The organism is Martelella mediterranea, assembly GCF_004342225.1.
Taxonomy (GTDB): domain Bacteria; phylum Pseudomonadota; class Alphaproteobacteria; order Rhizobiales; family Rhizobiaceae; genus Martelella; species Martelella mediterranea_B.
The window spans coordinates 172057-213287 of record NZ_SMAR01000003.1 but is presented as its reverse complement, the minus strand read 5'-3'; the positions used below and the strand labels follow the sequence as shown (position 1 = coordinate 213287).

General features: G+C 55.3%; 37 protein-coding genes and 1 pseudogene (1 of these 38 running past the window's edge). 12 read left to right on the top strand and 26 right to left on the bottom strand.

The window, feature by feature from the left end; genetic code table 11:
• Positions 1-96: 96 nt before the first annotated feature.
• Positions 97-309, bottom strand: a pseudogene (locus EDC90_RS03780) (transposase); the annotation flags it as partial.
• 118 nt (positions 310-427) lie between these two features.
• Between EDC90_RS03780 and EDC90_RS03775 the strand changes: the two are divergent.
• The 4 genes from EDC90_RS03775 (at position 428) to EDC90_RS03760 (ending at position 4724) form a co-directional block, all read left to right on the top strand.
• A complete protein-coding gene (locus EDC90_RS03775; RefSeq protein WP_132308693.1) occupies positions 428-1447 on the top strand; it encodes an IS110 family transposase in 1020 nt (339 codons plus the stop codon).
• A gap of 720 nt (positions 1448-2167) precedes the next feature.
• The gene (locus EDC90_RS03770; protein WP_245510917.1) at positions 2168-2857 is read left to right on the top strand and encodes a fumarylacetoacetate hydrolase family protein; all 690 of its coding nucleotides are present in this window, start codon (positions 2168-2170) and stop codon (positions 2855-2857) included.
• A 23-nt stretch (positions 2858-2880) separates the two neighbouring features.
• The gene (locus EDC90_RS03765; protein WP_132308691.1) at positions 2881-3426 is read left to right on the top strand and encodes a gamma carbonic anhydrase family protein; all 546 of its coding nucleotides are present in this window, start codon (positions 2881-2883) and stop codon (positions 3424-3426) included.
• On the top strand, positions 3423-4724 hold the full coding sequence (locus tag EDC90_RS03760) for a GGDEF domain-containing protein (protein WP_132308689.1): 1302 nt from the start codon (positions 3423-3425) through the stop codon (positions 4722-4724). The genes EDC90_RS03765 and EDC90_RS03760 overlap by 4 nt, the downstream gene beginning before the upstream one ends.
• A 116-nt stretch (positions 4725-4840) precedes the next feature.
• Here EDC90_RS03760 and EDC90_RS03755 read toward each other — a convergent pair whose 3' ends face one another.
• From EDC90_RS03755 to EDC90_RS03745, 3 genes are read right to left on the bottom strand one after another with little or no spacing between them, the layout of a single operon-like run.
• Entirely contained in the window at positions 4841-5245 is a 405-nt protein-coding gene (locus EDC90_RS03755) for a Fur family transcriptional regulator (RefSeq protein ID WP_132308739.1), read from the bottom strand.
• Complete coding sequence (gene znuB / locus EDC90_RS03750; RefSeq protein ID WP_132308687.1) at positions 5245-6060, bottom strand: zinc ABC transporter permease subunit ZnuB; 816 nt, start codon at positions 6058-6060, stop codon at positions 5245-5247. Before znuB ends, EDC90_RS03755 begins: the two co-directional genes overlap by 1 nt.
• Complete coding sequence (locus EDC90_RS03745; RefSeq protein ID WP_132308737.1) at positions 6050-6850, bottom strand: ATP-binding cassette domain-containing protein; 801 nt, start codon at positions 6848-6850, stop codon at positions 6050-6052. The genes znuB and EDC90_RS03745 overlap by 11 nt, the downstream gene beginning before the upstream one ends.
• A gap of 152 nt (positions 6851-7002) precedes the next feature.
• Between EDC90_RS03745 and EDC90_RS03740 the strand changes: the two genes are divergently transcribed.
• Positions 7003-8070: a zinc ABC transporter substrate-binding protein gene (locus EDC90_RS03740; protein WP_132308685.1), complete on the top strand. Its 1068-nt coding sequence runs from the start codon at positions 7003-7005 to the stop codon at positions 8068-8070.
• 92 nt (positions 8071-8162) lie between these two features.
• Here the strand turns inward: EDC90_RS03740 and mgrA are convergent, their stop codons facing one another.
• The 3 genes from mgrA to EDC90_RS03725 all read right to left on the bottom strand — a co-directional run bounded on the left by mgrA (position 8163) and on the right by EDC90_RS03725 (position 11267).
• Complete coding sequence (gene mgrA / locus EDC90_RS03735) at positions 8163-9215, bottom strand: L-glyceraldehyde 3-phosphate reductase (protein WP_132308683.1); 1053 nt, start codon at positions 9213-9215, stop codon at positions 8163-8165.
• Positions 9216-9351: 136 nt separating this feature from the next.
• Positions 9352-10485, bottom strand: a complete 1134-nt coding sequence (locus tag EDC90_RS03730) for a Gfo/Idh/MocA family protein (protein WP_132308681.1) — start codon at positions 10483-10485, stop codon at positions 9352-9354.
• 20 nt (positions 10486-10505) lie between these two features.
• Entirely contained in the window at positions 10506-11267 is a 762-nt protein-coding gene (locus EDC90_RS03725; protein ID WP_132308679.1) for a sugar phosphate isomerase/epimerase family protein, read from the bottom strand.
• Positions 11268-11638: 371 nt separating this feature from the next.
• Between EDC90_RS03725 and EDC90_RS03720 the strand changes: the two genes are divergently transcribed.
• Complete coding sequence (locus EDC90_RS03720; RefSeq protein WP_245510916.1) at positions 11639-12685, top strand: LacI family transcriptional regulator; 1047 nt, start codon at positions 11639-11641, stop codon at positions 12683-12685.
• A 10-nt stretch (positions 12686-12695) separates the two neighbouring features.
• On the opposite strand, the gene EDC90_RS03715 is transcribed toward EDC90_RS03720, so the two are convergent.
• The 3 genes from EDC90_RS03715 to EDC90_RS03705 all read right to left on the bottom strand — a co-directional run bounded on the left by EDC90_RS03715 (position 12696) and on the right by EDC90_RS03705 (position 18507).
• Positions 12696-13082 carry a YbaN family protein gene (locus EDC90_RS03715; protein WP_432419983.1) on the bottom strand — a complete coding sequence of 129 codons (387 nt, stop codon included), beginning with the start codon at positions 13080-13082 and terminating at the stop codon, positions 12696-12698.
• 169 nt (positions 13083-13251) lie between these two features.
• Positions 13252-16881, bottom strand: a complete 3630-nt coding sequence (locus EDC90_RS03710) for an AsmA family protein (RefSeq protein WP_132308675.1) — start codon at positions 16879-16881, stop codon at positions 13252-13254.
• Between the two features lie 219 nt (positions 16882-17100).
• Positions 17101-18507: an FAD-binding oxidoreductase gene (locus tag EDC90_RS03705; protein WP_132308673.1), complete on the bottom strand. Its 1407-nt coding sequence runs from the start codon at positions 18505-18507 to the stop codon at positions 17101-17103.
• Between the two features lie 118 nt (positions 18508-18625).
• On the opposite strand from EDC90_RS03705, the gene EDC90_RS03700 reads away from it, so the two are divergent.
• The 3 genes from EDC90_RS03700 to EDC90_RS03690 all read left to right on the top strand — a co-directional run bounded on the left by EDC90_RS03700 (position 18626) and on the right by EDC90_RS03690 (position 21634).
• A complete protein-coding gene (locus EDC90_RS03700; RefSeq protein ID WP_132308671.1) occupies positions 18626-19432 on the top strand; it encodes a fructosamine kinase family protein in 807 nt (268 codons plus the stop codon).
• A 99-nt stretch (positions 19433-19531) separates the two neighbouring features.
• The gene (locus EDC90_RS03695; RefSeq protein WP_132308669.1) at positions 19532-20560 is read left to right on the top strand and encodes a Gfo/Idh/MocA family protein; all 1029 of its coding nucleotides are present in this window, start codon (positions 19532-19534) and stop codon (positions 20558-20560) included.
• The gene (locus EDC90_RS03690) at positions 20561-21634 is read left to right on the top strand and encodes a Gfo/Idh/MocA family protein (protein WP_132308667.1); all 1074 of its coding nucleotides are present in this window, start codon (positions 20561-20563) and stop codon (positions 21632-21634) included.
• A 65-nt stretch (positions 21635-21699) separates the two neighbouring features.
• On the opposite strand, the gene EDC90_RS03685 is transcribed toward EDC90_RS03690, so the two are convergent.
• Positions 21700-21825, bottom strand: a complete 126-nt coding sequence (locus EDC90_RS03685; RefSeq protein WP_165972721.1) for an entericidin — start codon at positions 21823-21825, stop codon at positions 21700-21702.
• A 352-nt stretch (positions 21826-22177) separates the two neighbouring features.
• Between EDC90_RS03685 and EDC90_RS03680 the strand changes: the two genes are divergently transcribed.
• Positions 22178-22807 (top strand): exopolysaccharide biosynthesis protein, encoded by a 630-nt coding sequence (locus EDC90_RS03680; protein ID WP_132308664.1) that lies wholly within the window; start codon positions 22178-22180, stop codon positions 22805-22807.
• Between the two features lie 13 nt (positions 22808-22820).
• Here EDC90_RS03680 and EDC90_RS03675 read toward each other — a convergent pair whose 3' ends face one another.
• Positions 22821-23726, bottom strand: a complete 906-nt coding sequence (locus EDC90_RS03675) for a LysR family transcriptional regulator (RefSeq protein ID WP_132308662.1) — start codon at positions 23724-23726, stop codon at positions 22821-22823.
• Positions 23727-23851: 125 nt separating this feature from the next.
• Here EDC90_RS03675 and EDC90_RS20800 point away from each other — a divergent pair, with 125 nt between their 5' ends.
• Together EDC90_RS20800 and EDC90_RS03670 are read left to right on the top strand one after the other, a co-directional pair.
• Positions 23852-24019: a hypothetical protein gene (locus EDC90_RS20800; protein ID WP_165972718.1), complete on the top strand. Its 168-nt coding sequence runs from the start codon at positions 23852-23854 to the stop codon at positions 24017-24019.
• Positions 24020-24335: 316 nt separating this feature from the next.
• Positions 24336-25358, top strand: a complete 1023-nt coding sequence (locus EDC90_RS03670; RefSeq protein ID WP_132308660.1) for a GlxA family transcriptional regulator — start codon at positions 24336-24338, stop codon at positions 25356-25358.
• Positions 25359-25398: 40 nt separating this feature from the next.
• Here EDC90_RS03670 and EDC90_RS03665 read toward each other — a convergent pair whose 3' ends face one another.
• The 14 genes from EDC90_RS03665 to EDC90_RS03600 all read right to left on the bottom strand — a co-directional run.
• Positions 25399-26280: a 50S ribosomal protein L11 methyltransferase gene (locus EDC90_RS03665; RefSeq protein WP_132308658.1), complete on the bottom strand. Its 882-nt coding sequence runs from the start codon at positions 26278-26280 to the stop codon at positions 25399-25401.
• Between the two features lie 72 nt (positions 26281-26352).
• Positions 26353-26952, bottom strand: a complete 600-nt coding sequence (locus tag EDC90_RS03660; RefSeq protein ID WP_132308656.1) for an SCO family protein — start codon at positions 26950-26952, stop codon at positions 26353-26355.
• A gap of 28 nt (positions 26953-26980) precedes the next feature.
• On the bottom strand, positions 26981-27454 hold the full coding sequence (locus tag EDC90_RS03655; RefSeq protein WP_132308654.1) for a GFA family protein: 474 nt from the start codon (positions 27452-27454) through the stop codon (positions 26981-26983).
• Positions 27455-27486: 32 nt separating this feature from the next.
• Positions 27487-27975, bottom strand: coding sequence for a CreA family protein (locus tag EDC90_RS03650; RefSeq protein ID WP_245510915.1), 489 nt, complete (start codon positions 27973-27975; stop codon positions 27487-27489).
• An 86-nt stretch (positions 27976-28061) separates the two neighbouring features.
• Positions 28062-30215, bottom strand: coding sequence for an NAD-dependent DNA ligase LigA (gene ligA / locus EDC90_RS03645; protein WP_132308649.1), 2154 nt, complete (start codon positions 30213-30215; stop codon positions 28062-28064).
• 33 nt (positions 30216-30248) lie between these two features.
• On the bottom strand, positions 30249-31100 hold the full coding sequence (locus EDC90_RS03640) for an endonuclease/exonuclease/phosphatase family protein (RefSeq protein WP_132308647.1): 852 nt from the start codon (positions 31098-31100) through the stop codon (positions 30249-30251).
• 45 nt (positions 31101-31145) lie between these two features.
• The gene (locus EDC90_RS03635; protein ID WP_132308645.1) at positions 31146-32591 is read right to left on the bottom strand and encodes a phospholipase D-like domain-containing protein; all 1446 of its coding nucleotides are present in this window, start codon (positions 32589-32591) and stop codon (positions 31146-31148) included.
• A gap of 127 nt (positions 32592-32718) precedes the next feature.
• Positions 32719-34395, bottom strand: coding sequence for a DNA repair protein RecN (gene recN / locus EDC90_RS03630; protein WP_132308643.1), 1677 nt, complete (start codon positions 34393-34395; stop codon positions 32719-32721).
• 34 nt (positions 34396-34429) lie between these two features.
• On the bottom strand, positions 34430-35290 hold the full coding sequence (locus tag EDC90_RS03625; protein ID WP_132308641.1) for an outer membrane protein assembly factor BamD: 861 nt from the start codon (positions 35288-35290) through the stop codon (positions 34430-34432).
• 319 nt (positions 35291-35609) lie between these two features.
• On the bottom strand, positions 35610-36548 hold the full coding sequence (lpxC, locus tag EDC90_RS03620; RefSeq protein ID WP_132308639.1) for a UDP-3-O-acyl-N-acetylglucosamine deacetylase: 939 nt from the start codon (positions 36546-36548) through the stop codon (positions 35610-35612).
• A gap of 283 nt (positions 36549-36831) precedes the next feature.
• Positions 36832-38469, bottom strand: a complete 1638-nt coding sequence (gene ftsZ, locus EDC90_RS03615; RefSeq protein WP_132308637.1) for a cell division protein FtsZ — start codon at positions 38467-38469, stop codon at positions 36832-36834.
• Positions 38470-38527: 58 nt separating this feature from the next.
• Complete coding sequence (ftsA, locus tag EDC90_RS03610) at positions 38528-39859, bottom strand: cell division protein FtsA (protein WP_132308635.1); 1332 nt, start codon at positions 39857-39859, stop codon at positions 38528-38530.
• Positions 39856-40779, bottom strand: coding sequence for a cell division protein FtsQ/DivIB (locus EDC90_RS03605; RefSeq protein WP_245510914.1), 924 nt, complete (start codon positions 40777-40779; stop codon positions 39856-39858). Before EDC90_RS03605 ends, ftsA begins: the two co-directional genes overlap by 4 nt.
• Positions 40767-41231 carry the 3' portion of a D-alanine--D-alanine ligase gene (locus tag EDC90_RS03600; RefSeq protein WP_132308633.1) on the bottom strand. The gene runs 459 nt beyond the window's last position, so 465 of the gene's 924 nt are visible here — the last part of the coding sequence; its start codon lies beyond the right edge, outside the window — the gene reads right to left on this strand; its stop codon occupies positions 40767-40769. Before EDC90_RS03600 ends, EDC90_RS03605 begins: the two co-directional genes overlap by 13 nt.

Genomic DNA, 41231 nt, shown 5'->3' with positions numbered 1-41231 from the left:
TGCCTCAAGTCGGGCTACGCCCTCCCTCCGACACACGAACGACGCAACGTCTCACCCAGATTGTCGCGGAATCTCATCTTGATTGTCGTGCCGCAGCTCCCACAGTCCGGCCAGCGTCCAGCGGCGGAACTGGCGGTACACGCTCGACCACTTGCCGAACTCCTCGGGAAGATCGCGCCATTGCGCGCCGGTCCGGGCAATCCAGAATATGCCGTCCAGAACCTGCCGGTGATTGGATGCCGGCCGACCACCGCGTCCCCGGATCGCAACTATGAACTGCTCGAAAAACGCCCATTCGGCGTCACCCATCAGCAATCGCGCCAAGATAGCCTCCTCTCGAAAGCCATCTTGATGATGTGGACACCGCCGGCCGCGCAACTGCGTGTATTGTGCTGAGAAAGAGTGGAACTGGAAAAGGAGCATCGAAATGCACATCCAAACAATAGGCCTTGATCTTGCGAAGAGCGTCTTTCAGGCGCACGGCGTGGATGAAGCCGGTCATACCGTTCTTGTGAAGAAGCTGCATCGCAAACAAATGATCCCCTTCTTCTCGAAACTTCCGCACTGCCTGATCGGAGTGGAGGCGTGTGGAACGGCGCATTATTGGGCACGGACGCTCATCGCCATGGGTCATGAGGTGCGGATAATGCCGCCTTCTTATGTCAAGGGATACGTGAAGCGGGGCAAGAGTGACGCCCTGGATGCCGAGGCAATCTGCGAGGCCGTGCAACGTCCGACGATGCGGTTCGTGCCGGTCAAGACCGTCGAACAGCAGGGCATTTTGATGGCGCATCGCACCAGAGCGTTGCTTGTGCGCCAGCGTACGATGGCGGCGAACGCATTGCGTGCACACTTGGCCGAGTTCGGCTTCGTCGCCAACCCGGGTGCCGCCAATCTGGTGAAACTGGCGGATCAAGCCTTCGCCGATGAGGTTCTGCCTGCCTACGCCCACCGGGCCCTCGAAATCCTGATCCGGCGAATGGCGGAGCTGACTGAAGAGATCGGGGAGCTCGACCAGGAATTGCGTACATGGCACGAAGGAAGTGACGTCAGCCGAAGGCTCGCCGCCATCCCTGGCATCGGCGTCATCACAGCAAGCGCCATCGCCGCGACGGTGACAGACCCCGATCAGTTTCAATCAGGTCGGCAATTCGCGGCATGGCTCGGTCTCACGCCGCAGCAGCAATCCACGGGCGGGAAAACCCGGCTCGGCGGCATATCAAAACAGGGCGACCGATACTTGCGACGATTGCTGGTTGTCGGTGCGACAGCGGTCATGAGACATGCGAAACGAAAACCGACACCTCTGACGGACTGGGTGAGCAGGTTGTTGGAGAAAAAGCCGTTCAGGCTCGTTTCCGTCGCCCTTGCGAACAAGCTTGCCCGAATCGCATGGACGCTTCTCAAACGAGGACAGATTTACAGACCTTACGGATTGTCCGCCTGACAGCGAACAACCAAACCGAATTGGCAATGGCAGTCAATGATGCGTAACGATCGAGCCAACGGCGAGGCAAACCCGTCTGATTCAATGCACTTCAAAAGTGCGCCAACTTGATCAGGGACCTCACCGGCGGATTTCCATCAGGGCCAGCGGCAAAATCAACCCCGCACAAACAGGCCGGACATATGAAAGCAACCGATCTACGCAAAACGACAAAAAGTCCTTGCCATAGGCGGCGTCCACATATGAATCATGCTTCAGCTGATTTGGGAATCCGGTTTGTCAACAGGACCTAAACAGAATTCCGACCGCGGGACCGGTCCATATCATCGCAGGACTGCTGTGCCGAACGATACGGTATGCCAATACGATCAGCGCAACGATCCCGAGCTTTTCGAGAAATGCATTCATAATGACAATATTCTCGACCATCGGCTTCTTATCGTCCTGCTGTCGGGCTCGAATGTATCTCAGCTTTCAAACATAGCGCCCTGCTGTTCTCTATCATCCAGATCAAGACATAAAAATCTCAAGCCTTGTCAAAGAAGTCTCTACAATTTAACAGATCATTAACCAATATATTGGCGCAGAAAATCTGTGAGAAAACACAGAGTTTCATCTTCAAGACACAATAGAAAAATCGCTGAAGCATTGCGACAAGACAACTTTTAAGAGAAAATAAATTCTCACGCTGAGGCGTCATTCAGCAAAGGTACCTGATCTTTGACCTATACCGTTTTTCCAGTTCCGCCACCGGTTGTGATCCCGGTGAACGGCATCGTTGAGATGTTTCCGGTGCGCCGCATATATTGCGTCGGTCGCAACTACGCAGCCCATGCGGTTGAAATGGGGCATGACCCGCAACGCGAGGCGCCTTTCTTCTTTCAGAAAAATCGCGAAAACATCGTCCTCCCCGGCAGCCCCTTCCCCTACCCTTCGCTTTCAAGCAATGTACACCATGAAGTCGAATGCTATATCGCCCTGCAAAACGGCGGTTCTGACATTCCCGAAGAAAGCGCTCTGGAAACTGTTTTCGGCTACGGCGTCTCTGTCGATTTTACGCGGCGAGACCTTCAAAGCGAAGCAAAGACCAAAGGCCGGCCATGGGAAATGGCCAAAGCATTTGAAAGTTCTGCACCCGTATCAGCGATCACACGCAGCCTCGATATCGGACATCCCCATTCTGGAAGAATTGAACTTCTCAGGAACGGGAAAGCTGTTCAGGTTGGCGACATAAATCAGATGATATGGAAAACGCAGGAGATTATCGCCGTGCTTTCGCGATTCGTAGCGCTCGACGCCGGCGATCTGATCCTGACCGGCACACCCGCAGGTGTCGGGCCTGTTGAGCGGGATGATCATATTGAATGCAGAATTGCCGGTATCGGTGAACTGTCTTTCGATGTGATCTGAAATCATAAGGGAGAAGATAGACAATGACCTTGTATGCGCTGGGAAATGCAGAGCCGGCTCTTCCGTCGAAAGGGTCATACTGGATCGCTCCTGATGCCTCCGTCATCGGCAAGGTCATTCTCGAAAAAGATGTTGGCATATGGTTCGGGGCCGTTTTGCGCGGCGACAATGACCCCATTACAATCGGCACGGGCAGCAATGTTCAGGATGGTGTGATGATCCACACGGACATGGGCTTTCCCGCGACCATCGGCAGCAACTGCACCATCGGCCATCATGCCATCATTCACGGCTGCAAGATCGGGAATACAAGTCTGATCGGCATGGGAGCAACAATCCTCAATGGCGCAGTGATCGGGAACAATTGCCTGGTTGGAGCCAATGCTCTCATCACCGAGGGAAAAACATTTCCCGACAATACGCTCATTGTCGGTGCTCCGGCGAAGGCTGTCAGGCCTCTCAGCGCAGATGAAGTTGACGGGCTCAGACAATCGGCTAAGCGTTATGTGGAGAACTGGAAGCGGTTTTCTATCGAACTCAAGCCGATCGCATCGGGTGAGCGCTTATGACAGTGGTATCGCGCACGCCGCTTGAACTCTCAGACAAAGACCAGATCCTGAACCGGCAGATTGAGACCTCGCTTAATCATTGCAGAACAAAGCTGGTCTTTCCTGATCCACTCGAGCGACTCTACCATGATCACATCCATAAAAATAACCGGCGCCAGGTCATTTCTGCCGCCATCGGCGCCATACTGCTTTACTGCAGCTTTTACTTCGTGGACATGATTTACAGGCCGGAACTGATGACTCAGCTTCTGGTCATCCGCCTCAGCGTCATCGCCTTTTCACTGGCTGCGCTTTCAGGCGTCCTGATCCTCAAAGACAATGTTCGCCTTCCCGGACTATTGTCTCTGGCGGGGATTTTCGCCACCTCCCTTGCCGGAGGGCTTATGCTGTCCTTGCCGGAAAACCCGATTGTCACCTATGAACCTTACACATTCATTCTCGTTGCCGTGGCTGGAAACATCGTTCTGCCGCTGCGTTTCAGGCTCGCCCTGATCGCAACAGTAGCAAACCTTGCCATCGCAACTTATTTCATTCTTCAAATTCCGGTCTTAACCCCCGACCAGAAAGCATCTCCCCTGATCTTCCTGCTGGCGAGCAGCGTACTGACACTCTTTGCCAGTTTCAGGCTTGAAGCCAGCGAACGAAAAGCTTTTCTTTTCTATCTCCATGAAAAACTTTACGCCGACGCTTTACTGGGGCAGTACCAGATCCTGAACAGGATCTCGCTGACAGACTCGCTTACAGGCATCGCAAACCGCCGGCGCTTTGACAGTTTCCTCTCAGAAAGCTGGGCTGCAGCTGCCGTTGACAAGCACCAGGTCGCAATGCTGATGATCGATGTCGATCATTTCAAGCGGTTCAACGACGCCTATGGACATCCGGCGGGCGATGCATGCCTGCGTCAGGTCGCAACACTTATCCGGCGCAGCACACGTCAAGAGGTCGACCTTGCAGCGCGACTGGGCGGAGAAGAATTTGCCGTGATCGTCTCGCAGGGAGGGATCAGGGCTGCGCAGGCGATCGCCCGGCGCATTGAGCGAAAATTCGCCATCGCAGCCATTCCCCATCGCGATGGTGTGAACGGACGCATCACGCTGAGTATCGGAATCGCATCAGGTTCACCGGAAAACTCCGAAAGCACTGCGGAAGATCTGATCGCGAATGCGGACACTGCTCTCTATCAGGCGAAAAGAAAAGGGCGAAACCGCACCTGTATCGAAGAAGAAACGCTATCGGACAGGCGTGAGGCTGAATTGCAAAAGAATACAATGGCACGCGAAGAAGCCCGCAATTCATAAGACAAACAGTTCAACCGTCAGTTGGCCTCACCCAGTATTATCGGCGAAAAGGCGCTACAAAAAACAAGTGACGCGCGCATACGTTTCCAAGGAAGACGATCCGCTTAAAAAAGCCTTCAGTGGCGACAATCAGCACAAAGCCCACGGATTTCAACCGTCATTTTGCTGGATTTGAAATCTGCCTGTGCCGCTCTGGCAAGCAGAGCCTCCTCAATATCATGGGCATGAAATTCCTTCACGGCACCACAGTTCTCGCAGATTGCAAAAGCCGTCATACCGTGATGGCTGCAATCCTGATCCGGATGGGCGCAGGCAACGAAGGCATTCATGCTCTCCAGCCGATGTACCAGCCCGGCATCAATCAACTTCTCAAGCGCGCGATAAACCTGAAGAGGTGCCTTGAAGCCATGCTCACGCAGGCGATCAAGTATTGTATATGCGCTGAGCGGGCTCTGGCTTTCATTCAGACAACCGAAGACCAGAGACTGGTTTTTGGTAAGTTTACGGGCATGTGCGGCCATCATTGATCCTCCCGTGAGAGATGCATTTGCCTTCGCGTCAGTGGCACAAGGCTCACGATAAACAGAACCACAGCAGCGACAACAATCGAGGGTCCCGACGGCGTATCATAATAAAGCGAGGAATATAATCCTCCAATGACGGCAAGCACGCCGATTACCGAAGCCATAACTGCCATCGCTTCCGGTGTCTTTGCAAATCGCCTGGCTGCCGCCGCCGGTATGATCAGCAGTGATGTAATCAGCATGATCCCGATGATCTTCATCGCAATGGCAATCACTAGCGCCATCAACATCATAAAGATAAAGCGTGTTGTCTCCGGTTTCAGCCCCTCGGCCTGTGCGATCTCAGCGGAAACGGTTGCCGCCATCAGCGGACGCCAGAGCGCAATCACAGCGGTGATGATGAAAGCCCCGCCAAGCCAGACAATGGCAATGTCTGAGCGGGTTACAGAGAGAATGTCGCCGAAAAGATAGCTGATCAGGTCAACACGCACCCACGTCAGAAACGAAACGATGACAAGCCCGATCGCCAGCGTCGAATGAGCAAGAATACCAAGCAGACTGTCAGAGGAAAGCGCGCGGCGCCTTTCCAGCAGGATCAGAACGACTGAAACGAGCGTTGCAACAACGAACACGCTCAGTGTCAGGTTGGCGGAGAACAAAAGTGAAAGCGCAACCCCCAGCAAAGCAGAGTGTGCCATCGTATCACCGAAGTAGGCCATCTTGCGCCAGATGATAAAGCAACCCAGAGGCCCGGCCATCAACGCCACACCAATGCCTGCAAGAAGCGCGCGCGTGAAAAAATCATCCAGCATCCTGCTCATCCTTCTTCTTTGCATCGGCGTTTTCCGAGGCAGAATGCGGATTAACGCTCGTCCTGCCGTGTGCGTGCCCCGCTCTGTCAACTGACGTCACCCGTCCATCGGGCAGATGTGTATGGTCATGCTCGTGGCGGTAAAGCGCCAGCGCGCCCATGGCACGGGCCCCGAACAGTGTCTGATAGGCTTCACTGCTGCTGACAGCTTCAGGCGTGCCCGTGCAACAAACATGACCGTTGAGGCACACAACCGTATCGGTGGCAGCCATAACCACATGCAGATCGTGCGAAATCAAAAGAACACCGCAGCCTTGACGCCTGCGGATTTCCGAAATCAGCTCATAAAGCGCAATTTCTCCGGAATAATCGACGCCTTGAACGGGCTCATCCAGAACCAGAAGGTCAGGCTTACGAGCAACCGCGCGCGCAAGAAGCGCCCGCTGAAACTCTCCGCCGGAAAGATTTTGCACCTCAGCTCCTGCCAGATGTGCGATCCCGACAGAATCGAGAGCTTCATCAATATCCCTGCGCGAAAGCGGTCCGGTCAGCGTCATCAGTCTTTTGACTGTCAGCGGCAATGCATGATCGATATTGATTTTTTGCGGAACATAAGCTGTCTTCAGCTCCGGCGCCCGGCGAACATTGCCTTCATCAGGCTTTGAGACACCGATAGCCATCTTGGCACTGGTCGATTTCCCAGCGCCATTCGGTCCGATAAGTGTGACAATCTCGCCGCGGCGCACAGTAAAGCTGACCCCTCGAACCAGCCAGCGGCCACTGCGCCACATTCCGGCATTATCAAGTGAGACCAGAAGCGGATCGTCTCTTTCACTGGTTTTCAATTTTATCGCACTCCATCTTGCGGACCTCTATCGCATACGTTATGACACCTTGCATATAATGTAATAACATTACATCATCAAGCAAGAATGAGGTTCTCATGAAAGCGTTTCGCATTTTCCTTCTGGCTTCCGCTGGTCTTGTCAGCGCCAGCGCGGCAGTTGCGCAGGAGCCGGTAAAGGTCGTGGCAACGATCAAGCCGGTTTATTCGCTGCTTTCCTCGATCACAGAAGGCACGGATACCGAGACATCTCTGTTGGTCAAGGGCGCGGCCTCACCGCATACCTATAACATGACGCCATCTGATGCACGCGCATTGCAGAACGCCAACGTTGTTTTCTGGGTCGGTCCGGCTCTGGAGCACTTCATGGAAAAACCTCTGTCAGCGCTGAGCAGTGACGCTGAGGTTGTCGCCCTGGAAGATGCGCCCGGCGTTGAGACTTTGGCTCCGCGCGAAGGCGGCGCTTTCGAAGCACATGATCACGACCATGAACATGGCGAGCACCATGACGATCACGATCATGCCCATGACGAGCACGCTCACGAAGAGCATGACGAACATGCACATGAAGACGCAGCCCATGCTGAAGATGAACATCACCACGCCGAAGAGCACGAGCACGACGAAGCCCACCACCATCATGACGGGGAAGTCGACCCGCATATGTGGCTGGACCCGGAAAATGCAAAAGCCTTTGCCGACGCTATGGCTGAAACACTGGCTGCAGCCGATCCGGACAACGCTTCGGTTTACCTTGAGAACGCCTCAAAGCTGGACGCACGACTGGACGGTCTGACTACACAGATCAAAGGTCAGTTGGCTGATATCGATGCCAAGCCATACATCGTGTTCCACGATGCCTACCATTACTATGGCAACCGCTTTGGCGTTGAAGCATCAGGCTCGATTACTGTGAACCCGGAAGCTCCGCCGAGCGCGGCGCGCATTCGCGAGATCCAGGATAAAATCCAGGAATTGAATGTTGCCTGCGTATTCTCTGAACCGCAGTTTCCGCCGAAAGTCATCAATGCTGTCATCGAAGGAACCGATACCCGCGTTGGCACGCTTGACCCGATTGGCGCAGGTCTCGAAGACGGTTCCGATCTTTATTTCCAGCTTCTGGAAAACCTGACCGGCAACCTGACAGATTGCTTTGCCGCCGACTGATTGAAGGCCGCCGTCCGCATGATCGCGGAGGGCAGCTGTCTGTTTGATATGACACCCGCAAAGGCCTGAGGCTTTTGCGGGTGTCTTAATTCTTACTTCTTGTTGCGGGCAGGACCTTTGCGCTCGGCTGATTTCGCCCAGATATTGATGTTTGCATCTTTGGCGTATTTATCGATCTCAGCCAGTTCAGCATTGGTGAAGTCGGGATGATCGAGTGCCGCCACACAATCCGTCACCTGCTCAGGGCGGCTTGCACCAATCAGAGCCGTCGTCACGCGTCCCCGGCGCAAAACCCATGCAAGCGCCATCTGAGCTAGTGTCTGCCCCCGGCGTTCGGCAATGGCATTAAGCCCTCGGATATGATCCAGCGTCTCTTCATCGAGGAAATTCGTTTGCAATGATTTGCCCTGTGCGGCGCGACTTTGTTCAGGCACGCCGTTCAGATATTTCGATGTCAGCATACCCTGAGCAAGTGGTGAAAACACAATCGAACCGAGCCCCAGCTCTTCCAGCGTGTCCAGCAGACCATCATCTTCAACCCAGCGGTTGATCATAGAATAGCTGGGCTGGTGGATAACGAATGGCGTCTTCAGTTCTTTTAAGATCGCATAAGCCTCACGCGTGCGCTGGGAATTGTAGGACGAAATTCCCACATACAACGCCCTTCCCGACCGCACGATATGATCCAGCGCCAGCATGGTTTCCTCCAGCGGCGTATCAGGATCGAACCGGTGTGAGTAGAAGATATCGACGTAATCCAGACCCATGCGTTTGAGGCTCTGATCACATGATGCAATCAGATATTTGCGGCTGCCCCACTCGCCATAAGGGCCGGGCCACATATCATACCCTGCCTTGGACGAGATAATGAGCTGATCACGCAGCCCGGCAAATTCGTTCTTCAAGATGGATCCGAACGCGATTTCAGCGCTTCCGGGCGGCGGCCCGTAATTGTTGGCCAGATCAAAGTGTGTGATGCCCTGATCGAAAGCAGTCTGGCAGATATCAACCTTACGCTGTCGCTCAGTGTCATCGCCGAAGTTATGCCAGAGCCCCAGTGAGATTGCCGGCAATTTCAACCCGGACTGGCCACACCGATTGTATTTCATGGTGTCGTAACGTTTTTCAGACGGTCTCCACGTCATTTCATTCATCCTAACAGTTCAGTTTTAAACAATAATCCGGCTCCGCAATTCACCAACCAGAGACAAAGGCCGGAAAGATTTCCCGGACCTGTCCCGTTGACATCCAATACAGCGTGCACGGGCTGAATACCTTGCGTCAACGCAAGAGTGAAGCTGCGGCGTCAGCATCAAGCGCCTCAGCTTGCGTACAAGTGGTTGATAACTCGACAAACTCGCCGGTTTCACCTGACGTCAGAATACCAACCATGACATCAACACCGTGAAGCGCCCTTTCCAGAGAACACCGCGGCTCACGCCCTTCGATCAACGCCAGCGCCATATCTGCAAGACCTGCCGTTCGATAATTGGCCCGTCCGCCCTTTTCAAAATCCTGATTGGCAATGCTGAACGGATGCTCCCATTCATCCAGCGGGGCGACAGAACCATCACGACCGGCTGCCTCCACTCTGCCGCCAAAGAAGTTCGGGTCCGGCAGGAACAAAGAGCCTTCCGTGCCGTAAAGTTCCATATTCGCGTGGCGATGCGCCCACACGTCCCAGCTGGCGGACAGGGTGATGCTGGCGCCATTTTCAAAAGCCAGCAACGCATGAATATCGGTGGGCGTTCTAACCGGGATCGTCTCACCTTTTCGCGGAACGCTGGTGATAAGACGCGTCTCTGTTGCCTTCGATGTCAGTGCTGCGACCCTTTTAACTGGCCCGATCAGATTGATCAGATTGGCAATGTAATACGGTCCGAGGTCGAGGATCGGCCCGCCTCCGGGCAGAAAGAAAAAATCCGGGTTCGGATGCCACATCTCCATTCCGTGGCTCATCACATGGCATGTCCCGGAGGTCACCCTGCCAATGCTCCCCTGATCGATAAAACGGCGCGCCAGCTGATGTGCACCCCCCAGAAATGTATCCGGCGCACAGCCTACTGTCAGATCACCGGCGTCAGCGATCTGCTTGAGCGCTTTGCCTTCATCAAGCGACAAAACAAGCGGCTTTTCGGAATAGACGTGCTTTCCTGCTTCCAGAATTCGCTTCGACATTTCGAAATGTGCGGCCGGGATCGTCAGGTTCACGATCACATCAACGTCATCATTGGCAAGAAGCGCTTCAACACTTTGAGCCGTTACACCGAACTCCTGCGCTTTGGCTTCTGCCGCTTCCGGGTTGATGTCCGCACAGGCCAGGATTTTCAGCCCCTTGAAAAGCGGCGCCAGCTTAAAATAAGTTTCAGAAATATTGCCGCATCCCAGGATGCCGACCCCAAGTTCCTTTGTCATATCCCCTCCCGAGAGGTGCTTCAGAAAGTCTGGAAAGATGCAATCGAGCGCTCGATGAAGCGGTCAATGTCATTCGGATTATCGTGCTCAACCACATAGTGTCGGATCGGCATCGACTTCAGCACTTTCATCAGGCCGCGCCAGTCCACGGTCCCACGCCCGACATCGGCCCAGCCATCTTCGTCTTCATTTTCACCAGCTTCAGCAATATCCTTCACGTGAACAGAAGTGATACGCTCCTTGAAATACTCCACCCAGAAATAAGCGTCACCGCCGCCACGAATGACCCAGGCAAGATCCGCTTCCCAGGCCAGTGAAGGGCCACCTTGAAAAATGTGGCGGATCGGCGCTGTTCCGTCAGGCAGCGCCTGAAACTCGAAATCGTGGTTATGCCAGCCGAAGGTGAGACCGGCCGCACGGAAAGGCGCTCCGGCTTTTTCCAGACGCTGACCAAATTCATGCCAGCCCTTCGCAGTATCCGGGCGTTGTTCAGCAGGCAAAAACGGGCAGAAGATGCTGTCCATTTTGAGCGCCGAAGCGATGCTCAGCACCTTATCTGTATCGTTTTCGAGTGTGGCCAAACCAAAATGGCCGGTCGGCATGCTGAGCCCAATATCGTCCAGATCATGAGCCAGCCGTCTCAGCCCAGCCTCATCCAGATCATCGTAGAGTGCGCCATAGCCCTCAACCTCGCCATATCCGGCGACGGCGAGTTTTTGAAAAACGCTCGAGAACGGCTGAAAATTCCGTGCGCTGAAAAGCTGAAATCCTAGTTTTGTCATATCTTCCTCCCACCCTTTTGAGCCTGCCGGAGACCTCCATCTGCGCTTTCAAAATGCCTCTTCAGGCAGGATCGATCGCAATTCTCTTACAGGCAACTTCAAGCAATAAAAGGCTTCCTGACGAGTTTTACAACTCCCCATCGCCGATAAATTCAGTACCGATATGTCGAACAGAGTTTTTTCTCGACAAGCGATCCGCAACGTTTCAGAATATTGAACAGGGTGGATCGGTTAAATTGGGGTCGGCTGGCAGCAACGATCAGGCACGGGCCTGACCTGTATGCGGCAACCTGTGATTTTCGTTTTTTGCACGAACATGCCAGAACATTTATACGCAGCCGAATCGATTTACCCCGGAGGAGGAAGACAGTTTGAGGCAACCCAGACCAGGATCCGGGGCAGATCCGCGACAGGAAGAACCGCGCGGTCGCCCGACACTGAAAACCATCGCGTATATGACTGGCCTCGGGGTCACAACCGTCTCGCGTGCCCTCAAAGACGCGCCCGACATCGCGGAGCAGACCAAGGAGCGCGTGCGCCTTGTCGCCAAACAGCTTGGCTATATGCCTAACCGCGCGGGGGTACGTCTGCGCACCGGCAAAACGAATGTGATTGCCCTGCTTTTATCCGTGGATGAAGAAATTATGGGCATGACCAGCCAGATGATTTTCGGAATCTCCGACGAACTTGCAGGAACGCCTTATCACCTCGTGCTGATGCCTCAGCCGCCGGGTGCAGATCCGATGACCGCGGTACGCTATGTGCTGGATACCGGCTCTGCTGACGGTATCATCATCTCCCGCATTGCCCCCGATGACGCCCGTATACGATTTCTGCTGGATCGCAATTTTCCGTTTGCAGCACATGGCCGCATGGAAACCTGTACGGATTTTCCGTTTCATGATTTCGATAACGAGGCTTACGGCTACGAGGCCGTCGAACGGCTTTTCCAGCAAGGCCGGAAGAGGATTGCCGCGCTGCAACCGCCCGGTCACCTGACCTATTACCGCTACTTCCGCAACGGTTTCGAAAAGGGACTACGCGCTTTCAAAGCTGAAGAAATACCGCTCACCTCGGTCAGCACGGACTCCTCGCTGGCCGATATCCGCGAGCGCCTGAGCGGGATGCTTGGCGCCCCGGACAAGCCGGACGGCATTGTCGCCTGTTCAGGCGGCAGCGCTGTTTCAATCCTTGCTGCAATCCGGGCTGCCGGGCTGACACTTGGCAATGAAATTGATCTCGTTGCCAAACAGCCCGCTGACTTTCTGAACTGGATCAATCCGGCAATCATCACAATGAGCGAAGATTTCCGGCAGGCTGGCAGAGAGCTTGCAAGAGCGGTACTGGAGCGGATCAACGATCCCACCTCCCCGCCTCACCACAGCATCAGCAAGCCGGACTGGCGGAAACAAGACTGAAACGCGTGATTTATGTGTTGTCGCGCACGAGCACGGGGGCTGGCAACGGGCGGGTCACCACATAAGCAGCGCATGACAAGAGGATCACACCGATTGTCGCCTGAAGCCAGGGGCCAACCGGGCTGAAAACAAGCACGGAAATGAAACTTGCCGCCATGGCGGAAACAGCCATCAGTTTGGCCGGTAGCGAAATCGCGCCTTCTTGCCGCCACGCAACGAGCGATGGGCCGAAGTGCGGATGGTTCATCAGCCGGGCTTCCAGAGCAGGCGAAGAACGCGCAAAGGCTGCCGCAGCAACCAGAAGGAACGGCACTGTCGGGACGACAGGCAGGATGGCTCCGATCACCCCAAAGGCAACCATTATCCAGCCAGCGGCAAGATATAACAAGCGCTTCAAACCAACCACTCCAAGCTTTCAGACCGGGACAAAATAGACAAATTGCACACCGTTTCCAATATCTTGTTCATCTTATGTAAACAAAGACGGGCATTTTTGAGGCTGACCGGCCCTCAGCCGGCTTTTCGGGCAAAACAACTGATTACGCGATATAAAAAGCTATAAGCCATCACTGCATTTCAGCAGGCTGCCCGATCTCTGGCATGCTTTTCAAGATGCTCTCGATCAGGGCATCGCCGCCACTGGCACCATTGACTGCCTGCTCATCTGTCTGATGATTTTCGTCTTCCAGGCGCCTGCGTTCGGCCTCTTCCCGCTCTCGCTCAAGCTGCCGTTCGCTTTCACGGTAGCGATAGAGTGCAGACTCGCGCCGCAGCCTCTGTTTCTCCAGAATATCGGCCTGAAGCCGCTCAACGCGTGCCCGCTCCCGCTCCACAGCACGCAAAGCCAGATAATTGTTCATTTCGGTAAGATCGAGACTGCGCTCGGGATCTGCAAGCGGGCCGTTAAAACCAATGGTGAAGCCCGCACTCGAGCCGATGCCATCCTCGTCTTCAAGCTTCAGCGTCGCCTGAAGAGTGGCTTCGCTCTCGAGCGTTGAAAGTTCGGTACTGGCCGCGCCATAAAAGCTGGCCTGCGGCAGATCGACGAGAATGTTACGGGCCTGAAAGCGGCCATCAGAAATGCTGAAGGGAACACCAACATCACCAACCGACAGATCCGCGTTCTGGAAAATCAAGCTCGGCAGCTTTTCGGCGATCACGGCATTGTCGATATCGGTGCCCTGATCGTTGGCCCAATCCAGCAATTCATCACCGAATGACAGATTGAGACCGTGTACCTTAAGGTCTGTTAGGTTGAGCATGCCGGAACCGCTGGCGCGGGAAACAAGACCGGCAGGCGTCCTTGCCGTTGTCTCCAGAACCAGGCCGAGATCAAAACGCCCTTCAGCGACGGGCTCCCCCCCAGATGACCATTGCCCCTCAGGCAATGTGGCAGCCGTTAAATTAAGAGAGCTTTGAAAGTATCCATCGCCATCCGTATTTCCAAAGCGCATATTGCCGGTCAGTTTTCCGTCCAGCCAGCGCCCGGCCAGTTCGTTCAGCGCTAGTGCACCACCGCGCAACTCGACCATTCCGCTCATCCCGCTCACCGGATCGAAAAGCCCGGTATCAAACTGACCGGCCTGAACATCGATGTCAGCCTCGGCGGTATCAAAATAGGCCGAGCCGAAAGGCGTTTCAGAAAGACCGTTCTCGCTGTCGTCAAAGCCCGGACCAAAAACACTTTCCATCAGCCATGCAAGGTCAAGATGGTCGAGAGAAAGCACCCCATTCAGCCGCGGGACAGGCTCACCTCTTAACCAGTTCAGACGCCCGGAAACAGCATTATCGTCGAGGCGCCCCTCAATTCGCGAAACAGCAAAACTCGCAGGTGAAACATCAAGCGCGGCATTCAGCTTAACCGGTAATCCAAAAGCAGTGCCGGGCACCGCCAACGCGTTCATTGCCAGATACGGCTCGATATCCGGGCTGGACAGTGAAACATCGTAGTGGCCATCAAGGAAACCGGCGGCAGACAATCGGCCCTTGCCTTCGGCCGTAAAGCGCGTGTCTCCGCTGTTTGCCCTCAAGGAAACCGAGGTTTCAGGATCGCCGCTCTGCTTTTCCAGTGACAGGGAAAGCTGCCCCCCGGCCGGCGCCGGGATCGGTAGTGGCGAGAGTCCCGCCTGACCGAAAACGATCGCAGCATCCGGATTGGAAATCTGCAACTGTCCGCTCAGTTCAGAGGAGGCACTCATTCCACCAAGGCTGAAGGAGCCGGTAAGCCTGCTATCATTGGCCGAGCCGCGGAAAACCAATGATCCACCGCCATTATTGTCGAATGCGAGATCGCCGGTTACGTCAGTGTTGCGAAACCACATGGCGTTTCGATCCAGCATGGCAAGAACCGGATGCGCCGGAACATGCTGCTGCAGCATAGCCACAAAACCGGAAATACCCTCTGCTGAAATCCCGACCTTCAACGAGCCGGATAACGCGCCGGAGGCTGAAGGGCTACCCTGACCGGATGCGGTCAGCTTCGCTCCGGCCAGATCGCCCACAGACAGATGCTCGACAGAAAGCGCTCCGCGATTAAAGGTGACAGCCGCGTCAACATCATCCGCCGAGATGCCAAAAGCATTGAGCGTGTCTGCTTTCAGTTCTGCAGAGATTTCATGGTTTGCCAGCGCACCATCAAGATCATCCCCCACCATCAGTGCGGCAAGCGCTTTCAAGGTCGCGTAGTCGATGACATTGCCCTGAAGATCCAGTTCCATAGCCGGTGAACGCCCTGCCCCGCCGGTCAGAAGGAGCGAGCCATCCAGCACCCCTTCGCCCGCAACGATCTGAAGGTTGCTAAATTGCTGCTCATCACGTGTAAGCCTCACGTCAGCAGAGAATCCGGCACGTGTCAGATCACGTATTTCCGGCCCGACCTTGCCGGTCAGCCATTTCGAAAGCCCTGTTGGCTGACGGGAGGCGACCAGAAGCGAGCCGGAAAAGCCGACATCATTGCTGTTGGAAAAGTCCAGCCGGCCTAAAGCCTCGACCTGTGTCCGCCCCGGCAAGACAGCCGATCCGCTGTTGATCTGCCAGCCATCTCCATCCGGCTCGGCATCCAGAACCACGTCACGTATCGTCGTGTCACCGGCCACCAGGGCAGGCAGCCGGAAGGTGACCTGTCCCGGCATTTGCGGAATTGGCAAACCACGGAGAAAGCCTGTCAGCATATCAAGCCGCTGACGTGCGCTTTCTGCTGAGACACGGCCTTTCTTCGTATCGATCGCATATTCCGAAAGACGCTCGACATTAAACTGCTGACCATTCGCCGTCAGCAGAAAAGTTCCACCGGGACGCGTGTCAAAACTGGCCTCACCGGAAATCACATAGGGGTCAGCGCGTGTCCCAATCTCAAGCCGGTATTCGGGAATGCCAAAACGCTCATTGGTCATTTCAAAGCGGCCGGTTGATCGCGGCGGCGGAATACGGTTGGCACCATCTTCTGCCACATCAGACGCGAGCATCCGAAACCGAAAATCACCGGTATAGACCGGCTTTTCATCATTCAGGGCGACATCGCCCTCCAGCGTAGAAGCGACCGGCCATTCTGTCGGCTCAAGGTTTATGCGCAAACGCATACTGCCGGTGGCCGCATCCGGCTGCCCGGTCAGAACCGAAAACCGCCCCGGATGTCCATCCAGTGCCGCTTCGCCATCGACGCGCCAAGGGCCTTTGATTGAACCGGCAGCAAGCGAAGCATTGAGATCGGCAATGGAATGCTCGCGGCCACTGGCGCTGTCCAAAAGGCGCACAGTACCGTCGTTGATCGTCACATCCTCAAACACCACTTTCCGGGGCTGAAAGGCGGCATTGCCTGTGCGTGTCCAGTCAAGCGCGCCGCTTTCATCAAGCGTGAGATTTAAGACAGGCTGATCCAGCGCCATTTTGAAAATACGGATTTCTCCGCTGAGCAAAGGCGCAAGCTCGGCATCCATAGAGAAAGCGCTGGCAACGGCAAGCGCATCACCATTGCGGCTCTGACCGACGCGCACATCGTGCATCGTGACAGATGGAAAAGGCAGAATACGCACATCAACATTGCCAATCACCTCAACCTTTTTGCCGAGGACACGGCTCGCCTGTGTCTCAAACTCCTGGCGAAAATGGCTCCAGTCGATAAAGTAAGGAACCAGCAAAGCCGCAAAGAGGACCAGAACCAGCAGCCCACCGAAAAATACAAGTATCCGTCCCAGCACTCCAGAGCCCTTCCGGTCATTACAGGGTCAATGTCAGCAATTATAACCGGCAATCGTGTCGCGTGACATCCGCGCGTGCGATTTCTTTTGAGGTCGCAGCCGCTTCAGGCTCGTCTTCTCACGCAAGTGCGGTCAAAACTGACAATCCCGACCTATCAAGCATTTCAGGCACGAGAGGTAAAGGTGGCACACACCGGCGCCACCATTGTTTGGTTCGTATCAGTCAAAAACTTTTCCGGGATTGAAGATGTTGTCAGGATCAAGTGCTTTCTTGATGGCACGCATCACGCCGATGCTGCCCCCCATTTCAACCGCGACCAGCCTCTTTTTACCCTGACCAACACCATGCTCACCCGTGCAGGTGCCCCCCATGGCAAGGGCTCGCTCTGCCAGCCGCGTGGTAAAATCTTCAACACGGGCAATTTCTTCGGGGCTTTTGTCATTAAACAGGAGCAGAACATGAAAATTGCCATCACCGGCATGACCAACGATCGGGGCAAGAAAACTTTCTTTTTCAATATCTTTTTGCGTTTCATTCACGCACTCTGCAAGTCTGGAGATCGGCACACAGACATCAGTCGAAAGCGATCCGAGTTCCGGCGCAAGCGCACGGCCGGCCCAGTAAGCGCTGTGCCGCGCCTTCCACAGGCGATTGCGCTCCTCAGCGTTTGCAGTCCATGTAAAATCCTTGCCGCCACATTCCCGGGCAATCTCTCCGAACATTTCAGACTGCATGGCAACCGAATCCTCAGTCCCATGAAACTCCACCAGCAACAGCGGTGTTTCTGCGAATGACAGATTGGAATAAGCATTGCAGGCTTTCACCTGCATGGCATCAAGCAGCTCAATGCGCGCGACCGGAATGCCCATCTGAATCGTCATGATGACGGCATTGCAGGCCTCCTCAAGGGTCTCGAAAGAGCAGACCCCGCCCGCGATTTTCTCCGGAATACCGGCAAGACGCAGCGTCACGGACGTGATGATGCCGAGCGTACCTTCTGCACCGACGAAAAGACGTGTCAGATCATAACCGGCGGACGATTTTCTGGCACGGCCAGCCGTGGTGATCTCCTCGCCATCTGCGGTGACGGCGGTGACCGACAGCACCACGTCCTTCATCGTGCCGTAGCGAACGGCGTTGGTGCCGGATGCCCGCGTGGAGGCCATGCCACCGATCGAGGCGTTGGCACCCGGATCAATCGGGAAGAACAGGCCGGTGTCGCGCAGATAGTCGTTCAGCTGCTCGCGTGTCACGCCCGGCTCGACCCGGCAATCCAGATCTTCTGCGTTGACTTCCAGCACCTGATCCATGCGCGAAACATCGATCGAGATTCCGCCTTCCGGGGCATTCACCTGACCTTCAAGCGAAGAACCGGTTCCAAAGGGAATCACCGGCACCTTGTATTCAGCACAGACTTTCACAGCCTGCTTCACATCCTCGGCATTTTCAGCAAAGAATACTCCGTCAGGCAGCTGCGCAGGCAGATAGGTCGTGGAATGGGCATGCTGTTCGCGGAACGCTTCCCCGGTCTGAACCTTTTCACCAAACTGCTGCTTCAGGATCGCGATTGCCTTTTGTGTCGATTCAGCGTCGCGCGGCTGCGTCCTGACATCGTCAATTGCCAATGGTTGCACTCCCTTGTGATTTTGCCCTAGCTTTCAGGTGCCGTTGAGAAGAGCCTGTGTATGCGACGATTGCAGCGCTCTGTCCAGAGCCCGAAAACGAGGGATTTTGAGGTATATTATGGACAATCTGTCAGAAAAAATTGCCGTTCTTCTGGGCGCCGAGGCGGTCAAGCTGACCTATTTTGCCAGCGGCGACCTCTCCTCACTTTACCGGGTAGACGCAGGCGATGGACGCGACCTCATTGCCAAGGGCGGACCGGCCCCTCTGGCCGAGGCCGATATGCTGCAAAGGATCAAAGCGGCAGGGGCACCTGCACCACCGGTCATCGCGGTCAGCGAAGAGGTCATGATTATCGGGTTTGTTGAAGGGCATAGCGGCTTTTCCGGCGCTGATGCCGATCTCGGCACCGTACTCAGGGCCTTACACAGTGCGCATGGCCATTCTTATGGTTTTGACCGGGACTATGCATTCGGCAAGGTGACCATCCCCAACACGCCCGCGTCCTCATGGATCGCGTTCTGGCGGGAAAACCGGCTGCTCAACAACCTCCCCTTCGTCGAAACCGATATTGCAAAGCGGCTGGAAAACCTTGCAGGCCGGCTGAATGAGATCATCCCGGATCAGCCTCCCGCATCACTTATCCACGGCGATCTTTGGTCCGGCAATGTAATGTCTGAAAACGGACGTATAACAGCACTGATCGATCCGGCGAGCTATTATGGCGATGCAGAAGTTGATCTGGCGATGCTCAATCTCTTTGGCCGTTTGTCTCCTGCATTCTTCGAAAACTATCGACCCATTGCCGATGGTTTTCGCGCACGTCAGGCAGTCTACAGCCTGTGGCCGGCTCTTGTTCACCTGAGGCTGTTTGGAAGCGGATACCGGGGCATGGTCGAAGGTTTTCTGGATCGCACCGGCAGCTAATACAATGCAGGTTGATCCGGCGCAAAACAAAGCGACTTTCGGTCTCGATATATTCGAATATGCTTTTCCAGAGAGAGTTGATTCCCGAGAAGGATTGCAGTGACCAACTTGCGCATGGCCGTTATCGGCCTCAATCACAACCACATCTACGGACAGGTTCGCCTGCTGATGGATGCGGGTGTCAGACTTGCGGGATTTTTCGCCAGAGAAGATCACCTGGCCGACGCTTTCAGGCAAACCTATCCGGATACGCCGCGCGCTGATGTTGCCGAAAGACTTCTTGATGACCCTTCTATCGACCTGATCGTCAGTGCCGCCATTCCGAATGAGCGCACGGATATTGCGATTTCTGCGATGCGCCGTGGCAAAGACGTCTTGCTCGACAAGCCAGCGGCAACAACACTGGAACAGCTAAAACGCCTGCGAACCGTTCAGACTGAAACCGGTCGCATTCTCTCAGTTTACTTCGGCGAGCGCCTGCAAAGCCGCTGCTCGATCAAGGCAGGACAGCTGATCGAGAGCGGAGCAATCGGTAAAGTCCTGCATATCACCGGCATGGGGCCGCACCGTCTGCGCAGAAAAACGCGGGATCCCTGGTTTTTCCGTCGCACGGCATATGGCGGCATTCTTGTCGATCTGGCATGCCATCAGTGCGAGCAGTTTCTCCATTTTTCCGGGCAAACCGACGCCGAAGTTCTTTCCGCCAGCGTTGCCAACAAGGCCAATCCGCACGATTGCGAATTGCAGGACTATGGCGATATACACTTGCGCTCTGGCATCACAACCGGCTATCTGCGTGTCGACTGGATGACACCGGAAGGTCTGCCCGTCTGGGGCGATGGCCGGATGTTTATTGTCGGCAGTGAAGGGACAATCGAATTGCGCAAGCTGATCGATGTCGAAGGGCGCGCCGGAAAAGACCATCTTTTTCTCGTGGATCGGGAGGCCACGCGATATATTGATTGCAGCGAAGTTCCTCTCACCTACGGCAACGCTTTGGTTTCGGATATTCTGAACCGAAGCGAAACGGCAATGCCGCAGGAACGCTGTTTCAAGGCCACGGAGCTTGCGCTCAGAGCGCAGAACATGGCCGAACAGCTGGACGCTACCACATTTCAGGATGACTAAATGACAAGAAAGCTGAAAGTCGCCGTGACAGGTCTCGGAATTGGGCGCAGTCACATCGAAGATGGCTTCCACGCCAATTCCGAGCTTTTTGAAGTCGCCGCGATCTGCGACCGCAATAAAGAGCGGCTTCAATCGACAGGCGATGCTTTCGGTATTGAGCGCCGCGAACAGGACTTCGAGGCTTTGCTCGCCATGGACGATATCGACATTATCGATATTTGCACCCCGCCGGGCACCCATCGCGATATGATACTTGCCGCGCTGAAGGCCGGTAAACATGTCATTTGCGAGAAGCCGCTGGTTGGCTCACTGGCTGATATCGACATGCTTCTGGAAGCAGAATCCCGTTCGACCACTCACGTCATGCCTATCATGCAGTACCGCTACAATGATGGTGTCCAGAAGGCCAAGCATATCATCGATTCAGGCATTGCCGGTAAGCCTTACATCGCCACATGCGAAGTTCACTGGCACCGGGACGCCGCATATTATGAGCGCGAATGGCGGCGAACATGGGAAGGTGCCCTTGGCGGCACGCTCATGAACCACGCCATCCATCTCAATGATCTTCTGTTTTATCTTCTGGGACCGGCGCGCTCCCTGTTCGCCCGTATGGCCACCCGCGTTAACCCCATTGAGGTGGAAGACTGCGCCAGCATAAGTCTCGATATGAAATGCGGTGCGCTAGCCACCATATCCGCCACAACCGGTTCCATTGAGCAGCTGAGCCGGCTTCGCCTCTGCTTTGAGAATGTAACATTTGAAAGCGACCGCACGCCCTATAACCCCGGCGGCGAGCCATGGAAAGTCGTACCGGCGAATGACGATATTGCTGCGCGGATCGATGCTGCCCTGAAGAATTTCACACCGCCGCCGGCCCGCTTTGCCGGCCAGATGCGCGAGTTTCATAAAGCCATCTGCAATAAGACACCATTGCCTCTGACGCTTGCCGATGCGCGCCAGAGCCTTGATTTTGCGACAGCATGCTATTGGTCAGCCAAGACATACAGCGCCGTCGCGCTGCCGGTTATGGCGGATCATCCGTTTTATAATGGCTGGCAGAACGCATTCTGAACAAAAAAGCCCGGGCATTTCATGTCCCGGGCGCTTCTGATTTTCATTGAAATGCAATGGATATTTTATTGCGCGGCGTTATCGATCGAACGCCCTGCATCCTGTGTCGCATCAATCGCGTTCGCAGTATCCTGCCCCATACCTTCGATCGTATTGCCGCAGGATGTAACAGCGGCACCAAGACCGAACATAAAAATAATAGCGAGAAGTTTTCTCTTCAGCATTGAATACTCCTGATCTTTCGTTTTCAGGCAATCAACGCGACAGCGATGGTTTGGTTCCCTTTTCTCATATCGCTGGCATTCGCCTGAAGCCATGGCGGCACGAAGATCACCCAAATCAAACCTGCTTGATGCTTCACTGGTTTTCACACGAAACCCACAGTCTTTTCAGGCTTTGCGCACAGTCTTTCCACATATTTATCCACAGGCTTTCCACAGCCGGAAGCACTTTCCAGGACCTTTCCATGTTCTGCCTCTGCCCCTACATGGAAGCCTGGTACATATTGTTATGATCAAACAAGGCGCGAGGGCCTCAGTGAACATGGAAAATCCGCACGACGGATTGTCGGGCGCTCAAATCCAGAGCGAAAGTCTTTCATCCGTTTTAAGCCGCCTCACACCGGGCGCAGACGGGCGCATCAGCCTCAATCAGCTTGATGAATTGCTCGCAGACCGGTCATTTGGTGCATTTCTCGTGGTCTTTGCGCTTCCCAATCTGATTCCGCTGCCACCGGGTGCAACACTGATCCTCGGTTTGCCGCTCATAATGGTCTCATGGCAAATGCTGGCGTCACGCTACAACAGGATCTGGCTGCCAAAGCGGCTCGCCAACCTCTCTGCCGACGGTGCGCGCGCGATGAAGCTTCTGGAGCAAATCCTTCCCTGGCTCGAGCGGATTGAGGCCGCAATCAAACCAAGAGCATGGTTTCTCACCACCCGGCGCTCAGAGCGGGTTTTGGGCGCGTTCTCAGTGGTCCTGTCGATTGTGGTTTTTATCCCGATCCCATTTGGAAACTGGCTACCGGCACTTGCTCTTGCCATTATCGGTCTGTCGCTGACCGAGCGGGATGGCTATGGCATCGTCGTCGGAATGCTGCTGGGCGTCGTCGCGATCATCGTTGCCGCCATGGTTGTTCTGGCAGCTGGCGCATTGCTGGCATTTCTTTTGTGAAACTGCCTCTCGATCAGGCGACCCGGCTATGCACCTCAACCGAGCGATAAGAATTCCTGATCGCGTCTGCCACAGCATCAATCAGCTCGCCGCCCTGCGTGGAAAACATCAGCCGCACATCATAATAGCCGAGATCAGGCAGGCCCTGGCTTTCACCAAGCACTTCCATATCATCAGTTACGTAATACGCGCCCATTGGTGCCACTGCGAGATCTGCGAGGACAGCTGCGCGCTGAACCAGGGTTGTTGCGCTCAGATAGGCTACGCGGTAGCGTTTACCAGCAGCCGAAAGGCGAGCCACCGCTTCATTGCGCCAGGCACACGTACTTTCCCACATGGACACCGGTACCGGGTCTTTGAGATAAGCGGTTCCGCCACGCGCACCGACCCAGACAAGCTTTTCATGCAAAATGCGTTCTGAGGGAAATTCATCTGAAAAATCTGACGGTGCATTTAGTATCGTCAGGTCAAGCTTCTGAGCGCGCAGCCGCTTTTCAAGCGATCGGCTGCGGTCAACTGTGACGTCAACCATAACGCCGGGAAAGGCTGCCGAGAATTGCTTGAGGACGGTGGGAAGAATGCGTTCTCCCACATCGTCAGTTGCCCCAAGACGAACAACGCCATGCATCTCCGGGTGCCGGAACCGCGACATTGCCTCGTTAGAAAGTGCCAGCATTCGCCGGGCATAGGCCAGAAGCGTTTCGCCGCTGTCGGTCAAAACCACAGAGCGCGCATCACGAACGAAAAGCGAAACACCCAATTGCTCTTCAAGCCGTTTGATCTGCATCGAAACAGCCGAAGGCGTTCTGAACACGACCTCAGCAGCTGCCGAAAAACTACCGGATTCAGCAATTGCAACAAAGGTTCTGAGGATATCATTATCCAGAACCGGTAATGGGGTCTGCAAAAGGCCGACCATAATCACCCCCCTTATGTTCAATTATTTTGACTTATACACTAATATCATTTCGTTTGATTGAATGTCAAAGATGTCTCATCCTTTCTCCATCAACGCAAATGCACAGAAGAAGCACGGAGAAAGAAATGACCCTGTTTACCCTCCTTCATCATTTTATCGCCCCCATCACCTCGCTCTTTTCAACACCCTCCGGACATACCCGAAGGTCTGAGCACGATCGTAATGGAGCTGCGGTTCCGCCACATCTGCGTCAGGATATTTTTTCCGATGACAGATTCTGGCGGCAGGACTGATGAAGAAGAAAAGCAAGTATGGTGCGCTCAAATAGGTCAACGGGCGCACCATAACACTCAGCAGATTGACGTGTTTTTGCTGCGGTGCAGCAAAAGAAACATAAGAAATACGTCACTTGTTTATTGTCAATTCGGCAACACTTGCGATCTCGACGGCCCTAAGTCCGGCACAAAATTGCCAAAGTGCAGGAACACGCTCTTCCCCGACGCTATTGTCTATGTCAGTGTCGTAAACAGACAATTGGCATACCGATTTCTTGAAGAAATTAAATTTTCGGTCTTCGGCTACGGCTTCAACTTAGGCGGTGCATGCGCAATGGTGAGATCATTCGTCTTCTACTTGATACCCGGTTTCTCCCTGCTCCCGTTCGTGGGCGCGATCGAGAGTTTGCGCATTGCCAACAGAATGCTTGGGATCGACGCATATCGCTGGCGTGTTGCCTCTGACTTCGGCGGCAAGGTTTTCTCTTCAAGCGGCATTGCCATAGAAAGTGAAAGCTCTCTGACGGAAGAGCGTCGTGCACTGATGGGTGAGAACCGCCCTGACCTCGTCTTCATCTGCTCCGGTGTCAATGTCGAAGACTATGACAATAAGTCCTTCAACGCGTGGCTGCGTGAGCTGAACAACCGTGGTTGTGGCATTGGCAGCATGTGCACAGCGGCGGAGCTTCTGGCGCGTGCCGGACTTTTGAAAGGCAAACGCTGTGCGATCCACTGGGAAAATCTTCCTGGATTTTCGGAAACCTGGCCGGAGATTGATGCGCATGCCGATCTCTTTGAAGTCGACCGGAACATCTACACCAGTGCAGGCGGAACCGCTTCGCTCGATATAATGCTCTGGCTGATTGGCCGCGAGTTTGGCGATGGGCTTGTCAGCGCCATCTGTGAACAGGCGCTGACAGACCGTGTTCGTCCGTCTTCCGAACGCCAGCGCCTGCCGCTAAAAGCCCGCCTCGGCGTTCAAAACGGCAAGGTTTTGCAAATTATCGAGCTGATGGAAGCGAATCTGGCTGAGCCACTGTCACTGATTGAAATTGCAGGCGCTGTCGGGCTGTCACGACGGCAGATCGAGCGGTTATTCCGGCAGGAAATGGGCCGGTCGCCAGCACGGTATTATCTCGAAATCCGGCTTGACCGTGCCCGCCGCCTTCTGGCCCAGTCGGCGATGCCTGTTGTCGACGTCGCGGTCGCCTGCGGCTTTGTGTCAGCCTCACATTTTTCCAAGTGCTACCGTGAGATTTATCACTGTTCGCCGCAGCAGGAGCGCGTCCAAAGAAAGCAGGAACGCAGCATCATTCACGAAGAAGAGGCCGGGATCAGGCTTGCGCTCCAAAACTGAAACGCATGTGCCGGTTCACGCCATTCGGCTTCTCACCGCATCAGCGTTTCAAGAGAAGAGTGACCCAGCCATCGCGCCACACGGTGTGAACGTGGCACAGCCCTTGCGCATTATAGGCGGCAAGCACTTTATAGCGCTGCTCGGCGAGAATGCCTGACAGAATAACAGTTCCGCCCGCAGCCAATGTGTTTTTAAGCCCCGGCGCCAGCTTCATCAGCGGACGGGCGAGGATATTGGCAATGATCAGATCGAACGGGCCGTAAAGCTTGAATGCGCTATGGTGGAAACCCGGCGCTGTCACAAAGTCGATGCCGCCGACAATGTCGTTGCGTCGTGCATTCCAGCGCGCAACGCGCACGGCGACCGGATCAATATCCGTCGCCAGCACCGGGATATGACGGAGTTTGCGCACTGCCATCGCCAGAACACCGGTTCCCGTGCCCAGATCAAGCGCATTCAGCGGCTTTGATGATTTCAAGACCGCATCGATCATTTCCAGACACCCCATCGTCGTGCCGTGGTGACCGGTTCCGAAAGCCTGTCCGGCATCGATTTCTATAGCGAGATCTCCGGGGCGCACCTTGTCGCCATCATGCGAGCCGTGAACCAGAAACCGCCCGGCCCGGACGGGTTTAAGACCTTCCAGAGATTTCGCGATCCAGTCGATCTCCGGGATCACTTCCTTCTCGACCGACGGAGTCTGATCAGGAAACAAGCCTTCAAGAACACCGGCGAAAACGCCACTCAAAATGTCCTCTTCGCTCTCATCCAGATAAACTGAAGCCTCCCAGACATTCGCCTTTTCATCGATTTCCATGGTCGCCAGCGCGTAAGGTGCCTCTCCGAGCATCTCCGAAAGCCCGTTCAGGACCAGGCCTGCGCCAGTCTCATTGGTGGTCACGAAAAGACGAATCTGGCTCAACTGTTTACCCTCGCTTGGTTATCTTCCTACAAGCGAATAAGTGCCCCGGCAGATGAAAGCAAGACTTTGCCGTCAGCCTTTGATGAGGTTTTCCAGCTTTTGAACCGCAGTATCCGGGTTTTCGCTATAGGCAATCGTCCCCTTTAAGACGCCGCCATCATTGAGCAGAAAAACAGCCGCATTGTGATCCATGGTATAATCACCATCCGGCTCATTTGGATCGAGCGGGACTTTTTTATAATAGATACCAAAGCCGTCGATCATAGCGTGAACCTTGTCCGGATCGCCCGAGATACCAACGATGCGGTCCGAAACATTGGAAAGATACTGATGCATGATTTCGGGTGTATCGCGCTCCGGATCGACCGTGACCCAATAAGCATTGATCTTGTCGCCGTCCGGATCCACCTGATGAAGCCATCCGTTCAGTTCATAAAGCGTGGTCGGGCAAACTTCAGGGCAATGCGTAAAACCGAAAAACAACGCTGTCGGCTTTTCGCGCAGTGCCGCTTCGGTAATTTCGCTGCCGTCTCCGGCAGTCAAGGCGAACTCAGGCCCGAGAGGAATTTCCATCATCTCCTTGTTGGTTTGTCCGATCTCATAGACAAGCCAGATGATCGCAGCGCAGATCACCACCACAGATGCCCACAAAACCCGCCGGAATGTTTTCATTTTCTATAACCTGCTCATGCGTCGGAAATCATGTTTCGAGAAGCCCGTGTTTGCGATGCCAGTCTTCCAGCGACAGATCCGGATAGCCGTCAAAATGGACGTGCCCCTCACCTTCGGGTACATCTACCCACGACGCCTTTGAGGCAAGCATGATATGCACGGTTTCCGGCGGTACTGGCAACGGTGTATCGACTGCAGAGGCAACCGGGTGCACGAGCTCCGGCCAGCGCGGGTCGTAAAGGTAAAGCGCACTACCGCAGACGCCACAGAAGTGCCGTTCTGCCTCGCTTTCGCCGTCATGCATCCGGGCGTGATAAAATCTCTTGTGCTCGGCCCCTGAAACGTCAAGCGAGGCAGCATCTCCCCCGATATTGATCGCGTACCCACCGCCTCCGCCTGTTTTACGGCATATGCTGCAATAGCAGCGCTGGTAGGGATAAGGTGTTCTGCTTTCTACCGAAAAATGCACTTTGCCACACTGGCAACTTGCCTCCAGTCTCATCGATCATGCTCCTCCTGCTTCGTCAGCACGTCTCATGGCGCACCGTTTTCCCACACCACATCCTGACCGTAAAGCGGAACAGTGGACATCGACATCTTGGCCGAGCCTTCCGTAATTTCCCGCGTATGCGCCAGATAGATCAGCGTTTCGTTTGCCTGGTCATAGACACGATCAATCACAAGCTGCTTGAAGATCAGCGAGCGGCCTTCCTTGAAGACCTCCTCGCCGCCTGCATCAAGTTCGATATCGCCAATTCTGATGGGGCCTGTCTGGCGGCAGGCAATTGAGGAATTTGAAGGATCCTCGAACCAGTTGCCTTTGGAAAGGCGATCAATCATCGACCGATCGAAATAGGAGATATGGCAGGTGACACCTTCCACTTCCGGATCATGCAAAGCTTCGATCACAATGTCGTTGCCGACCCAGTCAACACCGATTTCGCCCACCTCCTCGGCATTCGCAAGCGAAGTGCCAGCCAGTATAGCGCTTCCGACAAGAGCTGAGAGATTATAACCGCGCATTCGTGACCTCCGAGGATGAAAGCAGTTCATCCGAAGATAAGAACCGACAGAACCAAAACAAGCGAAAAACGGATAACAATGCCAGCTCAACCGCCAACCAGCGCCAGCCACGCATCCTCATCCATCGTCTGAACGCCAAGCTCTTCCGCCTTTTTCAGCTTCGAGCCAGCGCCCGGACCAGCCACCACAATATCTGTCTTTTTCGAAACAGAGCCGGAGACCTTTGCGCCGAGACTTTCGGCTTTGGCCTTGGCTTCGTCACGGGTCATCTTTTCGAGAGAGCCGGTGAAAACAACCGTCTTGCCCGCGACGGGGCTACTGGTGTCAACGCGCTGTTTATCGTCCAGCGGCGTCACTTCTTCCAGCAAACGGGATATGACGTCGGTGTTCTGCTCTTCTGCGAAGAAATCAACAATAGTGCGCGCGACCACACTTCCAACGCCGTCGATGTTATTGAGGTCGTCCCAGACCTCGCCGCGCCCCTCGGCAGCCGCCTGCATCGCCGCCTCAAAGGTCGTATAAGAGCCATAGGAGCGCGCCAGAAGCTTTGCCGTGGTTTCTCCGACATGACGGATACCGAGTGCGAAAATAAAGCGGTGAAGCGGCATTTCGCGACGATCATTGATCGACCGGAACAGATTGGCGACGGATGTCCGTCCCCAGCCATTAAAATTTTCAAGACTGGTCAGCGCCTCAGCCTGCCGACGCTCCAGCGTAAAAATGTCCGGCGCGGTGCGGATCGAGAGCGCTGCATCCTCGTGTTCAAAGAAGAAATCGACCTGTTTGGCCCCCAGCCCTTCAATATCGAAGGCATTGCGGGAGACGAAATGCTTCAGATGCTCAACAGCCTGTGCCCGGCATGAAAATCCGGCAGTGCAACGCCGAACAGCGTCGACCTTGCCTGTCTTCTCGTTGATATCGCGCACAGCATGGGCACCACATACCGGGCAATGGTGCGGAAACGCATAAGCGACAGCATCATCTGGCCGACGTTCCGGCAATATATCAACGATTTGCGGAATCACGTCACCGGCACGCTGAACAATCACATAATCGCCAACACGGATATCGCGCCCCTCTCGGATCAGCTCCCCGCTGGAACCTTTTCCGGCAATATAATCTTCGTTGTGCAGGGTCGCATTAGTCACCACAACGCCACCGACCGTGATCGGTTCAAGCCTTGCAACGGGGGTCAGCGCGCCTGTGCGCCCCACCTGAATGTCAATAGCCGTCAGTCGCGTGACCGCCTGCTCAGCAGGGAATTTATGCGCTGTCGCCCAACGCGGGGAACGGGAACGGAAGCCAAGGCGGGCCTGAAGATCCAGCCGGTCAACCTTGTAGACGACACCGTCAATATCATAATCGAGATCACCGCGCTGCACCCCGATTTCCCGGTAATGCGCGATCAGATCACCCACAGCGTAAAGGCGCTTCATCAGTGGATTGACCGGAAAGCCCCAACGTTCAAATGTCTCAACCATGCCCATCTGCGTATCGGCAGGCATCGCAGACATTTCCCCCCAGGCATATGCGAAAAACTTCAGCCTGCGTGTTTCCGTCACTTTCGGATCAAGCTGCCGCAAGGAGCCGGAAGCCGTGTTGCGCGGGTTCACATAGGTCCTCTCACCCGCCTCGGACAAGGCTGAATTCAGAGCCGCAAAATCGCTCTTCGCCATATAGATTTCGCCCCGGACCTCAACGACATCGGGCGCATCGTCAGGAAGACGATTCGGTATTTCACCGATGGTGCGGACATTCGCCGTCACATTCTCGCCAGTGGCACCGTCACCGCGCGTCGCACCACTGACCAGTACGCGGTTTTCATACCGCAAAGACATAGACAGCCCGTCGATCTTCGGCTCTGCCGTAAAGGCGATCGACTGATCCGGCAGCTGCCCCAGAAACCGGTAAACCGAGCCGATAAAATCCTGAACATCCTCATCGGAAAACACATTTCCGAGTGAAAGCATGGGCACGGTGTGCGTAATCTGCGCAAAAGCCTCAGAAGGCGTCGCACCAACCCTTCGCGAAGGGCTGTCCTCGCGAACGAGATCGGGAAAACGCGCTTCTATGGCGTCATTGCGCTGCTTTAGTGCATCATATTCAGCATCGGAGATTTCCGGTGCATCCTTGCCATGATAGGCGGCATCGTGTCTGGCAATTTCTCCGGCCAGAAACGCAAGTTCGGCCTTCGCCTCATTGCCGGTCAGATCGTTGACTGCTTTCTTCTCGTCCGCCATGGCCGCATTCCCTCGCTGATTTCGCGATTTTTCTTAAGCGTCGGGTTCCTCTGCGGCAAGCCCTTCCGGCGTGTCTCCACCCGCAATCAGTGCCGCCGGGTTCAAAAGTGCAGTCAGCGGAAGGTGATCCGACGCCACACGGGCAAGCGGCGAATCATGGGCAGCAAGATCAACAACCAGATCTTCCCGATTGGCGATAATCCTGTCGAGCGCCAGAACCGGCCAGCGGGCGGGAAAACTTGCGCGAGCGGGCGGCAATGCACCGAAGGCTTGTTCAAACCGCGTCAGCGCCGAGCCCTGCCCCAGCCGCCACTCGTTCATATCGCCCATGATCAGGGTTGGCTGATCTTCGCGGCGGCCAAGAAGGCTCAGTATATGATCGGCCTGCTGACGGCGCGCCCAGCGCAAGAGGCCCAGATGCACAGCGACGACCTGCAGCGAAAGGCCGCTATTGAGCGCAATTTCTGTCAGCAAAGCCCCTCTGGGCTCCAGACCGGGAAGCTGTTCGCGATGGATGTCGCGCACAGCACCGTCACGAAACAGAAGGACATTGCCATGCCAGCCATGTGCCCGCTCGCTGGCATGAACAGGCACAGCCACAAGTCCGGTCTCGGCCTCGAGACGGTGAAGATCCAGAAGCCCGGTCCGCTCACCAAAGCGCGTATCGGCCTCCTGAAGCGCGATCAGATCCGATTCCACCTCACGGATCACTTCAAAGACACGATCAGGATCGAATTTCCCATCCACACCAACGCATTTATGAACATTGTAAGTCGCGACACGCAGCCCATCGCCTTCCAGGCGCACCGCTGCATCCGGCCTCTTCCCGTTTTCACGTAAAGAACGCAGAAATGCATTAGCAAGGGGTGATTTTGGAGGTTTCATGCGCTTTAGCCGTCATTGTGATGGTTTAGGACAGGGTAAAAGGCTTCACAGATAAGGCAGGCCCAGCCACAGGATGCGGTCCCTGAGGCGGAAAATAAAGGGGCGTTTTCTCAGGCTTTCCAGTGTAACAGCCTCACTATTGGTCAGCGACGGCGCGATACGGGCTTCCAGCTCGGCTGCAAACGCCTCATCGAAGACTTCAAGATCAGTCTCGAAATTCAGTCTGAGGGAGCGTGAATCCATATTGGATGATCCAAGATAGGACCATTTTCCATCGATAGTCATCAGCTTGGAATGGTTGAATGGTCCCCGGTCTCTGAAAATCTTGCTGCCATCGCGAATGATTTCCGAAAACTGCGCTGTCATGGCCCGGTCAACCATGCCGAGATTGTTCTTTCCCGGTACGATGATTTTCACATCGACCCCGCGTCGCGCTGCAGTCGCAAGTGCCGAAACAAGATCGCGGTCGGGCAGGAAGTAAGGAGACATGATCGTCACCCGCTCTTCTGCCACAGACAGCGCGCCGATAATCATCTTGTTGTTATTCCCGAGATGACGATCAGGTCCCGAAGGCACAACACGCGCCACCACGCCGTCGCCGGGGGCCGCCGGGTCATTGATGTCCCAGGCATCGCCATCCAGCGCTTCACCGGTTTCAAAAAACCAGTCCGCAGCTGCGACAGAAAGATAGTCGGCGACGGCGGCACCTTTCAGCTCGAAATGCGTGTCATGCGCGGCATCGGGGCCGGTAAAGGCCGCGCGAATATTCATACCACCGGCAAATGCTGTCTCGCCATCGACCACCAGAATTTTCCGATGGGTTCTGAGGTTGGCGTAAGGCAGCCGCATACGCAGCAGCACCGCGCCATTAAACGTTGCGACCCGAATACCTCTTTCACGCAAGAGACCTGTGATGCGCGGCCGCGAATATCGCGCACCGATGGAATCAACCAGCACCCGGACTTCAACGCCACGTTTCACAGCGTTGGCCAGGCTCTCAACGAATTTGCGGCCAATGGTGTCTGAATCAAAGATATAGGTTTCAAGAATGATGGAGCGCTCAGCATTATCAATAGCCGAAAGCATCGCGGCATAGGCTTCATCTCCCGTGGTCAACAGGCGTATCCGGTTCCCCGCAGTTGCCGGAAGCCCTGTTACGGTTTCCCCCAGCGTCCACAAAGCGGCCAAGCGCGTACCAAAGTCATCGACAATTTTACTGCGTCCGACCTGATGGCTCTGCTCTTCGAAGGCAACCTGATCCTGAAGCGCATCGCGCTTCTCACGCACGGAGGCTCGTCGCATCCGGTTGATCCCGGCCACGGCATAGATCGCCGCGCCAAGGATGGGCGAGAGCATGATAATGCCGACCCAGCCGATCGCTGCGCGCACCTCATCCTTCGTCATCGCAGCGTGGATTGCCGCAGTCGCTCCGAGGATGAATGAAATCGCGGCCAGAATATGCGGCCAGTAGTGCTCCAGAAAGACTTCCATAAAGAATCCGTCAGTTCGGCGTTTCAGGTGTTGAAAGCTTATAGTGATGCAATGCAGTCTGGAAAGCGACTGTTGCGTGTCATTTACAGCATCGTCTTTTGTGCATTCGAATGGATGCACGGGCGCTCTAACTGTCGCCGGACAGAAGCTTTGCAGCAGCCGCACGGGCTTCTGCAGTCACCTTCGCACCAGCCAGCATGCGGGCAATCTCTTCCTGCCGCTCATCTGGCCCGATAACCGAGACATTGGTGGCAACGGCATCGTCTTTCGATTTTCCTGCACTTGCCTTCGAAATCAGGAAATGGCCCTGCGCCCGGGCGGCAACCTGCGGGGCATGCGTAACAGAGAGAACCTGGACTTTCTCGGCAAGACGTTTCAGCCGCTGACCGATTGCATCGGCCACAGCGCCGCCAACTCCGGTATCGATCTCATCAAAAACCAGTGTCGGTGCAGACCCCTTATCGGCCAGCGCCACTTTGAGCGCCAACAGAAAACGTGAAAGCTCACCACCAGAGGCAACTTTCATAATCGGCCCCGGCCTGGTGCCCGGATTGGTCTGCACCTGGAAAGAAACCGTATCGATACCATCTGCTGTCGCGGCTGAAGAATCACTTCCAACCACAGCGTTAAACCGGGCACGTTCCAGTTTCAGCGCCGGTAGTTCACCCATCACCGCCTTATCCAGCTGCCCGGCGGCTTTCTTCCGTTTTGAAGAAAGCGCTTCAGCAGCTTCGAGATAGGCCTTTTCCGCTGCGTCCACCTCTGCCGTCAGCGCCTGAAGCCGGGCTTCGCCAGCGTCGAGTTCATCAAGATCGGCGACCATTCGCTCGGCCAGTGCAGGCAGTTCAGAAACCGGCACACTGTATTTCCGCGAGGCACCACGCAAGGCAAACAGCCTCTCTTCAACACGCTCAAGCTCATGTGGATCAAAAGCCGCACGTTCCAGCGCTGCCTCGACCTCCATCTGGGCGGAAGAGAGCTGATCCAGCGCTGAATCGAGAAAGTTGACCGTATCTTCAAGAAGTCCCGGTGCTTCGTGCGACTTGCGCTCCAGCCGGCGCACGAGCGAAGCAATCATCGGGACCGGCGAGCCATTCCCGTTTAAAAACTCAAGCGCTTCGGAAATATCCCCGGCGATACGCTCCGATTTCATCATCGTAGCGCGCTGTTCTGCAAGCTCATCTTCTTCGCCGTCTATCGGCGCGAGCCCCTGCAGTTCCTCAACGGACGCTCTGAGATAATCGGCTTCACGAGCAGCTTCTTCAACGCGGGCACGGTGTTGCTTCAACCGTTTCTGAGCGTCTTTCCAGCCGCGATAAAGGCCACCGAGCGCGTCGGCCTCGCCTGTCAGCCCACCAAATGCGTCCAGAAGCCGCCGGTGTCCGTCAATATCAACAAGCGCACGCTCATCATGTTGACCATGGATCTCGACAAGCATCCGGCCAGCCTGTTTCATCATCTGAACACTGACAGACTGATCGTTGATGAAAGCCCGCGTGCGACCATCAGCAGACTGCATACGCCTGAAAATCAGGTCGCCCTCATCATCCAGCCCACTTTCACGCAGAAAAAGACGCGCCGGATGATTCATCGGCACATCGAACACTGCGATTACCTGCCCGGAGTCCTGACCGTGACGCACAAGCCCGCCATCGCCGCGAGCACCGAGTGCCAGCGACAGGCTATCGAGCAGGATCGACTTTCCCGCGCCGGTCTCTCCGGTCAGAACCGAAAGACCGCCACCGAGATGAAGCTCCAGCCGCTCGATCAAAACGATGTCGCGAATGGAAAGCTGAACAATCATGATCTTCGCGCCCTGGCGAATGCGTTGGCTATAGTCAGCGGTTGGTTACACTGGAAACGTCAGAGCCGCGCCCGGCCGACTGCGGTTCCAGCCCCTTCTTGTTGAGAAGCGAATAGGCCCGGTCATACCACTTGCTGTCCGGATAGTTCCGGCCGAGCACCCAGGCTGCGTTCTGAGCCTCTGAAACGATACCCATTGCGTAATAGGCTTCGACCAGACGGTAAAGCGCTTCCTCAATCTGGTTGGTATCCGAATAATCATCAACAACGCTGTCAAAACGGGAAATGGCCGCAAGATAATCCTTGCGCTCCAGATAGTACCGACCGATCTGCATATCTTTTCCGGCAATCTGGTCACGCGCATAGCGGATCTGGGCGCGTGCCTGAGGGACATATTCAGAATCGGGATATTTATCGATCAGGGTCTGCATTGCCGCAATCGTGCTTTCGGCGAAGCTCTGATCCTGCGTGACGTTCACAATCTGCTTCGAGTAGGACTGACCGACCAGAAACTGAACATAAGCAGCATCTTCAGAGTTCGGATAGAGGTCCAGATATCGCTGACCGGATGTGACCGCCGCTTCATATTTGCGTGAGCTGTACTGAATATAAGTCTGCATCACCAGTGCCTTGCGCGCGTAATCGGAAAGCGGGCTCTGATCCTGGACAGCCTTGAATTTCCTGAGCGCTTCGCTGGTTTTGCCGGCATTGATGTTTGCCAGTGCTTCATCATAAAGCTGCTGTGGCGGATCGGACTCATATTTCAGCGTTGTAATATCAACGTCTTTGTCGCGTGAGCAGCTGCCCAGAACGAGGCCCGCACTCAAAATAAGAGCGAACGGAAGAGCGGCCGCACGAAACGACGCTAGAGACGTATTGCCTTTAAGACGTGCCATAAATTCAGTCCTATCTACGCTCGAGATCTGCTCCCGGAAGAATTCGTCATCGTTTCAGCCCAAAAGTTAAGCCGGGAGAAACTGTGCTCCATCACACACGCGCCTCCCACGGTTCGACTGAAGCGCTGTATCATGTGTGCCTGAACAACGCACACCTGCTATCGCACTTTCAGGATTTAAACCGCCTGCCAATCTCCTTTGCCGGATTTACCGAATGTCTCCCACGAGAAGATAAGAATACCCGGAGGCAACTCATACATAAAAAAACCGGTCTAAGAAAGACCGGTTCATCAATCACTTGATACCTGAGCAAAACGTGTCAGGAAACGGCTTCTGCAGCAACCGCATCTTCACGGCGCTTAAAGCCTGAAATTGTATCACGCGGCGTTGTGACGACACATGCGCCGGGCGTTTCAAAAAGAGCCTGCACAGCTTTGGCATTCAGCGCATGACCACCGCGATAAGACCGGAAACAACCGGCAAAACGCATGCCCATCATCGCGACATCCCCAACGGCATCGAGCGTTTTATGACGGGCGAACTCGTCCTTGAAACGCAAACCTTCGGGATTGATCACACGGTCATCATCCGAGATGACAACGGAGTTTTCCAGAGAAGAACCGAGTGCAAAACCACGTGCCCATACCTGCTCGACATCACGCATAAAGCCGAAAGTACGTGCGCCGGCCAGTTCATCACGGAAGACCTCCCCGGACATATTACCGGCCCAGCGCTGGCGGCCGATGACGGGCGTATCAAAATCAATCTCGACATCGAAACGCATGCCATCGAACGGGCTGAACTCGGCCCAGCCGGCACCACTTTCGACCCGTACGGTCTTCATCACTCTGAGGTAGCCGCGTTTTTCGGTCAGCTTGACGATGCCTGCATCTTCAAGCGCATTTACAAACACACGAGAGCTGCCATCCATAATGGGCATCTCGCCGCCTTCAACGGCAATCACGACGTTATCGATGCCGTATGCGTAAAGGGCCGCCATGACATGTTCGACGGTCGCAACCCACGTTTCGGGCCGGTCGCCGAGAACGGTGCAAAGTGCTGTCGGCCCGACATTTTCGGTGACCGCCTTATAAGCGCTGATGCGCTGACCGTCCTGATAGCGCTCGAAAACGATGCCAGTATTGGCCTCGGCAGGTTGAAAGGTAATTGCAGCCGGGCGCCCCGAATGCACACCAATACCCTCAACACGCACGGTGCTAGAGATCGTTGTTTGCAATCCGAAAAATCCAGCCAACATTGTTCAAGCCTTTACTCAATTCACATTTTTCTTATTTCAGAGGCTTTGCAACCGGCTCTTTGTCAGCCTCAACAGAGGCCTTCTTAAAAACCGCACATCCTCAAACAGGATTTGATTCCCGCTAACTCTGGATCCTACTTACGCATCACCTCCTCTGAATCCAAATCACTGTTTCTTTCGGTGTGTTACGAAAATGAAAAATACCCCGGAAGCACTGGGCTACCGGGGTATCTGGCACGAGAAGGAAACCGGAAGACGGTTAACCGTCTCCTAACGGTTCAGATCAGTTCGCCTGGCGGCGGAGGAAGGCGGGAATATCGAACTGATCATCGTCCTGACGAGCAGCGGACTGCTCGTTGCGGCGCGGTGCATAAGGGTTTTCCTGCTGACGAGGTTCCTGACGCTGTGCCGGATGTTCGTTGCGGTGACCACCTTCAAAGCTCTCATCACCGCGACCAAGTGTGTGGCTCAGGCGTTTGAACAGTGCCTTGGGGCCACGCTCTTCCTGTTCCATGCGACGTTCGGCGTTCATTTCCGGCTGAACCATCGAAGGAAATTCAGACACCTCCGGCATGCGACGTGGCTGCTGAGGCTGCGGCTGCTGAGGCTGAGCTTCCGGAGCACGCGGTGCAGCGGCCTGCTGAGGCTGAGGACGCGGCTGAGCCGGTGCCTGCTGTGCATCATTTGTGAACAGGCGGCTCTTCGGCTGAACCGGTGTGGCTTCTGCACGCGGCTGAGGCTGCGTCTTCTGGGGCTGCTGCTTCTGGGGTTCGCGGTTCATTGCCATCTGCAGCTCGCGTTCCATCTCAGCTTCTGCGGAGCGGATCGTGTCGGCGATCGGGTCCATCTTGGGCTGAGCCTGAGCGGTGGTTCCGGAAACTTTCCCCTCGGTAGAGCGGATTTCCGGGCGGCTGTCGCGCTGATTATCGTCAGCCGGAGCACCGGCTTCAACGGCGTTACGGTCAATGCCCGTAGCAACAACAGATACGCGGATAATACCTTCGAGATCTTCATCGAATGTTGCACCGAGAATGATGTTGGCATCCGGGTCGACTTCTTCACGAATACGGGTTGCTGCTTCATCAACCTCGAAGAGGGTGAGGTCACGGCCACCGGTGATCGAGATCAGGAGTCCCTGCGCACCGCGCATTGAGGTTTCGTCGAGCAGCGGGTTCGCGATTGCAGCTTCTGCTGCCTGCATTGCGCGGCCTTCACCGGAAGCTTCGCCTGTGCCCATCATTGCACGGCCCATCTCACGCATGACCGAGCGAACGTCGGCGAAATCGAGGTTGATGAGACCTTCCTTGACCATCAGGTCGGTGATGCAGGCAACACCGGAGTAAAGAACCTGGTCGGCCATAGCGAAGGCGTCCGCGAAGGTCGTCTTGTCATTGGCAATACGGAACAGGTTCTGGTTCGGGATGACGATCAGCGTATCGACGGATTTCTGAAGTTCTTCGATACCGGCATCAGCAAGACGCATACGACGGGCGCCTTCGAACTGGAACGGCTTGGTGACAACACCAACCGTCAGAATACCTTTGTTGCGGGCAGCCTGAGCAACGATCGGTGCAGCACCTGTGCCTGTTCCACCGCCCATGCCGGCAGTCACAAAGCACATATGCGTTGAGTTGAGATGATCGATGATTTCATCGATGCATTCTTCGGCTGCCGCACGGCCAACTTCTGGCTGCGAACCGGCACCCAGGCCTTCGGTTACGCCAACGCCAAGCTGGATAACGCGCTCTGCCTTCGTCATGGTCAGCGCCTGGGCATCCGTATTTGCGACGACGAAGTCGACGCCCTGCAGGCCCGCAGTGATCATGTTGTTGACGGCGTTGCCGCCACCGCCACCCACACCGAAAACGGTGATGCGCGGCTTCAATTCAGTAATATCTGGCTTCTGAAGCGTGATTGTCATGATGTTCGTTCCTTCTCGCTATGGCCGCACCGCCAAGCCGGCCAATCTCTCGTGTTCTTTAAAAACTCTCTTTGAACCATTGGCCGACGCGTGCCAGGCGCCCGCCATTGCCTGCTGCTGACAGAAAGCCCCGCTGCTCTCCGCCATAGGTCTCGGATTCCGCGATTTGCGGATAAATCAGCAGTCCGGCAGCCGTGGAAAAGGCAGGGCCCTTCGCAGCAGCCGGTAGTCTGGACACACCCATGGGCCGCCCTATTCGCACGTTGCGGCTCAGAATCCGGCGGGCCAGATCACAAAGACCGATCAACTGGCTTGCGCCACCGGTCAGAACCACACGTTTGCCGACCACGCCCGAGAAACCGGAAAGCTGTATCCGGTCGCGGATCAGTTCGAGCGTTTCTTCCACACGCGCCCTGACAATTTTCGACAGAAGCGCCTTGGAAACCTGTCGCGGCTGATCGAAATCATCCTCGCCAATCGAGGGAACCGCGATCATCTCACGTTCATCGACGCTGGTTGTCAGTGTCGAGCCGTGAACGCATTTTAGCCGCTCGGCATCTTCCATCCGCGTGGAAAGGCCGCGCGCAAGATCGGTTGTGACATGGCGACCGCCAAGGCTGATGGCATCGGTATGCACCAGCCTGCCTTCAGCAAAAACGGAGATGGTTGTCGTGCCGGCGCCCATATCGATTGCAGCGCAGCCAAGCTCGACCTCATCATCAACAAGGGCTGCAAGGCCGCTGGCGTAAGGGGTCGCGACCATTTTCTCAACGGAAAGATGCGCCCGGTTCACGCAAAGTTCGAGATTGCGCAGTGCCAGCCGCTCTGCCGTGACCACATGCAGATCGACACCCAGTGTTTCACCATACATGCCGAGCGGGTCGCGAATTCCGCGTTCACCATCGAGCGAAAAGCCTGCGGGCAAAGAGTGCAGAACCTGCCGCTCTTCATTCACCGAACGCCGGGAAACGGCGGAAAGAACACGGCGCAGATCGCTTGCATCCACATCCTGACCACCAAGATCAATCGCAGCGCTGTAGGTATCGCTTTGCAGGCGACCCGCCGAAACATTGACGATCAGACTATCGATGGTCAGACCAGCCATGCGCTCCGCGGCATCAACAGCCTGGCGAACAACATACTCGGCAGACTCCAGATCGACGATGACACCGTTCTTGATGCCCTGCGAACGCTGATGTCCGATGCCGATAATCTCAATATTATGCGTACGTCCCGGCAGTATCTGACTGGCATCACGCGGTGTCAGCCGCGCAATCATGCAGACCACTTTCGAAGACCCGATATCCAGAACACTGACGATATGCGTCTTTCTGGCCGAGAGCTGTTTCGAACGGGAAAAGCCGAACGAGGAAGAGCCAAACAGGTTCAAAGACGCCTCCCCTTGTTCTTGAATGTTTTTTCCAGCGCTTCCGTCGCCGCTTCGCGCCGCTCCATGGCCGCGGGTGTCAGCTGAACGGCAACGCGGTCATTGAGGCGAAGGTCAATGGCTGCAACTTCGCGTTCCAGAATAGAGCGGCTTTGCTCAAGCCCTTTGAGACGCGCAACCGCTGCATCTGTATCGCTATCAGGCAGTTTCACGATTACACCATTATTGAGATAAAGGTCCCAGCGACGGCGATCGACGCGCTTGAACGCACGAACGCGATCTCCCAGCTCGGGCCATTCGGCCAAAAGCGTATCGAGCTTTTCAGCGCCGAAATTCGCGCCCTCACCCAGTACCAGCGGAAGGGAGCGGAATTTCGGCTGGCTCATCGGACCGATCACATTGCCGTCGCGCTCGATCATCAGAAGACGGCCATCTTCCTGCTGCCAGAGCGCATAGGGCTTACGCTCCTGAAGCGCAATCTTGAGCGTTGAAGGGTAAACCTTGCGCACTTCGGCATCGGCGACCCAAGGCATATTCAAAAGACGACCGCGGGCAACCTGAATGTCCAGCCCCTGAAGCGAGATGGTGTCATCAAGGCCCAGAGCCTGCAGGACCGCAATTTCCGAGGTTTCCTGATTTCCGGAAATCTGAATATCTTCGATGGAGAAACCGGAAACTTCGATGGCTGCCCGCTGCACCAGTTCACCTTTTCCGGAAACTGCGATTGCATTGGCACCCACCGCAACGAAGAAGACGATAGCCAGCGCTGTGCCCGTGTGGGCGGGGACTGGCGCACGCCCCGACACCAGACCGGTCGAGAAGCGTGCAACACGACGAAGCGGACGCGGCAGAACACCGCCGCGTGAGCACCCTGAAACGCCAGCTGCTGCTTTATCCTGTCTGTTACCGTTCAACGTAAACACGATGCGTCCTCCACCATCCAACGGAGAAAAGCGCCAAAATCATAACCGGCATCGGCTGCCATCTCGGGTACGAGCGAGGTGGGTGTCATGCCAGGCTGAGTGTTGACCTCAAGCCAGATGATTCCATCTTCGCCACGCGTATCGTCGAACCGGAAGTCCGAACGACTGACGCCACGGCAACCAATTGCCTCATGCGCCTGAACGGCCAATAATTGAATCTTTTGGTAAATATTCCGTTTAAGTTCGGCTGGCAGAATGTGTTTTGATCCGCCCGGACGATATTTTGCGTCGAAATCGTAAAATTGCGATCCCTGAGGAACGATCTCTGTGACACACAGAGGGACACCGTTCATCACACCGCAGGTAAATTCGCGCCCGCGCACAAACTGCTCGATCATAACGGTATCGCCATAGGGCCACTCAGTCGACTTGACGGACTGTGGCGCCTCGCT

Excerpts from the sequence above, each read along its gene's own strand:
- EDC90_RS03775 (WP_132308693.1), top strand. The coding sequence starts at position 428 with ATGCACATCCAAACAATAGGCCTTGATCTTGCGAAGAGCGTCTTTCAG.
- EDC90_RS03765 (WP_132308691.1), top strand. The coding sequence starts at position 2,881 with ATGACCTTGTATGCGCTGGGAAATGCAGAGCCGGCTCTTCCGTCGAAA.
- EDC90_RS03760 (WP_132308689.1), top strand. The coding sequence starts at position 3,423 with ATGACAGTGGTATCGCGCACGCCGCTTGAACTCTCAGACAAAGACCAG.
- EDC90_RS03755 (WP_132308739.1), bottom strand. The coding sequence starts at position 5,245 with ATGGCCGCACATGCCCGTAAACTTACCAAAAACCAGTCTCTGGTCTTC.
- znuB (WP_132308687.1), bottom strand. The coding sequence starts at position 6,060 with ATGCTGGATGATTTTTTCACGCGCGCGCTTCTTGCAGGCATTGGTGTG.
- EDC90_RS03745 (WP_132308737.1), bottom strand. The coding sequence starts at position 6,850 with ATGTGGCGCAGTGGCCGCTGGCTGGTTCGAGGGGTCAGCTTTACTGTG.
- EDC90_RS03740 (WP_132308685.1), top strand. The coding sequence starts at position 7,003 with ATGAAAGCGTTTCGCATTTTCCTTCTGGCTTCCGCTGGTCTTGTCAGC.
- mgrA (WP_132308683.1), bottom strand. The coding sequence starts at position 9,215 with ATGACGTGGAGACCGTCTGAAAAACGTTACGACACCATGAAATACAAT.
- EDC90_RS03730 (WP_132308681.1), bottom strand. The coding sequence starts at position 10,485 with ATGACAAAGGAACTTGGGGTCGGCATCCTGGGATGCGGCAATATTTCT.
- EDC90_RS03725 (WP_132308679.1), bottom strand. The coding sequence starts at position 11,267 with ATGACAAAACTAGGATTTCAGCTTTTCAGCGCACGGAATTTTCAGCCG.
- EDC90_RS03700 (WP_132308671.1), top strand. The coding sequence starts at position 18,626 with ATGGACAATCTGTCAGAAAAAATTGCCGTTCTTCTGGGCGCCGAGGCG.
- EDC90_RS03690 (WP_132308667.1), top strand. The coding sequence starts at position 20,561 with ATGACAAGAAAGCTGAAAGTCGCCGTGACAGGTCTCGGAATTGGGCGC.
- EDC90_RS03685 (WP_165972721.1), bottom strand. The coding sequence starts at position 21,825 with ATGTTCGGTCTTGGTGCCGCTGTTACATCCTGCGGCAATACGATCGAA.
- EDC90_RS03680 (WP_132308664.1), top strand. The coding sequence starts at position 22,178 with ATGGAAAATCCGCACGACGGATTGTCGGGCGCTCAAATCCAGAGCGAA.
- EDC90_RS03675 (WP_132308662.1), bottom strand. The coding sequence starts at position 23,726 with ATGGTCGGCCTTTTGCAGACCCCATTACCGGTTCTGGATAATGATATC.
- EDC90_RS20800 (WP_165972718.1), top strand. The coding sequence starts at position 23,852 with ATGACCCTGTTTACCCTCCTTCATCATTTTATCGCCCCCATCACCTCG.
- EDC90_RS03670 (WP_132308660.1), top strand. The coding sequence starts at position 24,336 with ATGGTGAGATCATTCGTCTTCTACTTGATACCCGGTTTCTCCCTGCTC.
- EDC90_RS03660 (WP_132308656.1), bottom strand. The coding sequence starts at position 26,952 with ATGAAAACATTCCGGCGGGTTTTGTGGGCATCTGTGGTGGTGATCTGC.
- EDC90_RS03655 (WP_132308654.1), bottom strand. The coding sequence starts at position 27,454 with ATGAGACTGGAGGCAAGTTGCCAGTGTGGCAAAGTGCATTTTTCGGTA.
- EDC90_RS03650 (WP_245510915.1), bottom strand. The coding sequence starts at position 27,975 with ATGCGCGGTTATAATCTCTCAGCTCTTGTCGGAAGCGCTATACTGGCT.
- ligA (WP_132308649.1), bottom strand. The coding sequence starts at position 30,215 with ATGGCGGACGAGAAGAAAGCAGTCAACGATCTGACCGGCAATGAGGCG.
- EDC90_RS03640 (WP_132308647.1), bottom strand. The coding sequence starts at position 31,100 with ATGAAACCTCCAAAATCACCCCTTGCTAATGCATTTCTGCGTTCTTTA.
- EDC90_RS03635 (WP_132308645.1), bottom strand. The coding sequence starts at position 32,591 with ATGGAAGTCTTTCTGGAGCACTACTGGCCGCATATTCTGGCCGCGATT.
- recN (WP_132308643.1), bottom strand. The coding sequence starts at position 34,395 with ATGATTGTTCAGCTTTCCATTCGCGACATCGTTTTGATCGAGCGGCTG.
- EDC90_RS03625 (WP_132308641.1), bottom strand. The coding sequence starts at position 35,290 with ATGGCACGTCTTAAAGGCAATACGTCTCTAGCGTCGTTTCGTGCGGCC.
- lpxC (WP_132308639.1), bottom strand. The coding sequence starts at position 36,548 with ATGTTGGCTGGATTTTTCGGATTGCAAACAACGATCTCTAGCACCGTG.
- ftsZ (WP_132308637.1), bottom strand. The coding sequence starts at position 38,469 with ATGACAATCACGCTTCAGAAGCCAGATATTACTGAATTGAAGCCGCGC.